Origin of the sequence: Bacillus sp. 204(2023), assembly GCF_037027505.1 — a bacterium.
GTDB classification, from domain to species: domain Bacteria; phylum Bacillota; class Bacilli; order Bacillales; family Bacillaceae; genus Bacillus; species Bacillus subtilis.
Genome location: NZ_JAXCHE010000009.1, coordinates 115,344 through 171,720 on the forward strand (window position 1 = coordinate 115,344; position 56,377 = coordinate 171,720).

Annotated in this window: 60 protein-coding genes and 3 pseudogenes (2 of these 63 only partly in view); 34 read left to right on the forward strand and 29 right to left on the reverse strand. The window is 44.8% G+C overall.

The features are described from left to right. The 3 genes from sbcE to yhaL all read left to right on the forward strand — a co-directional run. A protein-coding gene (gene sbcE / locus WA279_RS17330; protein ID WP_336156133.1) for a DNA repair/recombination ATPase SbcE crosses the window boundary here: on the forward strand, nt 1-1,745 show its 3' portion. The gene continues 1,147 nt to the left of window position 1, outside the view; 1,745 of the gene's 2,892 nt are visible here — the last part of the coding sequence; the start codon falls outside the window, past its left edge; the stop codon is at nt 1,743-1,745. A 73-nt stretch (nt 1,746-1,818) separates the two neighbouring features. After that, entirely contained in the window at nt 1,819-2,763 is a 945-nt protein-coding gene (gene yhaM, locus WA279_RS17335; protein ID WP_336156135.1) for a 3'-5' exoribonuclease YhaM, read from the forward strand. A gap of 124 nt (nt 2,764-2,887) precedes the next feature. After that, nucleotides 2,888-3,100, forward strand: coding sequence for a sporulation protein YhaL (gene yhaL, locus WA279_RS17340; protein WP_003233252.1), 213 nt, complete (start codon nt 2,888-2,890; stop codon nt 3,098-3,100). 39 nt (nt 3,101-3,139) lie between these two features. Here yhaL and WA279_RS17345 read toward each other — a convergent pair whose 3' ends face one another. Beyond that, complete coding sequence (locus WA279_RS17345) at nt 3,140-4,021, reverse strand: peptidylprolyl isomerase (protein ID WP_213414377.1); 882 nt, start codon at nt 4,019-4,021, stop codon at nt 3,140-3,142. Between the two features lie 159 nt (nt 4,022-4,180). Here WA279_RS17345 and yhzE1 point away from each other — a divergent pair, with 159 nt between their 5' ends. Beyond that, complete coding sequence (gene yhzE1 / locus WA279_RS17350) at nt 4,181-4,267, forward strand: sporulation protein YhzE1 (RefSeq protein ID WP_003327753.1); 87 nt, start codon at nt 4,181-4,183, stop codon at nt 4,265-4,267. Nucleotides 4,268-4,391: 124 nt separating this feature from the next. Next, nucleotides 4,392-4,478 carry a sporulation protein YhzE2 gene (gene yhzE2 / locus WA279_RS17355; protein ID WP_003155248.1) on the forward strand — a complete coding sequence of 29 codons (87 nt, stop codon included), beginning with the start codon at nt 4,392-4,394 and terminating at the stop codon, nt 4,476-4,478. Nucleotides 4,479-4,530: 52 nt separating this feature from the next. On the opposite strand, the gene WA279_RS17360 is transcribed toward yhzE2, so the two are convergent. Continuing rightward, nucleotides 4,531-4,713 carry a hypothetical protein gene (locus tag WA279_RS17360; protein ID WP_024571667.1) on the reverse strand — a complete coding sequence of 61 codons (183 nt, stop codon included), beginning with the start codon at nt 4,711-4,713 and terminating at the stop codon, nt 4,531-4,533. Between the two features lie 107 nt (nt 4,714-4,820). Beyond that, a complete protein-coding gene (locus WA279_RS17365; protein ID WP_336156137.1) occupies nt 4,821-5,339 on the reverse strand; it encodes a DUF3267 domain-containing protein in 519 nt (172 codons plus the stop codon). A gap of 207 nt (nt 5,340-5,546) precedes the next feature. On the opposite strand from WA279_RS17365, the gene WA279_RS17370 reads away from it, so the two are divergent. Beyond that, the gene (locus WA279_RS17370; protein ID WP_009966921.1) at nt 5,547-5,888 is read left to right on the forward strand and encodes a YhaI family protein; all 342 of its coding nucleotides are present in this window, start codon (nt 5,547-5,549) and stop codon (nt 5,886-5,888) included. Here the strand turns inward: WA279_RS17370 and WA279_RS17375 are convergent. Beyond that, the gene (locus tag WA279_RS17375) at nt 5,885-6,496 is read right to left on the reverse strand and encodes an HTH-type transcriptional regulator Hpr (RefSeq protein ID WP_003239501.1); all 612 of its coding nucleotides are present in this window, start codon (nt 6,494-6,496) and stop codon (nt 5,885-5,887) included. The two genes, WA279_RS17370 and WA279_RS17375, sit on opposite strands and share 4 nt — an antisense overlap. A 177-nt stretch (nt 6,497-6,673) precedes the next feature. Further along, nucleotides 6,674-7,030 carry a YtxH domain-containing protein gene (locus WA279_RS17380; protein ID WP_003245875.1) on the reverse strand — a complete coding sequence of 119 codons (357 nt, stop codon included), beginning with the start codon at nt 7,028-7,030 and terminating at the stop codon, nt 6,674-6,676. Nucleotides 7,031-7,158: 128 nt separating this feature from the next. On the opposite strand from WA279_RS17380, the gene WA279_RS17385 reads away from it, so the two are divergent. Continuing rightward, a complete protein-coding gene (locus WA279_RS17385) occupies nt 7,159-7,350 on the forward strand; it encodes a hypothetical protein (protein WP_123373321.1) in 192 nt (63 codons plus the stop codon). Between the two features lie 73 nt (nt 7,351-7,423). Here WA279_RS17385 and trpP read toward each other — a convergent pair whose 3' ends face one another. From trpP to WA279_RS17400, 3 genes are all read right to left on the reverse strand, one after another. Continuing rightward, on the reverse strand, nt 7,424-7,942 hold the full coding sequence (trpP, locus tag WA279_RS17390) for a tryptophan transporter TrpP (RefSeq protein ID WP_003233236.1): 519 nt from the start codon (nt 7,940-7,942) through the stop codon (nt 7,424-7,426). A 124-nt stretch (nt 7,943-8,066) separates the two neighbouring features. Next, nucleotides 8,067-9,146, reverse strand: coding sequence for a 3-phosphoserine/phosphohydroxythreonine transaminase (gene serC, locus WA279_RS17395; protein WP_336156138.1), 1,080 nt, complete (start codon nt 9,144-9,146; stop codon nt 8,067-8,069). Nucleotides 9,147-9,292: 146 nt separating this feature from the next. Continuing rightward, on the reverse strand, nt 9,293-9,730 hold the full coding sequence (locus WA279_RS17400; RefSeq protein ID WP_003233231.1) for an HIT family protein: 438 nt from the start codon (nt 9,728-9,730) through the stop codon (nt 9,293-9,295). A 487-nt stretch (nt 9,731-10,217) separates the two neighbouring features. Here WA279_RS17400 and ecsA point away from each other — a divergent pair, with 487 nt between their 5' ends. The 3 genes from ecsA to WA279_RS17415 are packed head-to-tail and all read left to right on the forward strand — an operon-like array spanning nt 10,218 to nt 12,910. After that, a complete protein-coding gene (ecsA, locus tag WA279_RS17405; protein WP_003233230.1) occupies nt 10,218-10,961 on the forward strand; it encodes an ABC transporter ATP-binding protein EcsA in 744 nt (247 codons plus the stop codon). After that, nucleotides 10,954-12,180 carry an ABC transporter permease EcsB gene (gene ecsB / locus WA279_RS17410; RefSeq protein ID WP_017695369.1) on the forward strand — a complete coding sequence of 409 codons (1,227 nt, stop codon included), beginning with the start codon at nt 10,954-10,956 and terminating at the stop codon, nt 12,178-12,180. Before ecsA ends, ecsB begins: the two co-directional genes overlap by 8 nt. Before the next feature lie 19 nt (nt 12,181-12,199). Next, nucleotides 12,200-12,910 carry an EcsC family protein gene (locus WA279_RS17415; protein ID WP_046160232.1) on the forward strand — a complete coding sequence of 237 codons (711 nt, stop codon included), beginning with the start codon at nt 12,200-12,202 and terminating at the stop codon, nt 12,908-12,910. A gap of 17 nt (nt 12,911-12,927) precedes the next feature. Here WA279_RS17415 and sndC read toward each other — a convergent pair whose 3' ends face one another. The 4 genes and pseudogenes from sndC to hmoB all read right to left on the reverse strand — a co-directional run bounded on the left by sndC (nt 12,928) and on the right by hmoB (nt 16,507). Next, nucleotides 12,928-14,118 (reverse strand): N-acetyl amino acid acetylase SndC, encoded by a 1,191-nt coding sequence (gene sndC, locus WA279_RS17420; protein WP_120027942.1) that lies wholly within the window; start codon nt 14,116-14,118, stop codon nt 12,928-12,930. Between the two features lie 71 nt (nt 14,119-14,189). Beyond that, nucleotides 14,190-15,581: a hypothetical protein gene (locus WA279_RS17425; RefSeq protein WP_080286179.1), complete on the reverse strand. Its 1,392-nt coding sequence runs from the start codon at nt 15,579-15,581 to the stop codon at nt 14,190-14,192. 64 nt (nt 15,582-15,645) lie between these two features. Continuing rightward, nucleotides 15,646-15,962 (reverse strand): annotated as a pseudogene (locus WA279_RS17430) (hypothetical protein). A 44-nt stretch (nt 15,963-16,006) separates the two neighbouring features. Then, a complete protein-coding gene (hmoB, locus tag WA279_RS17435; protein WP_024572544.1) occupies nt 16,007-16,507 on the reverse strand; it encodes a heme-degrading oxygenase HmoB in 501 nt (166 codons plus the stop codon). A 121-nt stretch (nt 16,508-16,628) separates the two neighbouring features. On the opposite strand from hmoB, the gene WA279_RS17440 reads away from it, so the two are divergent. From WA279_RS17440 to WA279_RS17465, 6 genes are all read left to right on the forward strand, one after another. Continuing rightward, nucleotides 16,629-18,773: a transglycosylase domain-containing protein gene (locus tag WA279_RS17440; protein ID WP_336156140.1), complete on the forward strand. Its 2,145-nt coding sequence runs from the start codon at nt 16,629-16,631 to the stop codon at nt 18,771-18,773. A 121-nt stretch (nt 18,774-18,894) separates the two neighbouring features. Further along, nucleotides 18,895-19,956 carry a uroporphyrinogen decarboxylase gene (hemE, locus tag WA279_RS17445; RefSeq protein WP_144452945.1) on the forward strand — a complete coding sequence of 354 codons (1,062 nt, stop codon included), beginning with the start codon at nt 18,895-18,897 and terminating at the stop codon, nt 19,954-19,956. A gap of 71 nt (nt 19,957-20,027) precedes the next feature. Then, nucleotides 20,028-20,960, forward strand: a complete 933-nt coding sequence (gene hemH, locus WA279_RS17450; protein ID WP_014479346.1) for a ferrochelatase — start codon at nt 20,028-20,030, stop codon at nt 20,958-20,960. Between the two features lie 14 nt (nt 20,961-20,974). Beyond that, a complete protein-coding gene (gene hemY, locus WA279_RS17455) occupies nt 20,975-22,387 on the forward strand; it encodes a protoporphyrinogen oxidase (RefSeq protein WP_032725328.1) in 1,413 nt (470 codons plus the stop codon). A 145-nt stretch (nt 22,388-22,532) separates the two neighbouring features. Next, nucleotides 22,533-23,108 carry a TetR/AcrR family transcriptional regulator gene (locus WA279_RS17460; protein WP_014479348.1) on the forward strand — a complete coding sequence of 192 codons (576 nt, stop codon included), beginning with the start codon at nt 22,533-22,535 and terminating at the stop codon, nt 23,106-23,108. 70 nt (nt 23,109-23,178) lie between these two features. Next, nucleotides 23,179-25,506 carry a YhgE/Pip domain-containing protein gene (locus tag WA279_RS17465; RefSeq protein ID WP_336156142.1) on the forward strand — a complete coding sequence of 776 codons (2,328 nt, stop codon included), beginning with the start codon at nt 23,179-23,181 and terminating at the stop codon, nt 25,504-25,506. Between the two features lie 41 nt (nt 25,507-25,547). Here the strand turns inward: WA279_RS17465 and fabHB are convergent, their stop codons facing one another. After that, nucleotides 25,548-26,525, reverse strand: coding sequence for a beta-ketoacyl-ACP synthase III FabHB (gene fabHB, locus WA279_RS17470; protein WP_003233200.1), 978 nt, complete (start codon nt 26,523-26,525; stop codon nt 25,548-25,550). Nucleotides 26,526-26,654: 129 nt separating this feature from the next. On the opposite strand from fabHB, the gene WA279_RS17475 reads away from it, so the two are divergent. From WA279_RS17475 to WA279_RS17490, 4 genes are all read left to right on the forward strand, one after another. After that, nucleotides 26,655-27,431: a YhfC family intramembrane metalloprotease gene (locus WA279_RS17475; RefSeq protein ID WP_336156144.1), complete on the forward strand. Its 777-nt coding sequence runs from the start codon at nt 26,655-26,657 to the stop codon at nt 27,429-27,431. 113 nt (nt 27,432-27,544) lie between these two features. Then, the gene (locus tag WA279_RS17480; protein ID WP_172398294.1) at nt 27,545-27,712 is read left to right on the forward strand and encodes a hypothetical protein; all 168 of its coding nucleotides are present in this window, start codon (nt 27,545-27,547) and stop codon (nt 27,710-27,712) included. A 134-nt stretch (nt 27,713-27,846) separates the two neighbouring features. After that, complete coding sequence (locus WA279_RS17485; protein ID WP_336156145.1) at nt 27,847-28,887, forward strand: M42 family metallopeptidase; 1,041 nt, start codon at nt 27,847-27,849, stop codon at nt 28,885-28,887. Between the two features lie 12 nt (nt 28,888-28,899). Beyond that, nucleotides 28,900-29,307, forward strand: a complete 408-nt coding sequence (locus tag WA279_RS17490; protein WP_327829036.1) for an ASCH domain-containing protein — start codon at nt 28,900-28,902, stop codon at nt 29,305-29,307. Between the two features lie 37 nt (nt 29,308-29,344). Here the strand turns inward: WA279_RS17490 and gltT are convergent, their stop codons facing one another. Both gltT and yhfH read right to left on the reverse strand, forming a co-directional pair. Next, a complete protein-coding gene (gltT, locus tag WA279_RS17495) occupies nt 29,345-30,634 on the reverse strand; it encodes a glutamate/proton symporter GltT (RefSeq protein ID WP_003245579.1) in 1,290 nt (429 codons plus the stop codon). Nucleotides 30,635-30,904: 270 nt separating this feature from the next. Beyond that, the gene (gene yhfH, locus WA279_RS17500) at nt 30,905-31,039 is read right to left on the reverse strand and encodes a protein YhfH (protein WP_003244802.1); all 135 of its coding nucleotides are present in this window, start codon (nt 31,037-31,039) and stop codon (nt 30,905-30,907) included. Between the two features lie 157 nt (nt 31,040-31,196). Between yhfH and WA279_RS17505 the strand changes: the two genes are divergently transcribed. The 4 genes from WA279_RS17505 (at nt 31,197) to lcfB (ending at nt 35,307) form a co-directional block, all read left to right on the forward strand. Continuing rightward, nucleotides 31,197-31,931, forward strand: a complete 735-nt coding sequence (locus WA279_RS17505; RefSeq protein ID WP_103803947.1) for an MBL fold metallo-hydrolase — start codon at nt 31,197-31,199, stop codon at nt 31,929-31,931. Between the two features lie 12 nt (nt 31,932-31,943). Further along, the gene (gene lplJ, locus WA279_RS17510; protein ID WP_336156146.1) at nt 31,944-32,939 is read left to right on the forward strand and encodes a lipoate--protein ligase LplJ; all 996 of its coding nucleotides are present in this window, start codon (nt 31,944-31,946) and stop codon (nt 32,937-32,939) included. A gap of 64 nt (nt 32,940-33,003) precedes the next feature. After that, nucleotides 33,004-33,648, forward strand: coding sequence for an SDR family oxidoreductase (locus WA279_RS17515; protein ID WP_049140680.1), 645 nt, complete (start codon nt 33,004-33,006; stop codon nt 33,646-33,648). 117 nt (nt 33,649-33,765) lie between these two features. After that, entirely contained in the window at nt 33,766-35,307 is a 1,542-nt protein-coding gene (lcfB, locus tag WA279_RS17520) for a long-chain-fatty-acid--CoA ligase LcfB (RefSeq protein ID WP_336156148.1), read from the forward strand. A gap of 39 nt (nt 35,308-35,346) precedes the next feature. On the opposite strand, the gene WA279_RS17525 is transcribed toward lcfB, so the two are convergent. Then, nucleotides 35,347-35,742 (reverse strand): hypothetical protein, encoded by a 396-nt coding sequence (locus WA279_RS17525; protein ID WP_332276384.1) that lies wholly within the window; start codon nt 35,740-35,742, stop codon nt 35,347-35,349. Nucleotides 35,743-35,890: 148 nt separating this feature from the next. Here WA279_RS17525 and WA279_RS17530 point away from each other — a divergent pair, with 148 nt between their 5' ends. Next, entirely contained in the window at nt 35,891-37,171 is a 1,281-nt protein-coding gene (locus tag WA279_RS17530) for a M48 family metallopeptidase (RefSeq protein ID WP_336156149.1), read from the forward strand. 38 nt (nt 37,172-37,209) lie between these two features. Here WA279_RS17530 and aprE read toward each other — a convergent pair whose 3' ends face one another. Continuing rightward, on the reverse strand, nt 37,210-38,355 hold the full coding sequence (aprE, locus tag WA279_RS17535) for a subtilisin AprE (protein WP_336156151.1): 1,146 nt from the start codon (nt 38,353-38,355) through the stop codon (nt 37,210-37,212). 434 nt (nt 38,356-38,789) lie between these two features. On the opposite strand from aprE, the pseudogene WA279_RS17540 reads away from it, so the two are divergent. From WA279_RS17540 to WA279_RS17550, 3 genes and pseudogenes are all read left to right on the forward strand, one after another. Then, nucleotides 38,790-39,217, forward strand: a pseudogene (locus WA279_RS17540) (GNAT family N-acetyltransferase). 71 nt (nt 39,218-39,288) lie between these two features. After that, complete coding sequence (locus tag WA279_RS17545) at nt 39,289-40,281, forward strand: NADPH:quinone oxidoreductase family protein (protein ID WP_336156152.1); 993 nt, start codon at nt 39,289-39,291, stop codon at nt 40,279-40,281. A gap of 216 nt (nt 40,282-40,497) precedes the next feature. Continuing rightward, nucleotides 40,498-41,469 carry an ABC transporter substrate-binding protein gene (locus WA279_RS17550; protein ID WP_336156154.1) on the forward strand — a complete coding sequence of 324 codons (972 nt, stop codon included), beginning with the start codon at nt 40,498-40,500 and terminating at the stop codon, nt 41,467-41,469. 31 nt (nt 41,470-41,500) lie between these two features. Here WA279_RS17550 and phoE read toward each other — a convergent pair whose 3' ends face one another. The 7 genes and pseudogenes from phoE to WA279_RS17580 all read right to left on the reverse strand — a co-directional run bounded on the left by phoE (nt 41,501) and on the right by WA279_RS17580 (nt 48,351). Next, complete coding sequence (gene phoE, locus WA279_RS17555; protein WP_003233157.1) at nt 41,501-42,082, reverse strand: phosphatase PhoE; 582 nt, start codon at nt 42,080-42,082, stop codon at nt 41,501-41,503. Nucleotides 42,083-42,152: 70 nt separating this feature from the next. Further along, entirely contained in the window at nt 42,153-43,247 is a 1,095-nt protein-coding gene (locus WA279_RS17560; RefSeq protein ID WP_336156155.1) for an acetyl-CoA C-acyltransferase, read from the reverse strand. Then, complete coding sequence (locus WA279_RS17565) at nt 43,244-44,683, reverse strand: acyl-CoA synthetase (RefSeq protein ID WP_336156156.1); 1,440 nt, start codon at nt 44,681-44,683, stop codon at nt 43,244-43,246. Before WA279_RS17565 ends, WA279_RS17560 begins: the two co-directional genes overlap by 4 nt. Before the next feature lie 6 nt (nt 44,684-44,689). Beyond that, entirely contained in the window at nt 44,690-45,250 is a 561-nt protein-coding gene (locus WA279_RS17570; protein ID WP_003233151.1) for a biotin transporter BioY, read from the reverse strand. A 134-nt stretch (nt 45,251-45,384) separates the two neighbouring features. Continuing rightward, on the reverse strand, nt 45,385-45,900 hold the full coding sequence (locus WA279_RS20915) for a methyl-accepting chemotaxis protein (RefSeq protein ID WP_396121704.1): 516 nt from the start codon (nt 45,898-45,900) through the stop codon (nt 45,385-45,387). Nucleotides 45,901-46,140: 240 nt separating this feature from the next. After that, nucleotides 46,141-46,767, reverse strand: a pseudogene (locus WA279_RS20920) (protoglobin domain-containing protein); the annotation flags it as partial. Nucleotides 46,768-46,821: 54 nt separating this feature from the next. Continuing rightward, complete coding sequence (locus WA279_RS17580) at nt 46,822-48,351, reverse strand: FAD-dependent oxidoreductase (RefSeq protein ID WP_336156158.1); 1,530 nt, start codon at nt 48,349-48,351, stop codon at nt 46,822-46,824. 111 nt (nt 48,352-48,462) lie between these two features. On the opposite strand from WA279_RS17580, the gene WA279_RS17585 reads away from it, so the two are divergent. After that, the gene (locus WA279_RS17585; protein WP_015483049.1) at nt 48,463-49,320 is read left to right on the forward strand and encodes an SDR family oxidoreductase; all 858 of its coding nucleotides are present in this window, start codon (nt 48,463-48,465) and stop codon (nt 49,318-49,320) included. A gap of 27 nt (nt 49,321-49,347) precedes the next feature. Here WA279_RS17585 and WA279_RS17590 read toward each other — a convergent pair whose 3' ends face one another. Then, nucleotides 49,348-49,581 carry an IDEAL domain-containing protein gene (locus tag WA279_RS17590; RefSeq protein WP_003233142.1) on the reverse strand — a complete coding sequence of 78 codons (234 nt, stop codon included), beginning with the start codon at nt 49,579-49,581 and terminating at the stop codon, nt 49,348-49,350. Nucleotides 49,582-49,873: 292 nt separating this feature from the next. Between WA279_RS17590 and comK the strand changes: the two genes are divergently transcribed. Beyond that, complete coding sequence (comK, locus tag WA279_RS17595; protein ID WP_014663442.1) at nt 49,874-50,452, forward strand: competence transcription factor ComK; 579 nt, start codon at nt 49,874-49,876, stop codon at nt 50,450-50,452. 46 nt (nt 50,453-50,498) lie between these two features. On the opposite strand, the gene WA279_RS17600 is transcribed toward comK, so the two are convergent. Continuing rightward, on the reverse strand, nt 50,499-51,398 hold the full coding sequence (locus WA279_RS17600) for an SDR family oxidoreductase (RefSeq protein WP_063334995.1): 900 nt from the start codon (nt 51,396-51,398) through the stop codon (nt 50,499-50,501). Nucleotides 51,399-51,614: 216 nt separating this feature from the next. Between WA279_RS17600 and WA279_RS17605 the strand changes: the two genes are divergently transcribed. Then, the gene (locus WA279_RS17605; protein WP_038829151.1) at nt 51,615-51,884 is read left to right on the forward strand and encodes an excalibur calcium-binding domain-containing protein; all 270 of its coding nucleotides are present in this window, start codon (nt 51,615-51,617) and stop codon (nt 51,882-51,884) included. Between the two features lie 43 nt (nt 51,885-51,927). Here the strand turns inward: WA279_RS17605 and WA279_RS17610 are convergent, their stop codons facing one another. The 3 genes from WA279_RS17610 to WA279_RS17620 all read right to left on the reverse strand — a co-directional run bounded on the left by WA279_RS17610 (nt 51,928) and on the right by WA279_RS17620 (nt 54,164). Then, nucleotides 51,928-53,397 (reverse strand): sodium:solute symporter family protein, encoded by a 1,470-nt coding sequence (locus tag WA279_RS17610; protein WP_336156163.1) that lies wholly within the window; start codon nt 53,395-53,397, stop codon nt 51,928-51,930. After that, entirely contained in the window at nt 53,394-53,594 is a 201-nt protein-coding gene (locus WA279_RS17615; protein WP_015252421.1) for a DUF3311 domain-containing protein, read from the reverse strand. The genes WA279_RS17610 and WA279_RS17615 overlap by 4 nt, the downstream gene beginning before the upstream one ends. Before the next feature lie 198 nt (nt 53,595-53,792). Next, entirely contained in the window at nt 53,793-54,164 is a 372-nt protein-coding gene (locus tag WA279_RS17620) for a hypothetical protein (RefSeq protein ID WP_064671203.1), read from the reverse strand. Between the two features lie 152 nt (nt 54,165-54,316). Here WA279_RS17620 and WA279_RS17625 point away from each other — a divergent pair, with 152 nt between their 5' ends. From WA279_RS17625 to WA279_RS17635, 3 genes are all read left to right on the forward strand, one after another. Next, the gene (locus tag WA279_RS17625) at nt 54,317-54,940 is read left to right on the forward strand and encodes a TVP38/TMEM64 family protein (RefSeq protein WP_336156165.1); all 624 of its coding nucleotides are present in this window, start codon (nt 54,317-54,319) and stop codon (nt 54,938-54,940) included. A 1-nt stretch (nt 54,941) separates the two neighbouring features. Then, complete coding sequence (lepB, locus tag WA279_RS17630) at nt 54,942-55,448, forward strand: signal peptidase I (protein WP_003233128.1); 507 nt, start codon at nt 54,942-54,944, stop codon at nt 55,446-55,448. A 179-nt stretch (nt 55,449-55,627) separates the two neighbouring features. Further along, nucleotides 55,628-56,377, forward strand: the 5' end (the start) of a protein-coding gene (locus tag WA279_RS17635; RefSeq protein ID WP_336156166.1) for a monooxygenase. It continues 750 nt past the right edge of the window; the window shows 750 of its 1,500 coding nt (coding positions 1-750); it begins with the start codon at nt 55,628-55,630; its stop codon lies off the right edge, out of view.

Genomic DNA, 56,377 nt, shown 5'->3' on the forward strand with positions numbered 1-56,377 from the left:
AGCAATATGTACAGGCAAGAGACAGAAAACGGCAGCTTGACGAGACGTTTGAACTTGCTCGGCAAGAGCTGGAAGACGCGGAAAAGGCCGTTCATGCCGCTTCGTCCGCGATTCTTGAAAACAGCCAAAGAAAAGATAAAGAAGCAGCTCTTAGAGCATATGATGAAACACAGGGGCAGCACCAAGAGCAAGCGAAGCTAAGAGAACAGCTGAAGTTTTTTGAAAGACAGCAGGCTAAACAGAAAAAGACTGTTATTGCAGCTGGTATGTTGTTCATCGTTCTCTTTTTTCTGCTGCAGCAATGGATTCCTGCCATAAGTTTCGGCGCTGCACTTATTGTGTATTGGCTTGTATCAGGAAAACCGTCTTCTCGAAACAGCCGAGAGACAAGACAGCCCATGATGGATATTTCACCAGCAGAAGCTGAAATGCTTAGAGAAGCGTTATGGGAGGATGACCGCAATAAGCAGCACCTTCTCACACAGCGTGCAGCGCTCCAGCAAAAAGAGGCGGCGTATGAAAGGGTCATCCAGCAGTTTGAACAGTGGGAAGCCGAAATGGCGCCGTCCTTTACACAGGTTGAGCGTTTTATGAATGAGCTCGGATTTAAGGAAGATCCATCATTTTTGCTTGATGCATACAGCTTAATGAAGGATGTTAAAAAAGAAGTGAAGAAAAAGCATGAGCTGACCATTGAAGCAGGCAGGCTGAAAAAGCACCGGAGAACATTCGAAGAACGCGTCAGTATGCTTCGTCCCGTGAATCAGAGTCAGGATATCTCCATTTCGGATGCCCTTCACACGTTGCGGAAAAACATTGAACGTGAAAAAGAAATTGAGAAGAAAAAAAAGGAAATTGAAACAGATATTCATTATACAAAGGAACAGATGCTTGAACTTGAGCAAGAAATACAGTATTTCCACGCACAGATTGAACAGTTATTTGCCGCGGCTGCTGCAAAAGACAGAGATGCGTTTTTTGCCATAGCCGACATCAGCAGGCAATTGAAGGATACGGAGAACAAGCTTCATCACGTAAACGCACAGCTTCAAGGCGGGCACCCGGAGGAACTTGAACTGGCGGATTCCAATACGCTTTCTGAATTGAAAGATAAGCAATTTGTTGAGAATGAAAGAAAAGAGCGGCTGACTGAGGAGATCGAGCAGCTCCGCAGCCAAATCGCACTGCTCTCAGTCAAACAGGAACAATTAGAGGCTTCGGGAATGGTCTCAGACCTCAAGCTTCAAACCGAAATGCAAAAAGAACGTGTAAAAGAAACGGCTAAAAAATGGGCCTCGATACAAATGGTCAAACAGGTGATCAGAAACAAATTGGAGCGGCATAAAAAAATCGAGCTTCCGCGCCTTCTGGAGACGGCAGGAGAATTCTTCCGCCCTCTGACAGACGGAAACTACCAAACCATTTATTTTTCCGAAACGGATGATTCGATCATGGTTATGCATCGCGATGGAACTGTCTATCATGCGGAAGAGCTGTCACAAGGGACGTGTGAACAGCTGTATACAGCGATCCGATTTGCTTTGGCCGTTACGCGCCAGGGTGGGTCAAAGCTTCCGTTCCAGCTTGACGACAGTTTTGTTCATTTTGATCAGGAAAGGCTGAAACGTGTATTACATGTTCTGTATGATTTATCCGAAGGCGGTAGGCAGATTTTGTATTTTACATGCCATGAGCACGTAAAAAATGCATTTCATAGCAGCCAAATCATCCATTTGGTGTCATAAAAGAGGTTCTATAGCTGAAAATCGGTATGTGATATACTGGTATTATGTAAGATACGGAGGGAGCTTTAATAGAATGGCTAAAGGGATTATGCTACATGAGGTTGGCGAACAGGTGGACCAGTATCTATTGATTAAATCCTCGACGAAAGGGATTGCAAGCAATGGAAAACCGTTTCTGACGCTGATGCTGCAAGACCAGTCAGGCGATATTGAAGCGAAGCTGTGGGATGCCAAGCAAAGTGATGAAGTGACCTATGCGCCGCAGACGATTGTCAAGGTCGTCGGCGATGTTCATCATTATCGCGGGCGCACCCAGCTGAAGCTAAGAAATATCAGACCGGTAAGCGAGCAAGAAAACGTCAATATTGATGATTTTTTAGAAACCGCGCCGATTCCGAAAAATGAAATGATGGATACCATCACTCAATATATATTTGAAATGAAAAATCCGAATATCCAGCGAATCACAAGGTTCTTGGTTAAAAAACACGAAGCTGAGTTTATGGATTATCCGGCGGCTACGAAAAACCACCATGAGTTTGTCTCAGGTTTGGCGTATCATGTTGTCTCTATGCTGAACCTGGCGAAAGCAATAGCAGATTTATATCCGTCTCTTGATCGTGATCTGCTTTACTCCGGTGTCATCCTGCATGATCTTGGAAAAGTGAAGGAGCTGTCCGGCCCTGTTTCCACTTCATATACGGTTGAAGGCAATTTGCTCGGCCATATTTCCATCATGGTGACAGAGCTTTCAAAAGCGGCTGAGGAGCTTCAAATCGATTCTGAAGAGGTGTTAATTCTTCAGCATTTGATTTTGAGTCATCACGGCAAAGCAGAATGGGGCAGCCCGAAACCGCCGATGGTGAAAGAAGCGGAAATTCTTCACTATATAGACAATCTGGATGCAAAAATGAATATGATGGACAGAGCGCTTGAGCGCGTGAAGCCGGGCGAGTATACTGAACGTGTATTTGCACTGGAAAACCGTTCCTTTTATAAACCGACATTTCATAAATAACTTAAAAAGGACTGATGCTGACATATTCAGCTCAGTCCTTTTTGATGCGTCTTTCCCGCACATAACTCGTCTCATTCCCGCATATGGTTAAGAATAAAGAATCTATGCAAAGGGGGAGGAGCCCGTGTTATTTTTTCCGTGGTGGGTGTATCTTTGTATTGTAGGCATTATTTTCAGCGCATATAAACTTGTGGCGGCAGCCAAAGAGGAAGAAAAAGTAGACCAGGCTTTTATTGAAAAAGAAGGGCAGATTTATATGGAGAGGATGGAAAAGGAGCGAGAACGCCGCAGTTCTCAGCAGCATGAAGAAGAAAATCAAAACCATTCCATCGCATAAAAAAAGCTGTGCGGCTCATTGAGCCGCACAGCTTTTTTATTATTTAGAATTGCTTGAAGATGAAGAAGTACTGTTGCTTGTTGAAGATGTATTAAATGTGTCTTTCAGATCTTTATCTTTTACTTCGATGTCAGCCTTCTTCATGACTTTTTGAACAGCTTCCTGAACGGCATTGCTGTCATTTAGTTTTTGTTCAAGCACTTCAGATTTCAGTTCTTTTTTCATATCTTCATATTTTCCGCGTTCTTCAGTCTTTTTGATGATATGGTAGCCAAATTGTGTTTTCACAGGATTGCTGACTTCATTTGTTTTCAACTTGAATGCAGCTTTTCTGAATGTGGAATCCAGTTGTTCGTTATCTTTTGAAATCCAGCCAAGTTCGCCACCGTTTGTAGCAGTGGAGTCTGTTGAGTATTCTTTCGCAAGATCTTCAAACTTTTCGCCTTTTTTCAGCTTTTTCTCTACTTCTTCAGCTGTCTTTTTATCAGCGACAACGATATGGCTTGCGCGAATCTGGCCTTTTAAGCCTTCCCAGTATTCTTTAATTTCATCATCTGTTACTTTGATGTTATCTTTAGCCGCTTTTTGTGTCAGCAATTCATATTTTACTTGTTCTTTCAGGTAATCTTTGCCATATTGCTTTTCGAGGGCAGTATATTGATCGCCAAGCTGCGTTTTGTATTCTTTCAGCTTGTTGTCAATTTCTTTATCCGAAACTTTATACTTCTTGTCCAATACTTTTTCTTGCACTAGCTGTGTCAGTACGCTTGCGCCAGCTGTTTTCTTCATGTTTGTGTAAAGCTCGCCTTTTGTGACATCGCCTGCGTCAGTTTTTGCGATGACTTCTTTGTCGCCGCTGCTGCATGCACTGAGAGCGAGGATGCTTGTAGCAGTGATAGCTGCTATTGCGATTTTCTTCATTGTTTTCAAACACTCCTAATCATTCCAAATTAAATTACCTATGCGTATCATAACATATTGTGGCTTTCTGTAAAAAGATTTTAAATAAAGGGCATTCGTCTAGTCAAACTTTTGCTGATGACATACTTATATATTGATCAAGAAAAGGAGGTATGTAACATGAGCGGAGGATACTCTAACGGATTCGCGTTGCTCGTAGTACTGTTCATTTTGCTTATCATCGTAGGTGCAGCTTACATCTACTAAGCAGCCCGAGGATCGCTTGCAACATAAGCGATCCTTTATTTTCACTAGCGCCTAATCGTTTCAAACATGAATTGCATAACATGTAATTGGTAAATAAAGCTTATTACAGGAGGTGCTTTTTAAGATGGGTGAAGTATTTGCAGGCGGATTCGCTTTATTGGTTGTGTTATTTATTTTATTGATTATCATCGGCGCTTCTTGGCTGTACTAATCAACATAAAAAAGCATAGCTGCTTCATCAGCAGCTATGCTTTCTTTCGTATTTACACTGTAAAGGAGATCTCCACAAACGAAGAGATCAGTAAAATTAATATAGATACATTAATAAATCGGAATACCTTATCTTGCCGCTCTTCAGGAATCTCTCTGACAAGGCATAATGTATTGGTGAGCCTGTTTATGAAATATAAAATAAACACGGCAGCCACGATAAAATAGAATAAAATGATGGGAGATTCCCCCTCTCTCTGAACTGTCCCATATTACATTACCAAATATTTATTAAAAAAGATAGAATGCAAATTGAAAAATCGCCACCAGCACCAGGGTTTGACTACTTTTCAACAAGAATATCCAAGCCGTCAGCTTCCTGATCAATAAAAGCGGTTTTCGGTGCTTTTATCAGCTTGAGAGCCAGCAGGAAATCAGGCAGACAGTAGCCGGCGTGAATACCCGAGATCATGCAAAAATAATGAGCGTGATTCGGAAATGCCAGTGCTGCGTAAAACAATACCGGTGTAATCAGCAAGAACGGGCTGACGAGTGAAATCAGCATTGTTATTTTTGGTATACGTTTCCATGTGCGCATGCGCAATATGTAAAACTTTTTTTCTATTTTTCTTTTTTTGCAGATGATTGGCAGGACATGGATGACTTTATGTACAAATAAAATAACGACGAGCAAACCGCCGAATAAAGATACATATTCATCGCTTAAGCTTGTGCCAGGCCGCAGCAGCTCAAAAGCTAAAAAGGTAGATATAAAAACCAAAATCATAAAACATACAGCAGTTAATATTATGCGAACGGCGCCATAATCCTTCATGAGATTTATGGTCTTCCAGCAATTCATCAAAGTCATCCTTCCATACATCTTGAATAGAATCTCAAAATAATTTACTCCTCCCAAGAGAAAAAATCAATGCTTTTTTAAGAAAAAATATCATCCGGCAGGTATTTTTTTGAAACAAGCAAACAAACTGCGAAATATGGGGTTAGAACTTTCTTCTCAGTGAATTATCAGCTAAAATAAGATTAAAGATAGAAAGAAGTGGTGTGGATGGATTCGATGGATCATCGCATTGAGCGATTAGAATATTACATACAATTATTAGTGAAAACAGTAGATATGGACAGGTACCCCTTCTATGCGCTTCTCATTGATAAAGGGCTGAGCAAGGAAGAAGGGGAAGCGGTTATGAGGATATGCGATGAATTGTCGGAAGAGCTGGCAACACAAAAAGCGCAAGGATTTGTAACCTTTGATAAGCTCCTTGCGCTTTTTGCCGGACAGCTGAATGAAAAATTAGATGTTCATGAAACGATTTTTGCCCTGTATGAGCAGGGGCTTTATCAAGAGCTGATGGAAGTCTTTATCGACATCATGAAGCATTTTGATTAACTGTTTACAGGTTCGAGCTCTTCAGCCGGTTCATCCGCCGCACTGTCCTTTGCTTTTTTCTTCAGTTTTCCGTTTACGCTTTCAAAGTCATTGTCAATATTGGTGAGTGACGTTTCGAAAATTTCCATAAAATCATCGCCGTAGATATGGCGTATCATACACATCATTTCTGCCACTTCAGGAAATTTTCCGAATAAATGATACAAAGGCTGTGATCCTTTAAAAACAGCGTTGCGTGTCGGATCAAATTCCTCAAGCAAGCTCCAGAATACCTCGGTACCTTCCTCAGTCAATTGGACATATGTGTTCCTTTTATCATTCAGCCGTTTGGAGAACCTTAAATATCCCCGTTCTTCCAGCTTTTTTGAAAAGTTGAATGCGGTTGATACGTGCATGACCCCGAACTTCGCGATTTCAGAAATGGAAGCTCCATTCAATTGATACGCAATCCATAAAATATGATGCTCATTAATATTCAGGTCATACGGTTTGAGCCATTGCTGCCAATCCTTCTCGATCGATTTCCAAAGAGCCTTGCTAAGCTGAGCCATTTTCTGGGTGAAAACCAGAGCTTCTTTCACATCATAGGGCGGTTCCACTCGATTCATTACGTCACCTGCTTCTCTTTTTCTTTTTCTCTATTATGCCAATAAAATAAAGATTAATAAAGATGAAAATGTAAGAATTTTTTAATAAATTCACAAACCATTGTGGCGGAAGGGTTTTTCGGCCAAAAAAAATACGGGTCCAATTTTAGCCCGCATTTTTTTCTTTTGAATAGGATATTAGTTTTGTAAGGTTTTCTCCAGCTGTCTGATTTTCTCTTCGATATCGGCAATTTCTTTTTGCAGATCCTGCTGGTGAGGCTTAATCTCTTCCTGCCATTTTTTAATTGACGTTTGGAGCTCGCCGCCCACGTCTTTAATAACATCCGTGCTTTCTTTTGCCGCTTTGATCAGCTGGTCTTTTAATGCAAGCCCGTCTGACTTTAAGCGTTTGATTGTTTCTTCAAAAGAATCATAATTGGTTTTCATTTTTTCACGCAGCTGCTTTCCTGAGGAAGGTGCAGTAAGAAGAACCGCTGCTCCTCCGATGATGCCGCCTACGAATAGTCCTGTTAATAGAGAACGTCCGCTCGCCATTACAATCACCCCGTCTTTTTCTTCAAATAGGATTCATTCAGCATTTTTCATTTTTGTTGAAAGCCTGAACTTCTATACATAGCTTGCTTTATTTTAGCATATTTTTTAAGTGAAAAGGAGGGAGAAGGTTGTCTGTCTTTTTGATTGTGTTATCCTGCATCACCCTTGCCTTCGCTTCAGGCTCTGTTTACTATATCAGACTTCTCAGCCAGGCTGCTTCTTATCCGCCCAAGAAAGTCATCCGGCAGAAAGCGCTTGTTTGTTCAACCGGAACCGCCTTTACACTATGTCTTATCTTTTTCACAAAACTCCTCGCTTAAAACATGCTGACATGCTGCGGGCGCTCTGTTCAAAAAAACCTCTCCCGGAAGCGGAAGAGGTTTTGTGTGACAATTATTTAGCAGCTTCCATAAAGCTTGAACGTCTTAAAATGGTTTGCACAATCGGATAAATAATAATCATTGAGATTGTATTCAGCACAGCGGCCGGCAGAACAACAGCCGCGAACAATGCGGCGAAACCGCCCGGCAAACCGACGATCAATAAAGCTGACGATAGAAACACAATTCCTGATAAGATGGTCCCGATCACTGTCAGCACAGCGGCTGCACCTGTTTTTCGGCTCTTTCTGAACAAGAGAAACAGGGAGAAGAACAGAAACGCTGATACCGGTTTATCAATGATGTTAGGGATCTGTCCGGCTGGAAACGCGGTTGTAAGCGCGGAAATGATTCCGGTCACGATCCCGATGACGAGTACATTTTGCACCCGCGGGAACAGCAGAATGCCCATGAACATCATGATCAGCATCATATCTGGTTTCATGCCGCCTAAAAAGGGCGGAATAATGGAATGAAGCGCTGCGCCGATTGCGGCAAACAGAGCCATAATGACTAACTCTTTTGTTTTCATAACTATGCTCTCCTCTGCTAAGCTTTTTGCCCTCCAATAATATGCTCATCATTTATTGCGAAGGCTTTACAGAATGTGTTATGCAAACAGTATACCAAACGGACGGTTTGCATAGCCAGACTTTTTACTCATTTTCCTGCTGGAATTTCTTCATGAACGCTGCTAATTTTTCACAGTCTTCGAGAGAGACCGCGTTATAAATAGAAGCGCGGCAGCCCCCCACCGAACGGTGTCCGCCAAGGCCGATCATCTTCGCATCTTTTGCTTTCTGGACGAATGTTTTCGTTAATTCGTCATCCTGAAGCGTGAAGGTGACATTCATGCGTGAGCGGCTGTCTTTTCTGGCATGTCCTTTATAGAAGCCGTTGCTTTCATCAATACAACTGTAGAGAACCTGCGCTTTTTGTTCATTGCGCTGTTCAACAGCTTCCACACCGCCGTTTTCCTTGAGCCATTCCAGAACAAGGCTCAGCATATAAATCGCAAATGTCGGCGGAGTGTTGTAGAGTGAATCCGCTTTGACATGCGTGGAATATTTCAAGATTTTTGGGACGTTCGCATTTTCATTTTTCAGCCAGTTTTTTTTCATGATGACTACAGTCACGCCGGAAGGGCCGAGGTTCTTTTGGGCGCCTCCGTAGATCACATCAAATTTGGACACATCGATTTTTCTGCTTAAAATATCGCTGGACATGTCGGCTACGAGCGGAATTGGAGAATTCGGGAACTCCTGCCACTGAGTGCCGAAAATTGTATTGTTGGATGTGATATGTAAATATGCGCCGTCTTTTACATTCGTAAGGTCAACCTCTGGAATATAGCTGTAATTGTCTGTTTCACTAGTAGCGATAATAGACGTGTTCCCGAACAGTTTCGTTTCTGCCAGTGCTTTTTCAGACCAAGCGCCTGTCATGACAAAATGTGCGGTTTTTTCAGGTGTTAAAAAGTTCATCGGAAGCATTGAGAATTGAAGGCTTGCCCCGCCTTGAAGAAACAAGATATCGTAATCTTCCGGAATGCCCATCAGTTCGATTAAGAGGCTTTTCGCTTTTTGGTGCACCGCTTCATACTCTTTGCTGCGGTGGGAAAGCTCCATAACAGACATGCCGGATTCGTTAAAATCAATAAATTCTTTCTGTGCTTTTTGCAGAACTTCCAGTGGCAGCGCTGCAGGACCTGCGTTAAAATTCGTTGTACGTTCCATTATGATCTCTCCCTGTTTTCCACGTTAATGTATAAAATAATACAATTATCCTATCACAAAAATTCAGTTTTTTGATAAAAAATTAGAATTATCAAAAGAAATTGACGGATGTTTGCGAAATGTTCACAAAATAAAATAACCTCATCTTATGATGAGGCCAGGCGTTTTGCGATAGAGGAAGAGATGTTCTGCAGATCCTCCGGTTTATAATCATCAGCATGCGTTTTCCAAACTGCTCCGAATCCATCTCCTTTTCCGTAGCGAGGGATAATATGCATATGGTAGTGGAACACAGATTGTCCAGCTTTTTCGCCGTTATTGTTCAGCGTATTTAAGCCGATCGGTTCAAATTCATCCCGGATAGCGCGGGCGATTTTCGGGACAGCATGGAAATATTGTTTTGCTAATTCATCTGTAAATTCATATACATTCTCAATATGTGTTTTCGGAATGACAAGCGTATGGCCTTTTGTCACTTGGCTGATATCAAGAAAGGCAAGTACATGTTCATCTTCATACACCTTCGCGGATGGAATGTCGCCGGCAATAATTTTACAAAAGATACAATTCTCTGCACAATGCATGAGGGTTCCTCCTTATGAAATTGTTTAGTATGTATACACTCATCGTACCACAGAAATGCAGAAAATAGAAAACAGGATGAACGGCGAGCGTTCACCCTGAATGCAGAGGAAGAGCTTATATGAAGAAAATGTGTTATGCCTTTGGTAAGCACCTCATTTGTCAATAAAATGAAGACTTGTTTAATGCCTAACGATTCCTGCGATAAACACCTCATTTGACAATTTGCTTCATACATGAAGAATTCATCAATTCAGTGAAGAGAAATGGTTTGAGCATTGGACATGTTTATTTTCTATCCAACTGTTTCTAAGACGTCTTTGACAAACACCTCATTTTTCAGTTGATATGCTTTTCCTCTACAACTATTATGATGTCCAGAACCCTGTCTCTTTATGACAGCAAATTTATCATTTGTTAAAAGGGAATTGTTTCAAATCAGGCCTTGTTTTTGGTACTATGAAGAAAAACACTATAAGGGGAGAAACTATGTCTCTGCTATCGGTAAAAGACTTGACCGGCGGATATACAAGGAATCCGGTTTTAAAAAACGTATCATTCACCCTTGAACCGAATCAAATTGTCGGCTTAATCGGGCTGAATGGTGCTGGTAAAAGTACAACAATCAGACATATCATCGGGCTGATGGACCCGCATAAAGGTTCAATCGAATTAAACGGTAAAACGTTTGCTGAGGATCCGGAAGGCTACCGTTCACAATTTACCTATATACCTGAAACACCTGTTTTATACGAAGAATTGACGCTGATGGAGCATCTTGAACTAACAGCCATGGCATATGGACTGTCAAAAGAAACGATGGAGAAAAGGTTGCCTCCGCTTTTAAAGGAATTCCGAATGGAAAAGAGGCTGAAGTGGTTCCCGGCCCATTTTTCTAAAGGAATGAAGCAGAAGGTTATGATTATGTGCGCATTTTTGGCAGAGCCTGCGCTCTACATTATTGATGAGCCTTTTCTAGGGCTTGATCCGCTTGCCATTAACGCGCTGCTTGAACGGATGAATGAAGCGAAAAAAGGCGGGGCGAGCGTGCTGATGTCAACACACATTTTGGCAACGGCAGAACGCTATTGCGATTCGTTTATTATTTTACATAACGGCGAGGTGCGGGCGCGCGGCACGCTGTCAGAGCTCAGAGAGCAGTTTGGAATGAAGGACGCGGCGCTGGACGATTTGTATCTTGAGCTTACAAAGGAAGACGCTGGCCATGAATAATATGCTTGATATTTGGCAGTCGCGGCTGCAGGAGCATATCAAAGAAACAAGAACATACATGAAATATATGCTCAATGATCACCTCGTCATTGTTTTGATTTTTTTTCTAGCGGGCGCTGCAAGCTGGTACAGCAAATGGATACGGGACATTCCCGCTCACTTTCCATCCTTTTGGGTGATGGCCGTGCTGTTTTCGCTCGTGTTGACAAGCTCTTATGTGCGAACGCTTTTGAAGGAGGCTGACCTTGTTTTCTTATTGCCTCTTGAAGCAAAAATGGAGCCTTACTTGAAGCAGGCGTTTGTCTACAGCTATGTGTCTCAGCTGTTTCCGCTTATTGCGCTGAGCATCGTTGCGATGCCGCTTTATTTCGCAGTCACACCGGGGGCTTCGCTCGTATCGTATGCCGCGGTCTTTGTCCAACTGTTGCTGCTGAAAGCGTGGAATCAGGTAATGGAATGGCGCACGACTTTCCAAAACGACCGCAGCATGAAACGGATGGACGTCATCATTCGCTTTGCGGCGAATACACTCGTTCTTTATTTTGTTTTCCAATCTGTTTATATGTATGCGCTTCTCGTCTATGTCATTATGGCTGTTCTTTATCTGTATATGTCTTCCGCAGCAAAACGAAAAACATTTAAATGGGAGAGCCATATTGAGTCCGAATTGAGACGAAAGCAGCGTTTCTATCGGATTGCCAACCTGTTTACTGATGTGCCGCATTTGCGAAAGCAAGCCAAACGCAGAGCTTATCTCGACTTTTTGCTGCGGCTTGTGCCGTTTGAACAGCGCAAAACATTTGCCTATATGTTCACCCGCGCCTTTTTGCGTTCGAGTGATTATTTGGGCATTCTTGTCAGATTAACGATCGTTTTCGCGCTGATCATTATGTATGTCTCAGCTAGCCCGCTGATTGCAGCGGTTTTGACTGTGTTTGCAATTTTCATTACGGGCATTCAGCTTCTGCCGCTCTTCGGCCACTTTGACCATCTGGCGCTTCAAGAGCTGTACCCTGTGAAAAAAGAAACAAAGCTGAAAAGCTATTTCTCTCTATTAAAAACTGCACTTAGTATTCAAGCGCTGCTGATGTCTGTTGCATCTGCCTATGCAGCCGGCTTGACCGGTTTTCTGTACGCGCTGATCGGTTCTGCCGTTCTGATTTTTGTTGTTTTGCCTGCTTATATGACAACCAGGCTGAAAAAGCACGGAAAGCTGTGAACTGAAAAGAGGTAATCAAATGACAGATAATCAGCTGCTGATGCAGGAAGCTTTGGAATGGAAAATGCATTTTTTGCGAAAGGATTCCATGTTTGAACGCTTTTCGAAGCGTGTCCAGACGAAGGTGAATGAACGGATTCCTGAAAAAATCCATACGGTCGTCACCGAGAGTGTAAGAAAAATGGTAGAAGCGACAATGGCCGGCTCTAATATCATCACTTATAAAAAGGATACAAGTGCACTGTCGCTCAGTGAAAAAAACGAATTGGCGAAAAAAACGATTGTTTCTTATCAGAAAGTGGCAGCTGCTGAGGGAGTCGGCACCGGAGCGGGCGGCATTTTTTTAGGCATTGCTGATTTTCCGCTGCTGCTTTCAATTAAGATGAAGTGTTTATTTACCTTGTCTTCCATTTATGGCTTTGATGTCAAGGATGCACAAGAAAGGATGTTCTTGCTGCTCGTGTTTCAGCTTGCGTTTTCGAGTGATGATGGCCGTAAATCGCTTTTTTCTGTCATCGAAAATTGGGAGACGGAGAAAAAGAGCATCGACTGGAGAGTGTTCCAGCAGGAATATCGCGATTATATCGACGTCGTGAAGCTTTTTCAGCTTTTGCCGGGCGTAGGAGCGGCAGTCGGCGGAATTGCCAATTATAAGCTGCTTGCTCAGCTTGGAGAAACGGCAAGACATGTTTTTCATCTGAGGATATTAAAGGAAACAGCCGGAGAATAAACACTCCGGCTGTTTTTTTATAGCTGATGATAGGTGATCGCAGCGCCGGCAAGGACCTTGGCCGCTGTCAGCATGGCTTTTTCGTTGATATCAAATTTCGGATGGTGGTGGGAATAAACTCGATCTGGCTGTTCGGGAGCGGCACCTGTAAAGAAAAAAGTGCCTTTCACGTTTTGTAAGTAATAAGCAAAATCCTCGCCGCCCATTTGCGGTTCACCGTCAATGACCTGCTGAACGCCCTCGGTATTCTTTGCGGTGCTCACCAAGTGGCTCGTTTCGGCAGGATGGTTCACAACCGCCGGATAACCCTGTTCATAGGTGTACTCATAGGACGCGCCGTGCATGCTGCATATTCCTTTTACAACCGCTTCAATTTCTTTCTCCAGAATGTCCCGGACATTTTCATCAAAAGAACGCGCTGTGCCGATGAGTACTGCTTGGTCTGCGATGACATTAAACGGATTGTCGGCGATGAAGGAGCCTGTCGAAATGACGGCGGATTGAATCGGATTGACTTTGCGGCTGACAATGTGCTGCAAAGAGGAAACGATTTGCGAACCAATCAGGACGGCGTCTTTAGTATCATGCGGATGAGCGCCGTGGCCGCCCTTTCCGAAGACTTTAATCGTAAATCGGTCTGCCGCAGCCATTACGGCGCCGGGGCGGCAGAGAATAGTTCCGAGCGGCTCAGTTGCCCAAAGATGAGTGCCGAATATCACATCCGTGTTTTCGAGACAGCCGTCATCGATCATTGGCTTTGCGCCTCCCGGATAATATTCTTCTGCATGCTGGTGGATCATCACAAATGTTCCCTTCAGTTCATGTCTGTTTTGGTGAAGGACCTTGGCCACTGCGAGAAGAGCTGCGGTGTGGCCGTCGTGGCCGCATGCATGCATGACACCAGGCACTTTGGAGGCGTAAGGGACATCTTTTTCATCTTGAATGGGGAGAGCGTCAAAGTCGGCCCTCAAAGCGACTGTAGGGCCGGGTTCGCTTCCTTCTATATATGCTAAAACCCCTCTGCCGCCAACGTTTGTGCGGATTGGGACTCCTAACGATTCATAATAGGAAGCAATAAATGCGGCGGTTTTTTCTTCTTGAAATGAAAGCTCAGGATACATATGAAAATGGCGCCTGATCTCAACCATTTCTTCAAAACAGCCGTCGAGCTGTTTGTTTATCTCTTTCTGCAGTGTGGATATGGACAAAGCCGCTTCCCCCTTTTCTATGTTTTCCATGATTGTATAGAAAAAGTCTGAATATTTCAACTCATGCTGTTTTAAAGCATCATCACAGCTGCGAGGGTTGTCACCAAAAGGCCAATCGCAACGGGAATGAAGTTTTTTCTGGCAAGCTCAAAAGGATCAACTTTGCAAATGGCTGCGGCGGGAATCAACGCCCATGGGACCAGTGTTCCTCCGCCCACCCAGATGGCAGAGATTTGTCCGAGCGCGGTCAGAACGGCGGGATCGGCATGGAGAGCGGACGAAAAGAGCTTTGCGATGGAGCCGGCGAGAGAAATGCCGGAAAATCCTGAGCCGTCAAGGCCTGTTATGGCTCCAGCGGCAGTTAATGCAGCGGCGGCAAGCTCCTTTGACATAGGCATCATATGGGATAAAGCAATGCCAAGATCGTTGACAATGCCGTGGGAACCTTTAGGGAGTGAAGTGCCCAGTATGCTCTCATAGCCTGAGTCGCCAAGATAAAAGAAAGCGGCAATCGGGATGACGGGGCCGAAAACCTTAAAACCGAACTTAAATCCGTCAATAAAATAGCCGGTGATTTTTTCAAGCCCTTTATGCTTATACACGAAAAAATGAACGGTAAGGAGGATACAGATTGCAGACCCGCCAATTAACGCGGTGGCATCATTTCCTTGTAGGTTAAACAAGAGCATGCAGGCGATATCTGCAAGAAAGGCAAGCGGAATCAAAAAAGCCAGTATGGACCGCAGGCGTTTTGGCAAGTACAGCGAGTTGTCTTGTTCGCCGGAAAGAACGGGGGAAAAAGAAGCGGGATGCTCCTGTTTTTTGCGTTCGCGCTGAATCATGATAAAGGCAGCGGTTGTTGTAGTCACACCCATAATCAGCACAAGCGGAATGCTGGCCGAGACGACATCACCGACTGGAATGCCTGCTGCATCTGCAGTCAGCTTTGGCGCCGCCTGAATGACAAAGTCTCCTGAGAGGGCAAAACCGTGTCCGAATAAGTTCATGGCCATTGCCGCGGCAAGAGGCGTCAAACCGGCACGTGCGGCTGCGGGGAGCAGGACGGCGCCGATTAAAGCGACACCCGGAGAAGGCCAGAAGAAGAGAGAAATGGCGAACATCAGGCCCCCAATCAGCCAATAGGCAGTCACAGGCCCTCTCACAAGGCTTGCAAAGGGAGAAATCATCGCTTCATTTATCCCTGTTTTTGTTAACAAATCACTCATTGAAACGATAAAGCAAATGATGAAAATCGTGGGCAGCAGTTCGCCGGCCGCATAGATAAAGCTGTGGAATAAACTGCTGACAGAAGCTGAAAGTGAATGGCTGGCCCATAGCGATATGATAAAAATGCCGAATAGAGAAATAAATGTCGTGTCTTTTCTCAGCAGCATAAATAGGATAATTGCACCGATAAAAAACACATACAGAACATGGACAGACAAAATCCCGACTTCCATCATCAATCACTCCTTCCGCTTACAGATTATTCATAGGCGGGCGGAAGGTGCCGGGACAGAGGGAGGGTTATGATGGAAGATGAACATTGATCTGTTTCAGCTGCTCAATCGATGATGCCTTAATACTCTATTCGCTTTTTGCAGATGTTTTGGGAAGCATTCAGGAGAAAAAATGACGCACCCTTCAGCAAGCCAGTTTTTTCTATAGGCGATGATGCTTTCCGATGGCTCTAAATATGAATCATCCTCGTGCTGCATCTCGTAATCATCAAATCCGAACTGAAAACCGCAGCACGGGCAGATTTCATGAGAATGATTGCCTTCATGATCATATGGCGGTTCAGCCAATCTCTTAAACCCGCAGACTGGGCAAGTATGCTTCATTTTGCTTTCCTCCCAATAAAATAAGCTGCCGGACATGCCGGCAGCTATTCGACAGCGAAATATGTGGTGACATAGGAAGGCCGGGAGAAGATCGACGTTGTGTCAATTCCGGCAGATGTATCGCGTTTTTTGTGGGCTTCTTTGTAAGAACCGGACTGCTGCCAGTCTTGAAAGGCGCTTTCCGTTTCCCACAAGGTTAGAATGACATAGGTGTCACTGTCAAGCGGACGGAGCACTCGAATGGCTTCAAAGCCAGGCTCGTTTTCGACTTTTCCCGCTCTGTTTTTAAATCTGTTTTCAAACAGCGGACGCCCTTCCTGAGTGACGGCAATATTGTTCAATACTGCAAAACCGGGATGTTTGATCTCTCCGACTTGGTCAATGACTTCATAAGCGTGTGGTGCCTGAAAAACGGTATCTCCGTTTGTTTCATGAATCAAAATGGCGTTTTCCTGCCCCTGCATCAAAAGGATATTTTCTGAGGGATGCTTCTCTACGATCGTTTTTAAAAAATCGGCTGTCCCATATGTAATATAAACCTTCATATCAGCCACCTCCTGCTTGCTAGTATATCAAAACAATGGTATAAGTTTCTATTGGCGAGTGCTTCGAACATAATTCCAAACAATTTTTCCCATACTACCTTTAGAAAGGCGAGGTGAGTTCATGTTTAAGATAAAGAAAAAGAAACTTTTTATACCTATCATTATTTTAGTGTTAACTGCTTTTCTCGCTTTAATAGGATATATTTCAATTATTTTTCTCGGCCATTATGTCATAGATGAAAAAAAGCTTATTCTTCATGCTTCTTCAAAAATTGTTGATCAAAACGGAGATGAGGTTGCAAGCCTGTATACAGAAAATCGCGAGCCGGTCTCGATCAATGAGATTCCGAAGCAGGTCAGAGAAGCGTTTATCGCTGTTGAGGATAAAAGGTTCTATGAGCATCACGGCATTGATGCAAAATCTGTCGGAAGAGCAGTGTATCGCGATATATTAGCAGGCGGAAAGGTGGAAGGCGGAAGCACGATCACCCAGCAGCTTGCCAAAAATATTTTTCTGACACATGACAAAACATTTCTAAGAAAAACAAAAGAAGTGATCATTGCGATTAATCTTGAACGGGATTACAGCAAGGACAAGCTGCTTGAAATGTATTTAAACCAGCTTTACTTCGGACACGGGGTCTACGGCATACAAGCGGCGTCCCACTATTATTTTAATAAAGAAGTAAAAGATTTGACTATATCTGAAGGCGCTGTTTTGGCCGCTATTCCGAAGGCGCCTTCTACGTACTCTCCGATTTTGCACCCTGATAAAAATAAGGAACGGCGTGATACAATTCTAGGCATGATGAATGACCAAGGCTATATTAGTGCGAAAGAGGCTGTCACCGCACAGGGCCGGACGCTTGGACTGCACGTGAAGAAACAGTCGGAAACACCTTGGTTTGACAGCTACATTGACCTTGTGATTAAAGAGGCGGAGGACAAGTATTCCATTTCCGGAGAGCAGCTTCTTCAAGGCGGATACACGATCAAGGTGCCGCTCGATTCGAAGCTGCAGAAGACGGCTTACCAGGTGATGAAAGAGGGAAGCTATTATCCCGGAACAGATCAGAATGCCGAGGGAAGCGCGGTCTTTATTAATAACAAGACAGGCGGTGTAGAAGCGGCCATCGGCGGAAGGGATTACACATCCAAAGGATATAACCGTGTCACAGCTGTCCGCCAGCCGGGTTCCACATTTAAGCCGCTTGCCGTATACGGACCGGCGATGCAGGAAAAGAAATTTAAGCCATATTCTCTATTGAAGGATGAGTTGCAGACCTACGGAGATTATACGCCGAAAAACTACGACAGCCGGTATGAGGGCGAAGTCACTATGTCTGACGCCATTACGTACAGCAAAAACGCGCCGGCTGTCTGGACGCTGAATGAGATCGGCGTCGAAACAGGAAAATCTTATTTGAAAGCAAACGGCATTGATATCCCTGATGAAGGACTTGCTCTCGCTCTAGGAGGCTTGGAAAAAGGCGTTTCGCCGCTCCAGCTTGCCGGCGCGTTTCATACATTTGCCGCGAATGGAACGTATACGGAACCCTTCTTTATCTCGAGCATAATAGATGAAGACGGAGAAACAATAGCCGATCATAAAGAGGAAGGAAAGCGGGTTTTCAGCAAGCAGACGTCTTGGAATATGACGAGAATGCTGCAGCAGGTAGTCAAAAAGGGAACGGCCACGTCCGGCACCTATCACGGCGACCTGGCGGGAAAAACAGGTTCTACATCTTATACAGGCGTCTCCGGCGCGACAAAGGACGCCTGGTTTGCAGGCTATACGCCGAAAATAACCGGGGCAGTCTGGATGGGTTATGACAAAACGGATCAAAACCATTATTTGAAAGCCGGGAGCTCATACCCGACGCGGCTGTTTAAGGATATTTTGACACAGGCAGGAGAAACCGGTTCTGTGTTCACAAAGCCTAAAAACATTAAAGACCTGGAAAGCCCGATTGAGCTGCAGCCGGTCAAAACACTCACAGCCGATTACACATTTAAAGCAGCGGGACTCTTTACTATTGAATTAAAGTGGGACGCTCAAGAGGATGATCGGGCCGTATACAGAATTTATGTAAACAAGGACGGCGAGGAGACGCTTCTTGATTCGGTTGAAGGGAAGGGAAGCTATGAAATTCCTTATGCCAACTTATTTTCGGGCGCGTCTTATAAAATTGTGCCTTATAATACACAGACAAAAAGAGAAGGGGAAGGAACCGATTACGTTCAGCCAAAATTGTTTTCCTCTTAATGGAATTCGGCGATTTTTTGAACTTTGAGCTACATTTCTATACCATTTGCCTAAAACAAGGTATAGTGTAATAAGTCAAGAAATACGAACGTATGGTTGCCGTATGAAAGGTGGAAATCAGATGAGTAAACGAGAAACGTTTAACGAGACGTTTTTAAAAGCTGCGCGGGGAGAAAAAGCGGATCACACGCCTGTGTGGTATATGAGGCAAGCAGGGCGCTCACAGCCGGAATACCGCAAGCTGAAGGAAAAGTACGGATTGTTTGAGATCACACATCAGCCAGAACTTTGTGCGTATGTCACAAGACTGCCGGTTGAGCAATACGGAGTCGATGCTGCAATCCTTTATAAAGATATCATGACGCCGCTGCCGTCAATCGGTGTGGATGTTGAAATCAAAAACGGGATCGGTCCTGTTATTGATCAGCCAATCCGGTCTCTGGCGGACATTGAAAAACTCGGCCAGATTGATCCGGAACAGGACGTGCCGTACGTGCTTGAGACGATTAAACTGCTTGTCAATGAGCAGCTGAACGTCCCGCTCATCGGTTTCTCAGGTGCGCCTTTTACGCTTGCAAGCTATATGATCGAAGGCGGCCCGTCGAAAAACTACAATAAAACAAAAGCCTTCATGTACAGTATGCCAGATGCATGGAATCTGCTGATGTCCAAGCTTGCCGACATGATCATCGTGTACGTGAAAGCGCAGATTAAGGCAGGCGCAAAAGCGATTCAAATCTTTGATTCGTGGGTCGGCGCATTGAATCAGGCAGATTACAGAACATACATCAAACCCGTAATGAACCGGATTTTTTCAGAGCTCGCAAAGGAGAATGTGCCACTGATCATGTTTGGCGTTGGCGCAAGCCATCTTGCAGGTGATTGGCATGACCTTCCTCTCGATGTTGTCGGGCTTGACTGGAGACTCGGCATTGATGAAGCCAGATCAAAAGGAATTACTAAAACAGTGCAGGGCAACCTGGACCCGTCCATTTTGCTTGCGCCATGGGAAGTCATTGAGAAGAAAACGAAGGAAATACTTGATCAGGGTATGAAATCAGACGGCTTCATTTTCAATCTTGGCCATGGGGTATTTCCTGATGTCAGTCCCGAGGTTTTGAAAAAACTGACAGCATTTGTCCATGAATATTCACAAAACAAAAAAATGGGTCAATATTCCTAAGCATATCTTTTGGTATCTTAATGATATCCTGTCAAAATGTTTGTATCAGATCATTAAAGAGGGTGTAAACAGTGAGTAGAAAGAAAATGGGGCTTCTCGTGATGGCGTACGGCACGCCTTATAAGGAAGAAGATATTGAACGTTATTATACACATATCAGAAGAGGCAGAAAGCCTGAACCTGAAATGCTTCAAGATTTGAAAGACAGATACGAAGCGATTGGCGGCATTTCACCGCTTGCCAAAATCACAGAAGAGCAGGCGCATAATCTGGAACAGCACTTGAATGAAATTCAGGATGAGATTACGTTTAAAGCGTATATCGGACTGAAGCATATCGAGCCGTTTATTGAAGACGCCGTAGCAGAGATGCATAAGGATGGCATTACAGAAGCAGTCAGCATCGTGCTGGCGCCGCATTTCTCCACGTTCAGCGTTCAGTCCTACAACAAACGTGCCAAAGAAGAGGCTGAAAAACTCGGCGGCTTAACGATTACGTCAGTTGAAAGCTGGTACGATGAACCGAAGTTCGTGAAATATTGGGTTGACCGAGTGAAGGAAACATATGCGTCAATGCCTGAGGATGAAAGAGAAAACGCAATGCTCATCGTATCCGCACACAGCCTGCCGGAAAAAATCAAAGAATTTGGAGACCCGTATCCGGACCAGCTGCATGAATCGGCGAAATTGATTGCTGAAGGCGCAGGCGTTTCCGAATATGCTGTCGGCTGGCAAAGTGAAGGGAACACGCCTGATCCTTGGCTCGGACCCGATGTTCAGGATTTAACACGTGATTTATTCGAACAAAAAGGCTATCAAGCATTTGTATATGTTCCTGTTGGATTTGTCGCGGATCACTTAGAAGTGCTTTATGATAATGATTATGAATGCAAAGTGGTGACTGACGATATCGGCGCAAGCTATTACCGGCCGGAAATGCCAAATGCCAAGCCTGAATTTATTGATGCTTTGGCAACAGTCGTATTAAAAAAATTAGGACGTTAAAGAAGGCGATGAACATGAGTGACGGCAAAAAACATGTAGTCATCATCGGCGGCGGCATTACCGGTTTAGCCGCCGCCTTCTATATGGAAAAAGAAATCAAAGAAAAGAATCTGCCGCTTGAGCTGACACTTGTGGAGGCAAGTCCGAGAGTCGGCGGGAAAATCCAGACAGTCAAGAAAGACGGCTATATCATCGAAAGAGGGCCAGACTCCTTTCTGGAACGAAAGAAAAGCGCCCCGCAGCTTGTTAAAGACTTAGGTCTTGAGCATTTGCTTGTCAACAATGCGACCGGACAATCCTATGTGCTTGTAAACCGCACCCTGCATCCAATGCCGAAGGGCGCTGTAATGGGGATACCGACAAAAATTGCGCCGTTTGTTTCTACGGGTCTGTTTTCCTTGTCCGGGAAGGCGAGAGCTGCTATGGATTTCATCCTGCCTGCAAGCAAAACAAAGGATGATCAGTCATTGGGAGAATTCTTCCGCAGACGTGTCGGAGATGAAGTGGTCGAGAACTTAATCGAGCCGCTTCTATCAGGGATCTACGCAGGCGACATTGACAAGCTCAGCCTGATGTCGACATTCCCGCAATTTTACCAGACGGAACAAAAGCATAGAAGCCTGATTCTCGGCATGAAAAAAACAAGGCCTCAAGGCTCAGGCCAGCAGCTGACGGCAAAAAAACAAGGGCAGTTCCAGACTCTGTCAACCGGTTTGCAGACCCTTGTAGAAGAGATCGAAAAGCAGTTAAAGCTGACGAAGGTGTATAAAGGCACAAAAGTGACCAAACTCAGCCATAGCGGCTCTGGCTATTCGCTCGAACTGGATAACGGCGTCACACTTGATGCTGATTCAGTAATTGTGACTGCTCCGCATAAAGCTGCTGCGGGAATGCTTTCTGAGCTTCCTGCCATTTCTCATTTGAAAAATATGCACTCCACATCCGTGGCAAACGTCGCTTTAGGTTTCCCCGAAGGCTCCGTCCAAATGGAGCATGAGGGGACGGGTTTTGTCATTTCAAGAAACAGTGACTTTGCGATCACAGCCTGTACGTGGACGAATAAAAAATGGCCGCACGCAGCGCCGGAAGGCAAAACGCTGCTTCGGGCATATGTCGGAAAAGCCGGAGACGAATCCATTGTCGATCTATCAGATAATGACATTATCAACATTGTGTTAGAAGACTTAAAGAAAGTCATGAACATAAACGGCGAGCCGGAAATGACATGTGTCACCCGATGGCATGAAAGCATGCCGCAGTACCATGTCGGCCATAAGCAGCGTATCAAGGAGCTGCGTGAAGCACTTGCATCTGCGTATCCGGGTGTTTATATGACAGGCGCTTCTTTCGAAGGTGTCGGCATTCCCGACTGCATTGATCAAGGAAAAGCTGCCGTGTCTGACGCGCTTACCTATTTATTCAGCTAAAACCTCCGCTTTATCGCGGAGGTTTTTTTGATGTGCAATGGCAATATTGTGTAAAAAATGATTGAATTGAACAGCAGGTTATGATACATTTGCATATGTACTTAATGACTAAAATGTTCAAACGGTCAGTTTCGAGGTGAATACAATGTCAATAGATCGAAAAAAGCTCATTTTGGAGGCGGCTACAAAGTCTTTCACGCAGTTCGGGTATAAAGCGACGACAATGGATCTTGTCGCAAAACTTGCGAACGTGGGGAAGGGAACCATTTATACTTTTTTCAAAAACAAAGAAGAGCTGTTTGACGAGATTTTCACTACTTTATTAAAGGAAATGAAGCAAAAAGCGGATGAAGCGATGGAGCCGAACCTTCCGTTCCATGAAAATGTGCACAGAGCGCTGTTTGCCATTCTGGAGTTCAGGAAAACACATCAGCTGACGATTAAAATTTTCCAAGAGAATGCCGAGATTGGTACAATGGCTGTTCAGGAAGTGATCCAGAAAATGGAGCGAGCCATACTGTCTTATATCAAAAGTAAGATTGAAGACGGGATCAAAAGCGGCGCAATCAAGCCGTGCGACCCTGAGCTGACAGCCTTTGTGATGCTGAAGCTTTATATCGCGCTCATTTTTGACTGGGAAAAGCAACACCCCCCTCTTGATAAAGAGACAATTGCGGGACTGCTTGAATTGTATGTTGTCAAAGGATTGTCAGCGAACTAGATAATCCTTTCTCTTTGCAAGAAAATGACCATTTTTCATGATGAGTCAGTTTTAGAATGGAGGCATCAGGATGAACACAATACGAAGTCAGTGGAAAGACATCGTAACAAGTAAAAAATTATTGATTCCCATCATCGCCATTTTGTTTGTCCCGCTTATTTACAGCGGCGTATTCTTAAAGGCTTATTGGGACCCGTACGGCACAGTTGACCAGCTGCCTGTCGTTGTCGTCAACCAAGACAAGGGAGCAACGTATGAAGGAGAAAAACTTCAAATCGGTGATGATCTGGTCAAAGAATTAAAGGATAATAACAACTTTGATTGGCATTTTACCAATGATCTCGACCAATCGTTAAAGGACTTATTGAATCAAAAATATTATTTAGTTGTCGAGATTCCTGAGGATTTTTCTAAGAATGCCAGCACTGTATTAGACAAAAATCCGAAAAAATTGGATCTGAAATACCACACAAATGCAGGGTCCAACTATGTAGGGGCAACGATCGGCGAAAAAGCGATTGATAAACTGAAAGCCTCTGTTTCAAAAGAAGTGACCGAGCAATATACGAAAGTTATTTTTGATAACTTTAAAGATATCGCAAAAGGTTTGAGCGACGCGAGCAGCGGCGCGAAAAAAATTGATGACGGCACAAAGGATGCGAAAAACGGAAGCGCCCAGCTGAAAGAAAATCTGGCGAAGCTGAAGGAAAGCACCGCTACCATCAGTGACAAAACAGCGCAGCTTGCAGATGGAGCGGCTCAGGTGACGAGCGGCATCCAATCGCTTGACAGCTCGCTCGGTAAATTCCAAGACAGCAGCAACCAGATTTATGATAAATCTGGTCAGCTTGCAGCAGGATCAGGCAAGATAACGGGCAAGCTAAATGAACTGAATGCCGGCCTTCAAAAGGTGCAGCAGGGCTTGCCTAATCTGACAAACGGGCTGGATCAGCTCAACAGTAAAGCGCAAGAAGAGTCGGAAAAAGCAGCAAAAGCGGAAAAACTCATAAATGCGCTCGATTTAACACAGCTTGAAACAGCTGTGAACAATCTGGAAAAGTCAGAAACAGCGATGAAGGAATTTAAAAAACAGCTGTCTGACTTTGAAAACAGCTTAAAAAACCGTGATCAGGCATTCAAAAATCTCATCAACTCGAGTGATTTCTTAACAGCGGAGCAAAAAAGACAGTTGATCAATTCTGTTGAAAAGCAGCTTCCGAAAGTTGATGCGCCTGATTTTGATGAAATTTTAAGTGGGCTTCCTTCAGCTGATCAGCTGCCTGACATCGCAACGATAAAAAGCTCATTGGAAGATGTGAAAGCGGAGGTTGCCCAGGTGAAGGCATTGCCGGAAGCTACCTCTAAGCTTTATAATGGCGCAAAAGCCACTCAAGATGCGATTGACAAATTAACTGCTGGATCTGAGAAGATATACAATGGTTCACAGCAGCTGACAGAAAACCAAAATAAACTGACAGCCGGCATCGGTGAATATAATAAGCAGTTCGCAAAGGCAAAAGCGGGCTCAGAGCAATTGGTGACAGGAAGCAGCCAAGTATCAGGCGGATTGTTTAAGCTGTTAGACGGGTCTAAACAGGTCCAAAGCGGATCATCAAAACTTGCAGACGGATCTGCATCACTTGATACAGGTTTAGGCAAGCTATTGGACGGCACAGGAGAGCTGTCTAGTAAGCTGAAGGATGCGGCTGATCAAACAGGAGATATCGATGCTGATGATCAAACATACGGCATGTTTGCGGATCCGGTTAAAACCAAAGATGATGCCATTCATTCCGTTCCTAACTACGGTACAGGGCTGACACCTTATATCCTGTCAATGGGCTTATATGTCGGCGGCATCATGCTGACGGTTGTCTTCCCGCTGAAGGAAGCGTCAGGACGTCCGAGAAACGGTTTTGAGTGGTTCTTCAGCAAATTCAATGTCATGATGCTTGTAGGAATCATTCAATCATTGATTGTGGCGACGGTTCTGCTATTGGGAATTGGTCTCGAGGTAGAGAGCACGTGGAGATTTTACGTGTTTACGATCATTACGAGTCTCGCTTTCCTGGCGATAATTCAATTTTTGGCTACAACGATGGGCAACCCGGGGCGATTTATCGCAGTCATTATTTTAGTGCTGCAGCTGGGAGCGAGCGGAGGAACCTTCCCGCTTGAATTGCTTCCGAATTTCTATCAAGTCATCCATGGTGCATTGCCGATGACCTACAGCATTAACGGATTCAGAGCAGTCATTTCAAACGGTGACTTTGGCTACATGTGGCAGATGGCCGGCGTCTTAATCGGCATCGCCCTCGTCATGATTGCACTAAGCATTACTTACTTTACAATGTTAAGCCGGAAGGAAGAATCATCAGAAGAACAGCCGGCTTCATAAAGAAAAAGAACTTGTTTCCTTGGAAACAAGTTCTTTTTTTGTTACATTCCCCATTTAATAAGCAATCCTGTATAGGTTAATCCGCCGCCAAACCCGAAAAGCAAAACGATTTGATCTTTTTTCAGCTTCCCGGCTTTCACTGCGAGATCGAGCGCCAAAACAATTGAAACCGAAGACGTGTTTCCGTAGTGCTCAACACTAGTGAGCGTTTTTTCAATCGGGAACGGTGTTTTTTCACAAATTGACTCGATCATGCGCAAGTTGGCGCTGTGAGGAACAAACCAATCGAGATCATCAGAGCTGAGTCCTGCTTTATGTAAAAGCCGTTCAAATTCGCCAGGGACGGTTCTTGCGGCCCATTTATATACCTCGCGTCCGTTTTGTACCATTTTTCCAGAACCGACAAGCTGCACACCGTTTATTTCATTTCGCAGTCCGGCACGATACAAAATATCGCCGCCGTTCCCGCTTGTTCCTTGTACAGATGCAAGAAATCCCGGCGTCTCTTCATCTCGTTCTACTAACAGCGCACCCGCGGCATCGCCAAACAGAACGCATGTCGTTCGATCGGTATAATCCGTTACCTTTGATAACGTCTCTCCGGCGATCACGAGAATTTTTTGATGAAGGCCTGATGTGATCAATCCATTTGCCAAATGGAGGCCGTAAGTCAGTCCGGCGCACGTCGCATTAATATCCAGCGCGCCGGTGCTTTCCCAGCCGAAATATTCCTGTACGCGGCATGCCGTACTCGGAAAGGCGTAATCGGATGTGGTTGTGGCAACGAGGATCATATCGACATCATCAAGTGTTCCTTTGTAACGGCTCTTGAGATTCTTCACCGCTTCTATGCATAAATCAGAGGTGAATTGATGTTCATCCGCAATCCGGCGTTCTCTCATTCCTGTGCGCTGAACGATCCATTCATCAGAGGTATCAACGATCTTTTCTAAATCTGCATTGGTTAAACGTCTGCTCGGCGCATAGGTGCCGATAGCTGTAATTTTTGCTTTTGACATATGAATCACTCCTTATGGTCAGATTATAACACTAGATATTAGTATCTGGTACTAAAAAGAAGGTTTTTTTACAAAAAAAGAGAAGTGTAGAATAGGGAAATCTATGAAAAAGAAAAAGGAGGCTGAAAAATGGTCAGTCAAGAAGCAGTAGTCTTTTTGGCATTATCCGGGGCTATTGCGTTTCTGTTGCCAATCGGGCTGATTGTATGGTTTAAGCGAAAGTATGGCGCCTCGCTTAAAGTGTTTTTTATTGGCGCTCTCACGTTTTTTGTCTTCGCTCAGCTGCTGGAAGGCGGCGTTCATGTTTATGTACTGCAAGTGAATGAAATGACGAAAGAAGCGATGCAACATCCATTATGGTATGGCATTTACGGCTGCTTGATGGCCGGAATTTTTGAGGAGTGCGGAAGGTATATGATGATGCGATTTTTTATGAAGCGCCATCATACCTGGGCGGATGGTCTGGCTTTCGGGGCAGGCCATGGTGGGCTTGAAGCCATCCTGATTACAGGTTTGTCCTCTATCTCACTTATTGTATACGCATTTGCAATCAATAGCGGGACGTTTGAACAGCTTTTAGTCAATGGCGACGTCAAACAGGCGCTTTTGCCGATACAGGAGCAGCTGCTGCATACTCCTTCGTATGAATGGCTGCTGGGCGGAATAGAAAGAATCAGTGCCATTGCCGTCCAGATTGGTCTGTCTCTGCTTGTTTTGTACGCGGTTAAAAGCCGCCGGCCGCTGTTTTTGTTGTATTCTATTCTTTTACATGCACTGTTTAATGTACCGGCGGTTTTATATCAGAGAGGAATCATAGAGCATGCTGCAGCTGTTGAAATCATTGTTGCTCTTATAGCGGCTTTATCAGTTTATTGGATTGTAAAAGCAAAAAGGGTGTTTCAATAAAAGGTCCAAGCAGCAGCAATGCCCGCTTGGAAAAATGTGAATGGAAATATTCATAAGCATGGGTCATCAGAATATTTCTGATTCAGTCTTTAGCAATGACAGCAAGAATGTCTGTGTTTTTTACAAGAGAAACAATGGTGTTTCTTTTTCTTCTTCTTCTCGCAAGGGTCATGGCATTCTTTCTTTTTCTTGCAATGGTCGTGGAAATCTTTATCGAACCACTCGTCAAAGAACCAAAAATCATCGAACCAATCGTGACAACGACATTTCTGTTCATGTGAATGACGACAGCACATAGAAATCCCTCCTCTTCCCATGCTCTCTACAGCATATGAGAGATTGATAGGAAAAGATTGGACGGGTCCCTCGGGAAAAGAGTATATTTTAAAGTAGAAAATAAAAGGAGGAATGCCCTATGACGTCCGTACGTAAAACGATGGAGCTCATTAAAGAACTTGTATCGATCCCAAGCCCGACCGGAAATACATATGAGGTGATCAATTATATTGAAAGCCTTTTAAAAGAATGGAAGGTAGAAACGGTTCGGAACCACAAGGGCGGCTTAATTGCAACGCTTCCAGGACGCGACACATCCCGGCATCGCATGCTGACAGCGCACGTTGACACCCTCGGCGCTATGGTGAAGGAGATTAAAGCGGACGGCCGGCTGAAAATTGACTTAATCGGCGGGTTCCGCTACAACTCAATTGAGGGGGAGTATTGCCAAATTGAAACCGCCTCGGGAAAAACGTACACAGGCACAATTTTAATGCATCAAACGTCTGTGCACGTATACAAAGACGCGGGAAAGGCTGAGCGAAATCAAGAGAATATGGAGATCCGCCTAGATGAACCTGTTCACTGCCGGAAAGATACGGAGGAGCTTGGCATTGGCGTCGGAGACTTTGTGTCGTTTGATCCACGTGTCGAGATCACATCAAGCGGATTTATTAAATCGCGCCATTTGGATGACAAAGCAAGCGTCGCCTTATTGCTCCGTTTAATTCATCAAATTCAAACAGAAGACATTGAGCTGCCGTATACAACCCATTTTCTTATTTCCAATAATGAAGAAATCGGATATGGCGGGAATTCGAATATTCCTTCTGAAACAGTTGAATATTTGGCGGTTGATATGGGGGCTATCGGTGACGGGCAGGCGACAGATGAATATTCAGTATCAATCTGTGTGAAGGATTCGAGCGGGCCGTATCATTATCAGCTCAGAAAGCATTTAGTTCAATTAGCCGAGAAGCATCATATCGACTATAAGCTTGATATATATCCGTACTACGGGTCTGATGCGTCAGCAGCGATCAAATCCGGGCATGATATTGTGCATGGCCTCATAGGGCCGGGAATTGATGCTTCCCATGCATTTGAACGCACCCATAAATCATCTCTTCGCCATACCGCTAAGCTTCTGTATTACTATGTACAGTCACCAATGGTATAAGGGGGAGGACCAATGAAGATTTATAAGCTGAAAAGCACATTCGGCTGGGAAGGTGATGACGGGTTGGGAGAACAGCTGATTCAGCAGATCCTTGCCGGAGAAAAAACCGCCACGTGCGCGCCGAAATCATTGTATTCAAAAGATGAATTGAGGGACGTTTATCAAACAGCGGGTCAGCTTGTTACCGTTTATGATAAACATGACAATCCAAGATGCAATATAAAAGTAACAGATGTCTTTGAAACCACCTTTGGTGCGCCTGATATGAGGTTAGTCAAAGGAGAGGGCAATGGAGACCGAATTGAGGAGTTTCAAGAGGATCATCGGACGGCATGGGCGGAACTGATCAAAAGCGGTGAACTGGAGCTGAATGAGGATACTGTTTTGATTACAGAGCTGTTTGTGCTTGTTAAAGATTAAAAAAAGCCTGCGGGGCAAGAACCCCGCAGGCTTTTCATTAACCAGAAATGGTTGCGTTTTGTTCTGTTTTCGATTGGGACATAACAGTTTCTGCTTTCGCAGGATTAAACATGCCTTCCCATTTAGACATCACAACGGCAGCAAGCGCGTTACCAGTCAGGTTGACAACTGTACGTGCCATATCCATGATGCGGTCTACGCCGGCAATAAAGGCAAGTCCTTCAGCCGGAACGCCGATGGTGCCAAGCGTTGCAAGCAAGACAACAAAAGAAGTACCAGGCACGGCAGCCATCCCTTTGGATGTCACCATTAAGACGAGCACAAGCGTAATTTGGTGCCAAATCGTCAAATCAATGCCATATACCTGTGCTAAAAAGAGTGCGGCAATAGATTGATAGAGAACGGAACCGTCTAAGTTAAACGTGTAACCGATCGGAATGACAAATGAAACAATGCCTTTCGGACATCCGATTTTCTCCATTTTTTCCATGATGCGCGGAAGAACCGTTTCAGAGCTGGACGTACTGAACGCCAGTAAGATTTCGTCCTTCATGTAAGCAAGGAACTTGAAGATGCTGATGCCGGCAATTTTTGCGACAATCCCGAAAATAACAATTAAGAAGAAAGCAAGCGCGACATAAACCAATCCGACGAGCTTTCCGAGAGAGATAAGAGAACCGAGTCCAAATTTAGACACAGTCACTCCGATAAGAGCGAAAACGCCGAATGGCGCCACTTTCATCACAAGGTTTACAACGTGGAACATGGCATGGGATACACCTTCAAAAAAGGCTAATACAGGCTTGCCTCTTTCACCGATTGCGGAAATACCCAATGCAAATAGTACTGTAAAGCAGATGATGGCTAGAAGATCCCCTTCGACCAATGACTGGAAGAAGTTTGTCGGCACAATATGGAGGAACGTTTCCGCCACTGATTTATTACTTTGTTCTTTTTCAGTTTCAACATATTGACTGATGTCCGATTTTTGAGCTTCGTGTATATTAACTCCTGTACCCGGATGGAAGATGTTTGCAAGGGCTAGTCCGAGAATAATGGCAAAAGTCGTGATGATCTCGAAGTACAGAATCGTTCTGAAGCCTAATTTACCGACTTGCTTTCCATTTCCTGCACCGGCTACACCGATGATTAAGCTGGAGACAACAATAGGAATCACTATCATTTTGATTAAGCGTAAAAAGAGATCCCCGATTGGCTGCAGGTAAGTAGGCAATGCTGGGTTGCCATACCAAATGACGCCAACAATGACACCTAGAATAAGTCCAACGAATATTTGTGTGGCTAATCCAAACTTAATTCTTTTCATAGATTACCTCCCAAAAAACAAAGTATCAACATATATCATGAATAGACATATATTTAATCTCACTATTAGATCAAATTATAATAGATAAGAAATCAATTCGTCTATAGTAAATTATATTTCGAAAATAAAGAATATTCAATGACATTATGATAATCACCAGAATTATCTAAAAACAGGTGAGCTTTGACCTAACCTGACTATTATTTCAAAATTAAGAGATATGTGAAAAAATAAGAAAATCCCACGCGTAAGGCGCGGGATTTTCGCTCATTACAAATCGTTTACTTTTATACAGTCATTGCAGATATTACCATAACACTCATGCTGCTCTTCTATCTTTTTTCCGCATTCCGCACACTTTTTCGAAGGCAGGTTTCTAAAAAATTCTGTGATTTTCCCCAGCATAACCAATCCCTCTTTCCCCTTTGTAGTGATTTCATTGTAATATAACAGATTACAAAAATCAATAACTGTTTTGATACAATGTTTAAAACATGCTTTTTTTAAGAAAAATGGGTATATTGAAGGAGGATCAATTTTTTTGAAAAGATAGGAGGACATTATGAAAGTTACAGTTATCGGATGCTATGGCGGTTTTCCGGCCGCAAATGAAGCGACGTCAGGCTATTTGTTTCAGTCAGGTGATTACTCTCTGCTTGTTGATTGCGGCAGTGCCGTTTTGTCTAAGCTGTTCGGATATGTGCCGGCGGAAAAGCTGGATGCGGTCGTTCTGTCTCATTATCACCATGACCATATCGCTGATATCGGGCCGCTGCAATTTGCCAAGCAAGTCGGTTCGTTTCTCGGCAAAGGAGATCATACGCTTCCGATTTACGGACATGATGCTGATATAGAACAGTTTCAAAAGCTTACATATAAAACACATACGAAAGGGATCGCCTATCAGCCGGATCAGCCGCTGACTGCCGGTCCGTTTACGATCACCTTTTTAAAAACGATTCACCCGGTGACGTGCTATGCCATGCGGATTACTGACGGCAGCCACACTGTCGTTTATACTGCTGATTCCAGCTATCAGGATTCATTTATACCGTTTTCGAAAGATGCTGATTTATTGATCTCAGAATGCAATTTTTATGCCGATCAAGACGGAACAAGTGCAGGCCATATGAACAGCCTGGAAGCCGGGCGCATTGCAAAAGAAGCGGGAGCGGGAGAACTGCTGCTGACCCATTTGCCGCATTTTGGCGTGCATGACAACCTTCGCAAAGAAGCGAAAACCGTTTTTAACGGAGAAGTGAATATTGCGAAATCAGGTTTTGTGTGGGAAGGATAAAGGAGGAGCACCATGTTATTTATAGACAATCAAAATATCAATGATCCGCGGATCAATCTTGCTATCGAGGAGTACTGTGTCAAGCATTTAGACCCTGAAGAGCAATATTTGCTCTTTTATGTGAATCAACCGTCTATTATCATTGGGAAAAACCAAAATACAATAGAAGAAATCAATACAAAATATGTTGAGGAAAACGGGATTATCGTCGTCCGCCGTTTATCAGGCGGGGGCGCTGTGTACCATGATCTGGGGAACTTGAACTTCAGCTTTATTACTAAGGATGACGGGGACAGCTTTCATAACTTTAAAAAATTCACTGAGCCGGTGATTCAGGCGTTACATCAACTTGGGGTTGAAGCTGAATTAAGCGGCCGGAACGACATTGTAGTGGATGGCCGGAAAATATCCGGAAACGCTCAGTTTGCAACGAAAGGCCGTATTTTCAGCCACGGCACCCTCATGTTTGATTCAGCCATTGATCATGTTGTATCAGCATTAAAGGTGAAAAAGGATAAAATTGAATCAAAAGGCATCAAATCGATCAGAAGCCGAGTGGCAAACATCAGTGAGTTTCTCGATGATAAAATGACCACCGAAGAATTCCGCAGCCATTTGCTTCGCCATATTTTTAACACAAACGACATTGGAAACGTGCCGGAGTATAAGCTGACGGAAAAAGATTGGGAGACCATTCATCAAATTTCGAAAGAGCGCTATCAGAATTGGGATTGGAACTACGGCCGCTCACCAAAATTTAACCTTAATCATTCGAAACGTTATCCGGTTGGATCGATCGATTTGCGCCTGGAAGTCAAGAAAGGCAAAATCGAGGACTGCAAAATCTTCGGAGATTTCTTCGGTGTCGGTGATGTATCTGAAATTGAAAACCTGCTGGTCGGAAAACAATACGAACGCAGCGTCATCGCTGATGTGCTCGAAGGTGTGAATCTCAAGCATTACTTTGGGAACATTACGAAAGAGGATTTCCTTGATCTGATTTATTAAGGCAAAACACATCGTTTGAAAGAGCGGTTGTGTTTTTGAAATAATGGAGGCAGGAGGGATTCACATGAAAGTGTTTTTAATCGGAGCGAACGGACAAATCGGGCAAAGACTCGTCTCTTTATTCCAAGATAATCCTGATCATTCCATCAGAGCGATGGTCAGAAAAGAAGAACAGAAAGCGTCTCTTGAAGCTGCCGGTGCAGAAGCTGTGCTTGCGAATCTGGAGGGCAGCCCGGAAGAAATCGCCGCTGCGGCAAAAGGTTGTGACGCGATCATTTTCACAGCTGGTTCCGGCGGCAGTACAGGCTATGATAAAACACTGCTGGTGGATCTCGATGGAGCGGCGAAAGCCATTGAAGCTGCGGACATTGCCGGTATCAAACGGTTTATTATGGTCAGCGCCCTGCAAGCCCATAACCGTGAAAATTGGAATGAGGCACTCAAGCCTTATTATGTGGCCAAGCATTATGCTGATAAAATTCTGGAAGCGAGCGGTTTAACCTATACGATTATCCGTCCGGGAGGCCTTCGCAATGAGCCTGGAACGGGAACTGTTTCAGCAGCGAAGGATCTTGAGCGGGGATTTATTTCCCGTGATGACGTTGCAAAAACGGTCATTGCTTCTTTAGATGAGAAGAATACGGAAAATCGGGCCTTTGATCTGACAGAAGGAGATACGCCGATTGCCGAAGCATTGAAGAAACTATGACAGTACTGACACTCAGGGCTTTTTGCTCTTGAGTGTTTTTTTCTGTTTCTCTATAATGGAGGAGAAAGCTTGGCTTCAATAATGAATGACTATTCATTCACTTTAAGGGGTGGGAGAATGAATCTTGTTTCAAAATTGGAAGAAACAGCATCTGAGAAGCCCGACAGCATCGCATGCAGGTTTAAAGATCACATGATGACGTATCAAGAGCTGAATGAATATATTCAGCGATTTGCGGACGGCCTTCAGGAAGCCGGTATGGAGAAAGGGGACCATTTAGCTTTGCTGCTTGGCAATTCGCCTGATTTTATCATCGCGTTTTTTGGCGCTTTAAAAGCTGGGATCGTGGTTGTTCCCATCAATCCGTTGTACACGCCGACAGAAATTGGTTATATGCTGACAAATGGCGATGTAAAGGCAATCGTGGGCGTTAGCCAGCTTTTGCCGCTTTATGAGAGCATGCATGAGTCGCTGCCAAAGGTTGAGCTCGTCATTTTATGCCAGACGGGGGAGGAGGAGCCGGAAGCTGCGGACCCAGAGGTCAGGATGAAAATGACAACGTTTGCAAAAATATTGCGGCCGACATCTGCCGCTAAACAAAACCAAGAACTTGTCCCTGATGATACCGCGGTTATTTTATATACGTCAGGAACGACTGGAAAACCGAAAGGCGCGATGCTGACTCATCAGAATTTGTACAGCAATGCCAACGATGTTGCAGGCTATTTGGGAATGGATGAGAGGGACAATGTGGTCTGCGCTCTTCCCATGTTTCACGTGTTTTGTTTAACTGTCTGCATGAATGCACCGCTGATGAGCGGCGCAACTGTCTTGATTGAGCCTCAATTCAGTCCGGCATCTGTTTTTAAGCTTGTTAAGCAGCAGCAGGCGACCATTTTTGCCGGTGTGCCTACAATGTATAACTACTTGTTTCAGCATGAAAACGGAAAGACAGATGATTTTTCTTCCATCCGGCTGTGCATTTCGGGAGGCGCGGCCATGCCAGTCGCGTTGCTGACGGCGTTTGAAGAAAAATTCGGTGTTACCATTTTGGAAGGCTACGGGCTCTCGGAAGCATCACCCGTCACGTGCTTTAACCCGTTTGACAGGGGCAGAAAGCCGGGCTCCATCGGGACAAGTATCTTACATGTCGAAAACAAGGTCGTAGATCCGCTCGGACGCGAGCTGCCCGCTCACCAGGTCGGCGAATTGATCGTGAAAGGCCCCAATGTGATGAAGGGCTATTATAAAATGCCGATGGAAACAGAGCATGCGTTAAAAGACGGGTGGCTTTATACGGGGGACTTGGCAAGACGGGATGAGGACGGCTATTTTTACATTGTTGACCGGAAAAAAGACATGATCATTGTAGGAGGATACAATGTGTATCCGCGGGAGGTAGAGGAGGTGCTGTACAGCCATCCGGACGTCAAGGAGGCGGTTGTCATCGGCGTGCCGGACCCCCAAAGCGGGGAAGCGGTAAAGGGATATGTGGTGCCGAAACGCTCTGGGGTAACAGAAGAGGATATCATGCAGCACTGTGAAAAGCATCTGGCAAAGTACAAGCGGCCTGCTGCCATTACGTTTCTTGACGATATTCCGAAAAATGCGACGGGGAAAATGCTCAGACGGGCACTGAGAGATATTTTGCCCCAATAAAATGGAAAAAGCGAAGCGGTTAGCTTCGCTTTTTCATTTTCAATCCTTTGCTTCTTTTTTCATAATATTTAGCAGCGCCTTTGTATCATTTTTGCTTAATTTGTAGTATGTGCCATCCTTCAAAAAAACGGCTTGCTGGCTTCCGTCAATCCATAGTCTGAATGAGTCATACCGGTCTTTATGAAACTTGATTGTCCCTTCGTAATCAGGGGCTGATGTTTTTTCTGTCTTCACCTGTTTTCCCTGATTCATAATATCCAGCATATCTTTGACGTGCTGTCTTTTTTCAATCTCGATATCTTCCTGGCCGCTTGAAGACAGTGTGATCAAATCCGCGTCTACCGATTGATACACATCGCCTGATCGGCTGTAAAGATAAAAAAATGCTATAAACACAAGACCGATTACCACGATGGCTGCCACTATTTTTTTCATTTGCATCACTCCAAACATTGTTAGTTTTCCCAGCGATCGGGCTTTCCATGCTTAAAAGGGTGGAAAAGTGCGGAACACAGCTTGGTTCTAAGAATTTGAATTTATGATTACAATAGAAGTAACGGGTTGATGTGAGGAGTGAGGCGTTATGCGCAAGTGGATTGCGGCAGCAGGACTTGCTTACGTGCTGTACGGGCTGTTTTTTTATTGGTATTTTTTCCTGTCGGGTGATTCTGCAATACCGGAAACCGTGAAAGGGACGCAGGCTGATCCGGCTTCTTTCATGAAGCCGTCTGAGTTGGCAGTGGCCGAGCAGTATTCGAATGTCAAGAATTTTTTATTTTTTATCGGGGTACCACTTGATTGGTTTCTGTTTTTTGTTCTGCTGGTCAGCGGTGTTTCAAAGAAAATTAAGAAATGGATGGAAGCGGCCGTGCCTTTTCGGTTTTTGCAGACTGTAGGTTTTGTGTTTGTGCTTTCGCTGATTACAACATTGGTGACGCTGCCTTTAGATTGGATAGGCTATCAAGTATCGCTTGACTATAACATTTCCACACAGACAACGGCCAGCTGGGCTAAGGATCAGGTTATCAGCTTTTGGATCAGCTTTCCAATCTTTACGCTTTGCGTTCTCGTTTTTTATTGGCTGATCAAAAGGCATGAAAAAAAATGGTGGTTATACGCCTGGCTGTTAACAGTGCCGTTTTCGCTTTTTCTGTTTTTTATTCAGCCGGTCATTATCGATCCTTTATACAATGATTTTTATCCGCTGAAAAACAAAGAGCTTGAAAGCAAAATTTTAGAGCTGGCGGATGAAGCCAATATTCCGGCTGATCATGTATATGAAGTGAACATGTCAGAAAAAACAAATGCGCTGAATGCCTATGTTACAGGAATTGGGGCCAATAAACGGATTGTATTGTGGGATACGACACTGAACAAACTTGACGATTCAGAAATTCTGTTTATTATGGGCCACGAAATGGGCCATTATGTCATGAAGCACGTTTACATCGGTCTGGCTGGTTATTTGCTCGTGTCGCTCGCCGGATTTTATGTCATTGATAAGCTTTACAAGCGGACGGTTCGCCTAACCCGCAGCATGTTTCATATAGAAGGGCGGCATGATCTTACGGCACTTCCGCTGTTATTGCTTTTGTTTTCCGTTTTGAGCTTTGCGGTGACGCCTTTTTCTAATGCTGTCTCGCGTTATCAGGAGAATAAGGCTGACCAGTATGGGATCGAGTTGACAGAGAACAGAGAAGCCGCTGTTAAAACGTTCCAGGATTTGGCCGTGACGGGGCTGAGCCAGGTTGATCCTCCGGTGCTTGTGAAGATTTTCAGAGGTAGCCATCCGTCGATCATGGAACGGATTCAACATGCGGAGAAAGAAGAGAATGCGCCGGAACATCAGGATGCTGACAAATAAAAAGAAGCAGGTATGGAGGAACCTGCTTCTTTTTACTATTATTGTGCAGCTGCTTGTACGTTGATTAACCCTTTTCCATAGTAGAAAGAGTTTCCAAGGTATGTTGCAGTGCTTTCTAAACGATCACGGACTTGCGCGTTTGTCCAAGTCGGGTGCTTAGAAAGAATTAACGCTGCTGCTCCGGCAACGTGAGGAGTCGCCATGGACGTGCCGTTGTAAGCACCGTAAGTGCCTCCAGGAAGTGTGCTTTGGATGGATACGCCAGGAGCCATCACATCAAGCTCAGAACCTGCGCTTGAGAATGAAGCTCTTTGGTTGCTGCTGTTTACCGCACCTACCGCAATAGTGGAAGGATATTTTGCAGGGTAGCCGACTGTGCTTGAGCTTCCGGACGAACCTTCGTTTCCGGCAGCGGCAGCAACGACGATACCGCTGGAAACGGCTTTATCAACGACTGTTTTCAGCGCTGTAGAACCAGAAGGTCCGCCAAGGCTCATGTTAATAACATCCATATTGTTGGAAATGGCCCATTCAATGCCGTTAATAATCCAGCTATATTGGCCGCTTCCTGTTGAATCAAGCACTTTTACTGCATATAATGATGCGCTTGGCGCTACGCCCAGAACACCGATTGAGTTATTAAGAGCGGCAATCGTACCGGCTACATGCGTACCGTGAGAACTGCCGTCCTGGTATGGGTTTGTTTCAGAAGGTACGAAGCTTGCTCCGCCTCTGACGTTTAAGTCAGGATGAGAAGAGTCAATTCCGCTGTCGATAACAGCTACTTTTACGTTAGAGCCTGTGTAGCCTTGAGAGTGAAGAGCCGGCGCTTTAATTTGAGAAATGCCATAAGGAACAGATTGCGCATATTCATGTGCAATATGATCTTCTTCCACATATGCAACGCTCGGATCTTTTTTCAATTCTTTTACAGCTTTTTCATCCAATGTTGCTGCGGCCGCGTTAACATACTTAAATTGCTTTTGAACCTTTCCGCCATTTTCAGAAATAACATCCTTTTTCTTGGCGGAACTCATGGCACTCATTGTCTGTTTAAATCCGACAATGTATTTCTTTTCTGTACTGCTTTTTCCGGCAGCCTGCGCAGACATGTTGCTGAACGCCATCGTAAAGATTAACGTTAACGCAAACAACAAGCTGATCCACAATTTTTTGCTTCTCACTCTTTACCCTCTCCTTTTAAAAAAATTCAGAGTAGACTTACTTAAAAGACTATTCTGTGAATTTATTGTAATAGATGGAATAATATTTTAGTAGACCCATTTTTTTGAGATGATTTTATCTCTATTTAGGTATATCATCTCTCGCTATTTCCGTAGAGACTCGAAATAACTATTTTCATACAGAAAAGAACGAAAATAGACATGAGTAAATGTTCATTATGCTGAAATGTCATGCTTTTTTAGGTTAAATGCTCCTGAGTCCCGGCAAATTTCTGTCGAAAAAATTCGTTCAAATGACCTGCGTGTGCTTCCGTGAGAACAATGGATATTATCGTGATATTTTTTCAAAGCATGATGATAAAAGTATTCTGGAAAATAAACTTTACAGAAAAGGGATAGAATGAAAAAATTATTGAGAGGGAGGAAGAAATAAGATGAACATTCGCCAAGCAAAGACATCAGATGCGGCCGCCATTGCGCCGTTGTTTAACCAATATCGGGAATTTTATAGACAGGCATCCGATTTGCAAGGGGCAGAGGCTTTTTTGAAAGCTCGTTTGGAAAATCACGAGTCTGTTATTTTGATAGCAGAAGAAAATGGAGAATTCATAGGCTTTACCCAGCTCTATCCAACGTTTTCTTCTGTGTCAATGAAAAGGATCTACATATTAAATGACTTATTTGTCGTTCCTCATGCGCGTACAAAGGGAGCCGGCGGCCGGCTGCTTTATGCAGGGGGGCAAAATGTTTAGCACTTCAGACTGAGCACCACAACCGGAAGGCAAGAAGCTTGTATGAGCAAAACGGCTATGAAGAGGATACCGGATTTGTCTATTATTGTCTCAATGTGTCGGCTAAGTGAAAGCTGTGGGTTGATGATTTGGTTTTTTGAACGTTCTTCGGTTACGATATAAATGAAAAGGAGTGTGCCGAATGTCAACGTTATTTCAAGCATTGCAGGCAGAAAAAAATGCCGAGGATGTTTCAGTCCATGTGAAAACCATATCAACAGAGGATTTGCCGAAGGATGGTGTCCTGATTAAAGTTGCTTATTCCGGCATTAATTACAAAGATGGTCTGGCCGGAAAAGCAGGAGGCAATATCGTCAGAGAGTATCCGCTTATTTTAGGCATTGATGCTGCGGGTACGGTCGTCTCTTCCAAAGATCCGCGTTTTGCGGAGGGGGATGAGGTGATCGCGACAAGCTATGAGCTCGGTGTCTCCCGTGATGGCGGATTAAGTGAATACGCTTCGGTGCCTGGTGACTGGCTGGTGCCTTTGCCACAGAATCTTTCGTTAAAAGAAGCGATGGTGTACGGAACGGCGGGATTTACTGCGGCGTTATCAGTGCATCGGCTTGAACAGAACGGTCTGTCTCCGGAAAAAGGCAGCGTGCTAGTCACAGGAGCAACTGGCGGTGTCGGCGGAATTGCGGTATCGATGCTGAACAAGCGGGGCTATGATGTGGTGGCAAGCACCGGAAACCGGGAGGCGGCTGATTATTTGAAACAGCTCGGTGCAAGCGAAGTAATCAGCAGGGAAGATGTCTATGACGGAACGCTTAAGGCGCTGTCCAAGCAGCAATGGCAGGGAGCGGTTGATCCAGTCGGCGGAAAACAGCTTGCCTCGCTTTTAAGCAAAATTCAATACGGCGGATCTGTCGCAGTGAGCGGCTTAACCGGCGGAGGAGAAGTTCCGGCAACGGTGTATCCTTTTATTCTTCGCGGAGTAAGCCTGCTCGGAATCGATTCAGTATACTGTCCGATGGACGTTAGATCCGCTGTTTGGGAGCGCATGTCTTCTGATCTCAAGCCTGATCAGCTGCTGACCATCGTGGACAGGGAAGTATCATTGGAAGAAACGCCGGGTGCGTTAAAAGATATTTTGCAAAATCGCATTCAAGGAAGAGTGATTGTGAAGCTTTAACAGGATCAGCTTGCAGAGAATGTTATTTTTCTGCAAGCTTTTTTGTGGACAGGATGATCAGCTGCTGAACTGCTGTGTCGCGAAACAAGATTTTCCTGTAAGCCGAACTTTCTCTTCTCATTTTAAAAATAATTGGTGATAATGATTCTCATTCCGTGTTATACTACTCTTGGACATCTTAACCATAGAAACTACCAACAGGAGAGACTGGAACATATGAAAAAAACACTGATTATTCTTACAGTTTTACTTCTTTCTGTCTTAACGGCCGCTTGCTCGTCTTCAAGCGGCAATCAAAACAGCAAAGAACATAAAGTGGCGGTAACACATGATTTAGGGAAGACAAATGTGCCTGAGCATCCGAAGCGGGTTGTTGTTCTTGAGCTAGGTTTTATTGATACACTGCTTGATCTCGGCATTACGCCTGTCGGGGTTGCCAATGACAACAAAGAGAAGCAGCTGATCAACAAGGATGTGCTGAAGAAAATTGACGGCTACACATCTGTCGGCACTCGCTCACAGCCAAGCATGGAAAAAATCGCTTCATTAAAACCCGATTTAATTATTGCTGACACGACCCGGCATAAGAAGGTGTACGATCAGCTGAAAAAAATAGCGCCGACGATTGCGCTTAATAACTTAAATGCTGATTATCAGGATACAATTGACGCTTCGCTTACGATTGCAAAAGCAGTCGGCAAGGAGAAGGAAATGGAGAAAAAGCTGACGGCGCATGAAGAAAAGCTTAGCGAGACAAAGCAGAAAATCAGCGCGAACAGCCAGTCCGTGCTTTTGATCGGAAATACAAATGATACGATTATGGCCAGGGATGAAAACTTCTTTACATCGAGACTTTTAACACAGGTCGGCTATCGATATGCAATCAGTACGTCAGGCAATAGCGATTCAAGCAATGGCGGCGACTCTGTGAATATGAAAATGACACTGGAGCAGTTGCTGAAAACAGATCCGGATGTGATCATCCTGATGACAGGAAAAACAGATGACCTCGACGCCGACGGTAAACGCCCGATCGAAAAGAATGTCCTTTGGAAAAAACTGAAGGCAGTGAAAAACGGGCATGTATACCACGTGGACCGTGCGGTGTGGTCTCTGCGCCGCAGTGTAGACGGGGCGAATGCCATTTTGGACGAGCTTCAAAAAGAGATGCCGGCTGCTAAGAAATAAAAGAAAAGACAGGCAGACGCCTGTCTTTTTCTTATTTGATAAAACCGGATAAGTGGCTGTTGATATTATAGTCTTTTATCCGCCATTTTTCTTCTGCAAATTCAATGTTGCTGAGGCAGGCGTTGACGAGACGGGTGCTTTGAAGCTCCGGGTCACCGCCGGATATTTCTGTCAGCAGGGCGTGAATTGCCGCACCGTGCGCCACGATCAGCACCTTCTTGTTTGGATACGCCTGGTTCACTTTTGCCAAACCGCCCATCAGCCTGTCAGTGAGTTCTTCTAAGGTTTCCATATTCGGATAGATGTTATCTGGATAGCGCTTTGTCCGTTCCTCCAGCGGCATGCCCTCCGCGTCGCCGTAATCGCGTTCCTTAAAATCATCCATCTCGACTATCGGAAGATGCAGATATTCATTAATAATTTCCGCGGTTCTTTTCGCTCTTTTCAGCGGGCTTGTCACAATAATATCCCAAGAAAAGTCCTTTACATATTCTCCGGTTTCTCTTGCTTGGCGTTCACCTGTTGCGTTTAGCGGGATATCGGTTTTGCCTTGGCATTTTTGCTGCAGGTTCCAATCGGTTTCTCCATGTCTTACTAAACAAACGGCTGTCATAAAATCCCCTTCCTGACTTTATTCATATCGCTATTATACTAAATCGAAAGCGTGTGTCCTATGAAAAAGCCTATGCAAGTACTTCAAATAATAAAGCCAGTCCGATTCCGCCGCCGCTTCCGATGGCTGCAACAGCATATTGACAGTCTGGCCGTCTTTTCGCTTCATAAAACAATCTGGTTACCAGAGCTGCACCTGATGCACCGTACGGATGGCCAAGAGCTAAGGCGCCGCCGCGCACATTGATTTTTGAAAAGGGAATGCCGAGTTCTTGCGAGCAGACACAAATTTTGACGGCAAAGGCTTCATTGATTTCAAATAAATCGATATCATCAGGTGTTACATCGTGTGTATGTAAGAGCTGACGAATCGCGACAACCGGTGCCGCGGGCGGAAAGTTGGGGTGAATGCCGCTGACAGCGCTGCCGATAAACCGAAGCACAGGCTTAAGTCCCAGGGCTGCCGCTTTTTCTTCTTCCATTACCAAAAGAGCGGCTGCTCCGTCTGCTATGCCGCTGCTGTTGGCTGCTGTGACTGTTCCGGAGCTGGTGTCGAAAACCGGCTTTGCACGGGGAATAATCGCTTCTATCGGCCGCGTTTTCAAAAATGCTTCGTCCGTCTCCAATTCCCCGAGAGCAACAATTTCTTCACGGTAAAATCCTTCATCATGCGCGTTCCTGCTGCGTTGATGGCTGAGAAGCGCGTACTCATCCTGCATGCTTCTGCTGATGGAATAGCGTGCAGCCGTATATTCTGCCGCAATGCCCATGTCTGGATCGCCGATCGCATCTGGAGAAAAGCGGGCCCGTTCTGAAAAAGGGGATTGGCTGCTGCTTTCTGAGCCGCCCGCGATATACATCGTGCCGGCTCCCGCTTGAATAAGGCTGCAGGCATAGCGCACAGCTTCAAGGCCTGAGCCGCACTGTCTGTCAATTGTCATTCCGGGAACCGATAAAGGCAGTCCGGCTTGAAGGGCTGACAGTCTGGCGAGGTTGCCGCCTCTGCCGGTAGCGTTTCCGAGAATGACCTCGTCAACTTGATCCTCTAGCTTTCGGCTGAGACAGCGGATGATGGGAGCCGCCAAATCCTCCGGCAGGAAGGGCTTCAGCAGTCCGTTTTGATTTCCAAAGATCGTTCGTTTTGCATCAACAATAACCGCATTCATTTATACTGTATACCCTCTTCCAGCCATTTCTTCACGCTGGAACGGGCAATTTTTCCGCTGCTCGTTTCCGGCAAGCTGTCTGCAAACACCCATTTTTTCGGGGTTTTATAGGAGGCTAATTTCTGTTTACACCAGGCTTTCAGTGTTCTGGCATTAGCGTTTCCAAGAATGACAGCTACAGCGATTTCTCCCCAATACTCGTCGGGAATGCCAACGACAGCCGCGCTTTCAACCTCTGGGCAGGCGAGAAGCACACGTTCAATTTCTTCTGGGAAAATATTTAATCCTCCGTACACGATCATCCCGTTTTCTCTTCCTGATATGTATAGAAAGCCATCCTCATCAACATAGCCCATATCATCCACTGTCATCCATTCATCTGGTGTGCTGCCGTTCACATAGCCGGAAAACCGCATCGGGCTGTTCACAAATATTTTTCCGATTTCTCCTGGCTGGCAGCGTTCTCCTCCAGCGTTGCGGATTTCGATCCGGACATTATGAAAAGGGCGGCCCGCTGAATGCGGCTTCCGTTTGCTGTCTTCCGGTGAAGAAAACGTCACAAAACTAAGTTCTGATGTGCCGTAAAAATCGTACAGCTTGAGATGAGGCCATGCAGCGGCAAGCTTCTCCTTGGATTCTGCCGGCCAGTCTGCGCCGGATGAAATGATTTTGACGGGACTGTCGGGAAAACCCTCAATCCTTGCGAGGGCGTCTGTCATCGTCGGTACGGTATAGAGAACACTGATGGATCTACGGCACAGCCATTCCTTCGCTTTGGCAGGAGAAAACTTTTTCAGCAAACAAACGGTTCCTCCGAGAAACAAAGTGCTGACTGCCCCGTATAAGAAGTGAGAGGACATTAACGTCCCGGGAATCAATACCGTGTCATTTGATGAAATCGAAAAATCTGTTTCTGTACAGGTAAAGCTCTCTATCCATGAGCGGTGAGATCGCGTAAAGGCCTTCGGTTTTCCTGTCGAGCCCGACGTAAATCCCATATAAAAAGGGTGCTCCGGATCAATGGTAGGCAAGGGATCAGCGGCTGCTTCAGAAATATCTGCCATACAGTTATCCAGCAAAACAACAGGTGTCTGGCTATCTGTCAGTTTGTTTTTAAAAAAGGCTAAAGTAACCACAAGATCCGCATTGCTTATGGACAGCCGCTCCTTGCATTCAGCCGCGCTCCAGCGTGTGTCGATGGGAATGGCCGTGCATCCAGCCGCTGCGGCTCCGGCAAACAGCTGTAAAAACGCCAGACTATTTGGGAGCAGAATCGCCACACGATGCGGCATGCTCGGCTGTGACCGCAGCCAATTTGCGGTTTGAGAGACAAGCCGATCCCAATCATGGTACGTGATTTGCTCCGATTCAGTCTGGATCGCTACACGGCCGGGCGATGTTTCGGCAGTAGATGAATAGGTATGAGTAATTGTCATGTAGTGTCATCCTCCTTTTGTAAACATCGTATCAGAAAGAGACAAGGCTTGAGTGATTTTTATCGCCAGAAATGCAGATACAGCCGCTTTTATCAAATCACCGGGCACATATGCAAGGCTCATGAAGGCGGCCTGTGACAAATCAATATGCATGATAAAAGCTTGTACCGGTATACCAAGCAGATAAATAAAGATGATGCCGAATACGATATGAGTGAAAAAGAGACGCAATACTGTCACCTTCCGCAGCCTGTTAGCGGCTAAACTGATCAGCCATGAAGCGAGGGGATAAGCAATCAAAAAGCCTGCGCTCGGTCCGAAAAACACACCAAAACCGCCTCGTCCGCCGGGCAACAGCGGCGCTCCGAAGGCGACGAGCAGCAAAAAGACAAGCTGGCTTAAGAAAGCAGACTTTGGCCTGAGAATGCTGCCTGCCAACATGACACCAAGCGTTTGCAATGTAATCGGAACGGGTGTAAAGGATAAGAAGAGAGGGGGCATAAAGCCGAGCACTGCCATCAGTGCGGTGAAAATCGCAATATGCATCATGTCGATTAATTTCAGCATGTGAAATCCTCCAAACAGTAATCAAATATGGTTATACAATAAATGCAGGTAATTATTATGTCAACTGATTTTTAATTTAAGTTTACATAATGAACGCAAAAAAACCGGCCGTATGGCAGACCGGTTTTTGATGGTTATTCTTCTGTCAGGATGACAAGCGAATCAACGGAAGCGGCCACATGGGAAACGGCGCGGCTGACTTCCTGAAGCCCTCCAAGAAAGGCTTGCAGATCGACGTCGATTTTGCCTGATTGCTCTTTGCTGATTTTCATGCTGTGGACGATTTCATCGAATAAGCGGTTAATTTGCGTCATTTTTTCTTTACTGTCGCTGACTAGCTCATTCACGTCTTTGATATGCTTGGATACAATGTTGATTTGTGTATTCGTATTGTTCACAAGCTCAGAAACAGTAGAGACGGTTTTTTTCGTGTCCTCAGAAAGCTTCCGTACTTCATTTGCCACGACAGCAAAGCCTTTGCCGTGTTCTCCGGCGCGGGCGGATTCAATAGATGCATTGAGCGAGAGAAGGTTTGTTTGTTCAGCTATGCCTGTGACGATGCCGAAGATTTTTTCAATTTGCTGCGCGATTTCATCCAGCTTGACCATTTCTTTTTCGATTTGGACAAGGCTTGTGTCAATTTTGTTCATCTGTTTTTGCTGGACTTCTAGCTCTTTTTTTCCGCCGATCGACTTTTCTTCAACAGTGCTGGATGTTACAGTGCCGGCTTTGGATGCTTGAGAAATGCCTTCAGATTTGTCCACAAGCTCTTGAACTGATCTGCTTGTTTCTGAAAACAGATTGGCAATCGATCCAGAGGTTTCTTGAATTTTCTGATGAAGAAGGTTTTTCTTTTCCTCTTGTTCATCACGGGTCTGGTTATATTCGCTTTGAAATGCTTCAAGGACAAGTTGCTGTTCTAAGTTCAAGATTTTTGTTGTTGCTTTAATGGCTTTCAGCAGTTCTTGCTGATTTGTAATGGACGCTTCATAAATGTCAATCATTGACAAAAGAAGCTCTTGAAACGCACCCATATACCATTTTGGCAAAAGGCCGATTCTTAAATGGATGGAGGCGATTCGGTTACGCTTTTCAATAAATTCATCATCGATAACGCCTGCAAACATTTCCTGAATATGCCGTTTTAACGTTTGTTTTAAGCGGTCAACTGAGCTGTGATCATTAATGATATCCATCAATGAGCTTTCATGGTCAAGGTTTTTATAAAACGCATCAACGATATTTACGATATTTTCTTGAATGAGTGGCTGAAGCTGCTCTAACACGTAAAGCTCAGCATCTCCCAACCTGACCATTTTGAGCTGTTTTTTGACATCTGCATGTTTGTTTGTGAGCTGAATGCGGTTTTTTTGCTGTCTGTTTGAATCTGAAAAGTAAGCTGTTTCTTGTTTTCTGTCTTTTTTAAATAACAATACAATGATCCCCCTTGGGAAAAATATAATTTTTACTTTTTGGCTTTTTAAGCCTTTTTCTTTTTTATCGGCCAAGGGAAACATGAATGAAGCTGCAGATGAAAAATATTTGAAAAACCGTTCATTAAAATGAACGGTTTAATCGAGATCTATTTGTTTTAATGGTTTAATGGCCGGACCCTCTACAACTTCGCCAGATGGCTTAAAGCGTGACCCGTGGCACGGACAATCCCACGTATGCTCACTGTCGTTCCACTCGACCTCGCAGCCTAAATGGGTACAAGTCGTATCAACGAGATGGAGGCAGCCTGTCTTATCCCGAAATGCTCCCGCTCGCCTGCCGTTTATGGTGACGGCTTTCCCTTCTCCTGGCGAAATGTCTTCAAATTGGACATCAGGCTTTTCAAGCTTTCCTTTAATCAAATGCTTGGCGACATCGGCATTGTAGGAAATCACTTTCTGCAACCCGGGATTCAGATGGAAACGGGACGGAGTGAAAATACTTTCGTATGGATTGTCTTTTTTTTCCACAAGGTCTGACAATAGAGTGGCTGCGACTGCTGAGGACGTCATGCCCCATTTTTTGAACCCGGTCGCTACTAGAATATTGTCCTCATTTTCCGACATCGGCCCGATAAACGGGATTTTGTCGATCGTCACTAGATCTTGTGTGGACCAATAATATGGAATGCTTTCGATGCCGATGGTGCTTTCGGCCAGTTGTCTCAGTGTTTCATAATGTGTAGACATGGCTTTTCCCTGGCCTGTTTTATGGCTTACTCCGCTGAAGAGAATCAGCTTTTCACCGTTTACAACCGTATAGCGGAGCGCCACTGACGGCTGATCGATACTCAAATACATGCCCTCGGGATACTCGATCTTCGGCTTGATGGCAAGGACATAAGATCTGTCGGAGTACATTCTCGCAGCATATAATCCGCCTCCGTCATAAAAAGGGAAGTGGGAACAGCATATGATAAAGCTGCTCTTAATGGCGTGCCGGCTTTTTGTTACCACTTCGGGCCTTTCGCCTTTTTTGATATCAAGCGCAACGGTCTCTTCATAAATTCGGCCGCCTTTTTGAACAATTTGCTCCAGAAGCGCTTTTAAGTATTGAAGCGGATGAAATTGAGCTTGATTCTTCATGACAAGCGCCAGCTTAGAACCTAAGGGAATTGGAAGATCCTTGATAAGGTCTCTTTCAATTCCGAGCTTTGTGTATGCCTCATGTTCGGTGCGGATTTTTTGAACAGCGTTTTCATTTGCCGTATAAAGATATGCGTCTTGCTCGATCCATTCGCAATCAATTTGATGTTCATCCACAATGCCTTTTATGTAATCAATTGCGTTTTGGTTTGCTTCATAATAAAGCCTCGCATGGTTTAATCCGAAATTGCGGATAAATTCGTCGTATATCATGTCATGCTGTGCGGTAACTTTAGCAGTTGTATGCGCAGTGGTTCCGTTAAGAACCTGATTTGCTTCAATCAAAACGACACGGAAGCCTCTCTTCGTAAGTTCATATGCCGTTGTGATTCCCGTAATCCCGCCTCCGATAATGGTGACGTCACATTCAGTGTCCTCTTGAAGCGCAGGAAAAGAAGGCAGGTCAGTTGATGTTTTCCAGTATGTTTCAGGTGCTTCCTTTGCAAAATGTTGATTAGCCAAGCCGTTATACCTCCAATCAGATTTATTCTTAATTTTTCCATATTCTATCTTTTCATACATAGGAAGCAGGCATTGTTCATAACATAATAAGGTTGAAAAGGAGTGATTTCATTGGCGAATCAAAAAAAGAAAACATTACCGCCTCAGCACCAGAACCAGCAGCCTGGTTTTGAATATCTGATGGACCCGCGTCCGGTTTTTGATAAGCCGAAGAAAGCGAAAAAATTAGAGGGCAAAACCGCTATTATTACTGGAGGAGACAGCGGGATTGGACGCGCTGTCTCGGTGTTATTCGCAAAAGAAGGGGCTAATGTGGTCATTGTGTATTTGAATGAACATCAGGACGCCGAGGAAACAAAGCAGTATGTAGAAAAGGAAGGGGTAAAATGCCTGCTGATTGCAGGAGATGTCGGGGATGAAGCGTTTTGCAATGATGTGGTCGCGCAGGCAAGCCAAGTGTTTCCATCCATTGATATATTGGTTAACAATGCAGCTGAGCAGCATGTCCAGCCCAGCATTGAAAAAATCACCAGCCACCAGCTGATCAGAACCTTCCAAACAAACATTTTTTCCATGTTTTACTTAACAAAGGCAGTGCTGCCTCATTTAAAAAAAGGGAGCTCTATTATTAATACCGCTTCAATTACCGCCTATAAAGGCAATAAAACGCTGATTGATTATTCAGCGACAAAAGGCGCGATCGTTACGTTTACAAGGTCTCTTTCCCAGTCGCTTGTTCAGCAGGGCATACGGGTCAATGCAGTGGCACCGGGTCCCATTTGGACACCGCTTATCCCGGCCAGCTTTGCCGCAAAAGACGTGGAAGTGTTTGGTTCAGACGTGCCGATGGAACGACCGGGACAGCCGGTCGAAGTGGCGCCAAGCTATCTATACCTTGCCAGCGACGATTCCACATACGTCACAGGGCAGACGATTCACGTCAATGGCGGAACAATTGTGAACGGATAATAAAAAGCCAATCCTTGAAGGATTGGCTTATTCGCTCTGCTTGAGCGCTGCATATTCTTTAGAGAGCGTAAGAAACGCATCTTTATCTTTTTCGTCCAAGGCTTTGTTAATTTGGTCCGTCAGCATGGCAAGCCGACGGTTATACAAGGATTCATCGAGCACCATTTGAATGTAAATATCCGTCATTGTGACATCGAATTCTTTTGTTTTTTGCGTGTTGCGGGACTTCATGAGCTCAGTGTACGATTTTTTCTCTTTCATAAAGAATCCCCCCAATGCCTTTTTTATAGTATATGGATAACGGTCGAAAAAATCAATAAATTTTTATAATTTTTAGACAACTAATACTTGGCAATCTATCGACATATCCTGCAAAATGCCGTAAACCGGCAAGTCTTATGAAAGTAAAATCGGTTTATTACTAGTCATTTAGTACCAGTAAATATCATTAAAAGATGATTTTATCTTAAATGTTAAAAAAACCTGTCGTTTTACAAAAACAGATGATAGATTATTAGTATAAATTTTGCAGAAAAAGGATGGAGGCCATAATATGAGTCAGAAAACAGACGCACCTTTAGAATCGTATGAAGTGAACGGCGCAACAATTGCCGTGCTGCCAGAAGAAATAGACGGCAAAATCTGTTCCAAAATTATTGAAAAAGATTGCGTGTTTTATGTCAGCATGAAGCCGCTGCAAATTGTCGACAGAAGCTGCCGATTTTTTGGATCAAGCTATGCGGGAAGAAAAGCAGGAACTTATGAAGTGACAAAAATTTCACACAAGCCGCCGATCATGGTGGACCCTTCGAACCAAATCTTTTTATTCCCTACACTTTCTTCGACAAGACCCCAATGCGGCTGGATTTCCCATGTGCATGTAAAAGAATTCAAAGCGACTGAATTCGACGATACGGAAGTGACGTTTTCAAATGGGAAAACGATGGAGCTGCCGATCTCTTATAATTCGTTCGAGAACCAGGTATATCGAACAGCGTGGCTCAGAACCAAATTCCAAGACAGAATCGACCACCGCGTTCCGAAAAGACAGGAATTTATGCTGTACCCGAAAGAAGAGCGGACGAAGATGATTTATGATTTTATTTTGCGTGAGCTCGGGGAACGGTATTAGAATAATAGGAAGGAGCTGACCGAACAGGGCAGCTCCTTTCATAAAGCTATGCCGTCGGAATTCCTCCGGTGATGCCATATACCTGAGATGTCACATAGCTTGAATTCTCTGAAGCTAGAAATACATAAACATCGGCCAATTCCACTGGCTGCCCAGCGCGATGTAATGGAGCTGGCGGCGTGCCTTGTCCGAATTTCGGGATGTTTTCCGTCGGCTGTCCGCCGGAAATTTGCAGCGGTGTCCAAATTGGTCCGGGCGCAACTGAATTTACTCTGATGCCTTTGGAAGCAAGCTGTTTTCCCAGTCCAACGGTAAAGCCGATAATGGCGTTTTTCGTTGCTGCGTAATCTAACAGCATCGGGCTTGGATTATAGCCTTCAACTGAGGTAGTTGTGATAATTGAAGCTCCCTCCGGCAAATACGGAAGCGCCGCTTTTACAACCCAGTAAAGGGAAAAGACGTTCACTTCAAAGGTTTTATAGATTTGTTCAGTAGGCAGATCTTCGATGTTTTCGACCGCTTGCTGTTTGCCTGCAACGAGCGCTAGCACATCAAGTCCGCCGAGTTCGTGATGCGACTGTTTGACTAGATCTTGGCAAAAGGATTCGTCGCTCAAGTCTCCGGGGATCAGCACTGCTTTTCGGCCTTCTGCTTCAATCAGCTCTTTTACCTCTTCAGCATCTGGCTGTTCCTCGGGCAAGTAGTTAATGGCCACATCGGCACCTTCTCTGGCGTAAGCAATCGCGGCAGCGCGGCCGATACCGGAATCGCCGCCCGTGACAAGCGCTTTTCGACCCGTTAGTTTACCGGATCCTTTGTAGCTTTTTTCTCCGCAATCAGGGACAGGCTTCATGTTCTTTTGCAGGCCTGGCGGCTCTTGATATTGTTCGGGAAATTCATCATGAAAAAATGCTTTTATAGGATTCGTAAGATTTGAATCAGACATCATCAACGCCCCTTTTCTGTTTGGTGTACATTCGTATGTGTACCCCTGAGCATAAGCAGAAAAACATGTTTTGGCAGTTTGAATAGTGAAGGAAAAAGAAAACAAGAAAAAACAAAGACTTCTTCCATATTTATCTTGTCAAATAAGACTATATGAATTATGATAAATTCGAGCTATAAATCAACTAAATATTGGGTGTTGGGGGAGTGAATCGTCATGAAAAAAGCGGCCGCGGTTTTGCTGTCACTCGGTCTCGTTTTCGGTTTTTCATACGGAGCTGACCATGTGGCGGAAGCCAAAACAAAGGTGAAGGTCTATAAGAACTGCAAGGAGTTAAACAAAGTATACAAAGGCGGAGTGGCTCGCACTTCGAAGGCGAAAAACAAAGGCGGAAAAACAAAGTACAAGCCTTACGTTTCTAAGGCGCTTTACGATGCCAATAAAAAGAAAGACCGCGATAAAGATCTTATCGCCTGTGAACGGTAAATAAGAAAAAGCAATCTGGTGTCCAGGTTGCTTTTTCTATTGCTTAAGCCGCCTGATCGGCCGCAGCGCTTTTCGCCTTCCTTGTCATAAGGCTGACTGCCATCATGACCGTGATATTCAAAAGCAGGGCGACGATTCCTACATTCAAGTCTTTTGCGGCTTGCGGCAGAGCCGGAAATAAAGTGCCGATCGTCGTTTCCGTCATTGTAATATAAGTAACTGCTCCGACACCTGCAATAATGCCGGTGAAGGCTCCTTGCTTTGTCACCATATTATGCTTGAACAGGCTGAACAAAAGGGCGGGGAATAGCTGTGTGACAAGGCTGTAGCCCATCAAAAGCAGCGTAACGATGGTATTCCCGCCTTTGAAGGTAAAATACACCGAAATCAACGCAATCACCGGCACTAAAAACTTAGCAAAAGCCGATACCTGTTGTTCTGTCGTGCGGGGCACAATTACCTTGTACACATTTTTTGCAAACAGCGTGGAGGCGGACATTAAGATCATAGACCCTGGCACAAGTGCTGTCAGCAGTCCGGCAGCACCGATAATTCCGACAAACCAAGGGTCAAATGCTTGCAGAGACAGTCTCAAAAGCGATAGATCCCCGTCTGCGCCTTTCAGATCTGGAACTTGCAGGATAGCCGCGAAGCCGACAAAAAGGACAAAGAGCAGGACCAGCTGGTACAAAGGCATGATGATGGCGTTTTTACGAAACACTTTTGGGTTTTCGGCTGAATAAGAAGCGGAAAACGTGTGAGGCCACATGTAAAACCCGAGCGCTGTCAAGAGTACGGTTGAACTGAACCAGGCCACACTTTGTCCCGATTCGGGGAGCGTAAGAAAGCCAGGCTTTGCCGTTTCAATCTGCTGAAACATGTCTTGAAATCCGCCGTAGTAATGAATTGGCAAATACACACCTAAAAACAGAACGACAACCAGAATCATGATGTCCTTCACAACCGATATCCAGGCAGACCCGTGAATGCCTGAAACCATAACATAAACCGTGATGGAAACAGCGCCGATCCAGATGGCGGCGGTCGGGGTGATTTTGCCGTACGAGGTTTCCGATACAATCAGCCCGAGGCCTTTCAGCTGCAGTACAAGATAGGGAATGAGTGCGGCGATGCCGACCAGTGAAACGAGAATGCCGAGCAGCGGACTGTTGTATTTTTTTGTGAAAAAATCAGACTGCGACATCAGTTTATGCTGTTTCGCGTACGTCCAAACTGCCGGAAGAAGCCAGTAAGAAAGGATGTAGGCCAGACATCCGTAGGCGATGATATAAAAGGCTGGACCGCCTTTTTCGTAGGCCCAGCCGCTGCCGCCGAGAAACGTAAAAGTAGTATAAATTTCGCCTGCCATCAAAAGGAAGACGAAAACAGTTCCGAAGCCGCGCCCTCCGACCGTCCACTGCTCCAGGTTCATGTCTTTTCCTTTTTGGGCGCGTATACCGAGAAAAATACTCAAGAGCAGGACACCGAAAATGATGATGAGTGCTGCATTCATTCTGTTTCCTCCTTTTTATTTTCCTTGTCGAGGACATATACAATCGCCATCAGCGCAGAGGTCAAAAGAGCCCACATCACAATATAGGCAAGAATAAACGGCATGCCGAACACATAGGGGGTCACCTTATTTGCAAAAGGGATGCCGAGTAAGATTCCGATAAAGGGCAAAGCGGCAAGAACGTGAATCAGTTTCATAGAATCCTCCTTCTATTTAGGATTGGGGTGTACAAGCCTAAGCGTACTGAAAATGATGTCGCAGATATGGCAGCACATGTCACTTTTTAGGGTGAAAGGCTGTGGTTCGAATTATAAATAAATTTATTTTGTTTGTATAGTGTGAATTGTCTGAAATTAATGCTCTGAATCGCCCGAAGAGGGAACGGGCAGTATGATTCAAAAGGCTCGGAGTCTGTCCGGGGCAAATAGATAGTATGTTAATAATTCGCTGACCTGCTCACGGATTCGCGGATTAAAATAGCGATGGTTTTCTTCATAACCGTCGATGACAAATGTATAGAGCGTAAAGGCCTCATCGCGTTCCGTCTCGCGGATTGCAATTTTTCTTTTCCTCAGTTCTTTTCTGACCTCCATCAAATCCTTTTGTGCTATTTTTAATGATTCGCCGATAAGCTGTTTATAAGGATGCTTCAATTTTAATGTGCTTTCTTCAATTCCGGCGAGATCACGGTTAAAAATCGTAATGGCCATGGGCAAAAAGAGAGCCCGTTCAATTAAATCGTATATTTCCTCCTGCAGATTTGGCATGTTGACTCCTTCCTTCTAAAGGGAACGTTTGTTCTATTTGTATTCTATATCGGCTGGTGAAATGTTTCAAGACAGAAAAAATCACCAAAACTTTTTAGTTTTCTGCTGATAATGTGTAGAATAAGGATAGACAAACCCGGTAAGGAGTATAAATGTTGGAGCATTTTTTATCCTATTTGACACAAGAACACTTAACTGAATTATTTCAAAGCTATAGGGCTTTCGGTCCGCTCATTGCTGTGCTGCTGCCTTTAATTGAAGCGTTTCTCCCGTTTTTGCCGCTGATCGTGTTTGTGGTGGCGAATACGAACTCGTTTGGCTTGTGGGAAGGATTTATCCTGTCCTGGGCGGGATCAACTGCTGGTTCCATTCTCGTATTTTTAATTGTCCGTCAATACGGACAGAGAAAATTGCTTGGATTTATCCGCAGTCATCCGTCTGTCAGAAAGCTGATGTTATGGGTGGAAAGACACGGCTTCGGTCCCATGTTTCTTCTGCTTTGTTTTCCATTTACACCGTCAGCCGCGGTGAATGTTGTTGCCGGTTTGTCAAGGATCGGAACGCGGCCGTTTATTTTGGCGGCAGCCTCGGGGAAGCTTGTCATGATTTTTATGATCAGCTTCATCGGATATGATCTGCACGCGCTGATTACACAGCCGATTCGAACGGTCATCGCCGTATCGGTGATCATTGTCTTATGGTATGTCGGCAAAAAGGTGGAGCGGTATCTGCATGTAAGAGCCAGTCAGCGTGAGCATGATGGAGGGAGACAGTAACATGAAAAAACGGTTTTGGTTTCTTGCCGGTGTAGTGTCCGTTGTTCTCGCCATTCAGGTTAAAAATGCTGTCTTTATTGATTACAAGGTAGAAGGCGTCAGTATGAACCCGACCTTCCAGGAAGGAAACGAATTGTTGGTCAATAAATTTTCGCATCGATTTAAAACCATCCATCGTTTTGACATCGTCCTTTTTAAAGGCCCTGATCATAAAGTGCTGATTAAACGGGTAATCGGCTTGCCCGGTGAAACGATCAAATATAAAGATGATCAGCTGTATGTGAACGGAAAGCAGGTTGCTGAGCCATTTTTGAAGCATTTGAAATCTGTTTCTGCCGGCAGCCATGTAACGGGTGATTTTTCTTTGAAAGATGTGACGGGAACAAGCAAGGTGCCGAAAGGAAAATATTTTGTCGTTGGAGATAATCGCATATACAGCTTCGACAGCCGGCATTTTGGTCCGATAAGAGAAAAAAATATTGTCGGTGTGATTTCTGATGCCGAATAAAAAGACGCTAATGGAAGAGGCGTCTTTTTGTATGCCGTTTGGAAAAATGTGTTGAAGAAAAATTTGTAAGGAGCTATAATCAATATTGTTACGCGCGTAACAAAAAAACGGTTGTTTTTTGATTATGAGTTGTTTTTATTAGATTTTGTTCGTTTTGTATGAAACAAAAGGAGTGGTGAATGATGATGAAATATGAAGCAGTGATTATAGGAGGAGGGCCGGTTGGATTTATGCTGGCTTCTGAGCTTGCGATGGCCGGAGTGGGAACATGTGTGATTGAACGGCTTGAAAAACCTGTTCCGCATTCCAAAGCGTTGACGCTGCATCCCCGAACGCTGGAGCTCCTTGAGATGAGAGGGATTTTAGAGCGGTTCGTATCCAAGGGAAGCAAGATACCTTCCGGACATTTTTCAATGCTGGATACCCGTCTGGATTTTTCAGGCTTGGATACGAGCTGTCCTTACACGCTTTTGCTCCCGCAGTCCAAAACAGAAAAGCTGCTTGAAGATCATGCACGAAGGCTGGGAACAGAGGTGTTTCGGGGTGCAGAGGCGCTGTCGGTTACGCAAAACGGGGAAACGGTCCAAACGATTTTTAAGGATCGGGACGGCAGTGTACGGACGATCACAAGCAAGTTTGCCGTTGGGGCAGATGGCGCCGGAAGTACCGTCCGGAAACAGGCGAAAATTGAGTTTCCGGGAACAGACAGCACTGTCACCGCTGCGCTTGGGGATGTGGCGCTCCTTTCTCCGCCGCCGTCAGGCGTGTTGTCCCTTTGCACAAAAGAGGGCGGTGTTATGATTGTTCCGTTATCTCCAGACCGATACCGTGTCGTTGTGATCAGTCCTTATCGCACGCAGACGCCGAAAGATGTGCCTGTGACTGAGGAAGAGCTGAAAGCTGACCTTCTGCGAATTTGCGGAACTGAC

Excerpts from the sequence above, each read along its gene's own strand:
- yhaM (WP_336156135.1), top strand. The coding sequence starts at position 1,819 with ATGGCTAAAGGGATTATGCTACATGAGGTTGGCGAACAGGTGGACCAG.
- WA279_RS17345 (WP_213414377.1), bottom strand. The coding sequence starts at position 4,021 with ATGAAGAAAATCGCAATAGCAGCTATCACTGCTACAAGCATCCTCGCT.
- yhzE1 (WP_003327753.1), top strand. The coding sequence starts at position 4,181 with ATGAGCGGAGGATACTCTAACGGATTCGCGTTGCTCGTAGTACTGTTC.
- yhzE2 (WP_003155248.1), top strand. The coding sequence starts at position 4,392 with ATGGGTGAAGTATTTGCAGGCGGATTCGCTTTATTGGTTGTGTTATTT.
- WA279_RS17365 (WP_336156137.1), bottom strand. The coding sequence starts at position 5,339 with ATGAATTGCTGGAAGACCATAAATCTCATGAAGGATTATGGCGCCGTT.
- WA279_RS17370 (WP_009966921.1), top strand. The coding sequence starts at position 5,547 with ATGGATTCGATGGATCATCGCATTGAGCGATTAGAATATTACATACAA.
- WA279_RS17375 (WP_003239501.1), bottom strand. The coding sequence starts at position 6,496 with ATGAATCGAGTGGAACCGCCCTATGATGTGAAAGAAGCTCTGGTTTTC.
- WA279_RS17380 (WP_003245875.1), bottom strand. The coding sequence starts at position 7,030 with ATGGCGAGCGGACGTTCTCTATTAACAGGACTATTCGTAGGCGGCATC.
- trpP (WP_003233236.1), bottom strand. The coding sequence starts at position 7,942 with ATGAAAACAAAAGAGTTAGTCATTATGGCTCTGTTTGCCGCAATCGGC.
- serC (WP_336156138.1), bottom strand. The coding sequence starts at position 9,146 with ATGGAACGTACAACGAATTTTAACGCAGGTCCTGCAGCGCTGCCACTG.
- WA279_RS17400 (WP_003233231.1), bottom strand. The coding sequence starts at position 9,730 with ATGCATTGTGCAGAGAATTGTATCTTTTGTAAAATTATTGCCGGCGAC.
- ecsA (WP_003233230.1), top strand. The coding sequence starts at position 10,218 with ATGTCTCTGCTATCGGTAAAAGACTTGACCGGCGGATATACAAGGAAT.
- ecsB (WP_017695369.1), top strand. The coding sequence starts at position 10,954 with ATGAATAATATGCTTGATATTTGGCAGTCGCGGCTGCAGGAGCATATC.
- WA279_RS17415 (WP_046160232.1), top strand. The coding sequence starts at position 12,200 with ATGACAGATAATCAGCTGCTGATGCAGGAAGCTTTGGAATGGAAAATG.
- WA279_RS17425 (WP_080286179.1), bottom strand. The coding sequence starts at position 15,581 with ATGATGGAAGTCGGGATTTTGTCTGTCCATGTTCTGTATGTGTTTTTT.
- hmoB (WP_024572544.1), bottom strand. The coding sequence starts at position 16,507 with ATGAAGGTTTATATTACATATGGGACAGCCGATTTTTTAAAAACGATC.
- WA279_RS17440 (WP_336156140.1), top strand. The coding sequence starts at position 16,629 with ATGTTTAAGATAAAGAAAAAGAAACTTTTTATACCTATCATTATTTTA.
- hemE (WP_144452945.1), top strand. The coding sequence starts at position 18,895 with ATGAGTAAACGAGAAACGTTTAACGAGACGTTTTTAAAAGCTGCGCGG.
- hemY (WP_032725328.1), top strand. The coding sequence starts at position 20,975 with ATGAGTGACGGCAAAAAACATGTAGTCATCATCGGCGGCGGCATTACC.
- WA279_RS17460 (WP_014479348.1), top strand. The coding sequence starts at position 22,533 with ATGTCAATAGATCGAAAAAAGCTCATTTTGGAGGCGGCTACAAAGTCT.
- WA279_RS17465 (WP_336156142.1), top strand. The coding sequence starts at position 23,179 with ATGAACACAATACGAAGTCAGTGGAAAGACATCGTAACAAGTAAAAAA.
- fabHB (WP_003233200.1), bottom strand. The coding sequence starts at position 26,525 with ATGTCAAAAGCAAAAATTACAGCTATCGGCACCTATGCGCCGAGCAGA.
- WA279_RS17475 (WP_336156144.1), top strand. The coding sequence starts at position 26,655 with ATGGTCAGTCAAGAAGCAGTAGTCTTTTTGGCATTATCCGGGGCTATT.
- WA279_RS17485 (WP_336156145.1), top strand. The coding sequence starts at position 27,847 with ATGACGTCCGTACGTAAAACGATGGAGCTCATTAAAGAACTTGTATCG.
- WA279_RS17490 (WP_327829036.1), top strand. The coding sequence starts at position 28,900 with ATGAAGATTTATAAGCTGAAAAGCACATTCGGCTGGGAAGGTGATGAC.
- gltT (WP_003245579.1), bottom strand. The coding sequence starts at position 30,634 with ATGAAAAGAATTAAGTTTGGATTAGCCACACAAATATTCGTTGGACTT.
- yhfH (WP_003244802.1), bottom strand. The coding sequence starts at position 31,039 with ATGCTGGGGAAAATCACAGAATTTTTTAGAAACCTGCCTTCGAAAAAG.
- WA279_RS17505 (WP_103803947.1), top strand. The coding sequence starts at position 31,197 with ATGAAAGTTACAGTTATCGGATGCTATGGCGGTTTTCCGGCCGCAAAT.
- lplJ (WP_336156146.1), top strand. The coding sequence starts at position 31,944 with ATGTTATTTATAGACAATCAAAATATCAATGATCCGCGGATCAATCTT.
- WA279_RS17515 (WP_049140680.1), top strand. The coding sequence starts at position 33,004 with ATGAAAGTGTTTTTAATCGGAGCGAACGGACAAATCGGGCAAAGACTC.
- lcfB (WP_336156148.1), top strand. The coding sequence starts at position 33,766 with ATGAATCTTGTTTCAAAATTGGAAGAAACAGCATCTGAGAAGCCCGAC.
- WA279_RS17525 (WP_332276384.1), bottom strand. The coding sequence starts at position 35,742 with ATGAAAAAAATAGTGGCAGCCATCGTGGTAATCGGTCTTGTGTTTATA.
- WA279_RS17530 (WP_336156149.1), top strand. The coding sequence starts at position 35,891 with ATGCGCAAGTGGATTGCGGCAGCAGGACTTGCTTACGTGCTGTACGGG.
- WA279_RS17545 (WP_336156152.1), top strand. The coding sequence starts at position 39,289 with ATGTCAACGTTATTTCAAGCATTGCAGGCAGAAAAAAATGCCGAGGAT.
- WA279_RS17550 (WP_336156154.1), top strand. The coding sequence starts at position 40,498 with ATGAAAAAAACACTGATTATTCTTACAGTTTTACTTCTTTCTGTCTTA.
- phoE (WP_003233157.1), bottom strand. The coding sequence starts at position 42,082 with ATGACAGCCGTTTGTTTAGTAAGACATGGAGAAACCGATTGGAACCTG.
- WA279_RS17560 (WP_336156155.1), bottom strand. The coding sequence starts at position 43,247 with ATGAATGCGGTTATTGTTGATGCAAAACGAACGATCTTTGGAAATCAA.
- WA279_RS17565 (WP_336156156.1), bottom strand. The coding sequence starts at position 44,683 with ATGACAATTACTCATACCTATTCATCTACTGCCGAAACATCGCCCGGC.
- WA279_RS17570 (WP_003233151.1), bottom strand. The coding sequence starts at position 45,250 with ATGCTGAAATTAATCGACATGATGCATATTGCGATTTTCACCGCACTG.
- WA279_RS20915 (WP_396121704.1), bottom strand. The coding sequence starts at position 45,900 with ATGAACAAAATTGACACAAGCCTTGTCCAAATCGAAAAAGAAATGGTC.
- WA279_RS17590 (WP_003233142.1), bottom strand. The coding sequence starts at position 49,581 with ATGAAAGAGAAAAAATCGTACACTGAGCTCATGAAGTCCCGCAACACG.
- comK (WP_014663442.1), top strand. The coding sequence starts at position 49,874 with ATGAGTCAGAAAACAGACGCACCTTTAGAATCGTATGAAGTGAACGGC.
- WA279_RS17600 (WP_063334995.1), bottom strand. The coding sequence starts at position 51,398 with ATGTCTGATTCAAATCTTACGAATCCTATAAAAGCATTTTTTCATGAT.
- WA279_RS17605 (WP_038829151.1), top strand. The coding sequence starts at position 51,615 with ATGAAAAAAGCGGCCGCGGTTTTGCTGTCACTCGGTCTCGTTTTCGGT.
- WA279_RS17610 (WP_336156163.1), bottom strand. The coding sequence starts at position 53,397 with ATGAATGCAGCACTCATCATCATTTTCGGTGTCCTGCTCTTGAGTATT.
- WA279_RS17615 (WP_015252421.1), bottom strand. The coding sequence starts at position 53,594 with ATGAAACTGATTCACGTTCTTGCCGCTTTGCCCTTTATCGGAATCTTA.
- WA279_RS17620 (WP_064671203.1), bottom strand. The coding sequence starts at position 54,164 with ATGCCAAATCTGCAGGAGGAAATATACGATTTAATTGAACGGGCTCTC.
- WA279_RS17625 (WP_336156165.1), top strand. The coding sequence starts at position 54,317 with ATGTTGGAGCATTTTTTATCCTATTTGACACAAGAACACTTAACTGAA.
- lepB (WP_003233128.1), top strand. The coding sequence starts at position 54,942 with ATGAAAAAACGGTTTTGGTTTCTTGCCGGTGTAGTGTCCGTTGTTCTC.